Consider the following 54,736-nt stretch of genomic DNA (forward strand, 5'->3'; position numbering starts at 1 on the left):
CGGCGATCACGATGTCGCTGTCGCCCCAGGCCACGGCCTGGGCGGCCAGCATCACGGCCTTCAGGCCCGAGCCGCAGACGGCGTTGATGGTCAGGCCGGGGGTGGACTTGTCCAGACCGGACTTGACGACGGTCTGGCGCGCCGGGTTCTGGCCCGCGCCGGCGGCCAGCACCTGGCCCATGATGACTTCGCCGACCTGGCCGGTCTCGAGCTTTGCGCGCGCGAGCAGTTCGCGCACGACGGTGGCGCCCAGCTCGGGCGCGGCGATCTTGGCCAGGCTGCCGCCGAACTTGCCGACGGCGGTGCGGGTGGCTGCGACGATGACGATGTCTTCCATGTCTCTTCCTAACGATGCTTGGGGTTGCGGAAATCGGGGATGCGGTACCGCGGGATCAGGCCTTGGCCTTCACGTAGCGGCCCGGCGCAGGCTCGATGGCCTTGTATTGTGCGCGCCCATAGCCGCGCGGTGCGGCGACCTGGCGGCCGGCATGGCCGGCCAGCCAGCCGGACCAGTCGGTCCACCAGCTGCCGGGATGCTCGGTGGCCGCGGCCAGCCAGTCCTGCACATCGGCGGGGAACCTGGTGTCGCTGCCGATCCAGTGGCTGCGCTTCTTCTTGGCCGGTGGGTTGATCACGCCGGCGATGTGGCCCGAGGCACCCATCACGAAACGCTTCTTGCCCGGCAAGTGCTGCGTGGACGCGTACGAGCCGCCGATGGGCACGATGTGGTCTTCGCGCGAGCCGTAGATGTAGACCGGCAGGTCGAGCTTCGAAAAGTCGATCTTCTCGCCGCAGACCGTGGCCCGGCCGGGCTGCACCAGCAGGTTCTCGAGGTAGGTGTTGCGCAGGTACCAGGCGTAGAAGGGGCCGGGCAGGTTGGTGGAATCGCTGTTCCAGTAGAGCAGGTCGAACGGCGGCGGCGTCTCGCCCTTGAGGTAGTTGCCCACCACGTAGTTCCACACCAGGTCGTTGGGCCGCAGGAAGCTGAAGGTGGAGGCCAGGTCGCCGCCGGGCAAGAGGCCGCCCTTGCCCATCTGCATCTCGCGGTACTTGACCATGTTCTCGTCGATGAACACGTCCAGGATGCCGGTGTCGGTGAAGTCCAGCAGCGTGGTCAGCAGCGTGAGTGCGGCGATGGGCTTCTCGCCGCGCGCGGCCAGCACGGCCGCGGCCGTGGTGAGGATGGTGCCGCCCACGCAGAAGCCCAGCGCGTTGATCTGCTTGGCGCCGGTGATGTCCTGCACCACGCCGATGGCGCGGATGGCGGCATCCTCGATGTAGTCGTCCCAGGTCTTCTGCGCGAGCGATTGGTCGGGGTTGCGCCAGCTCACGACGAAGGTGCGGTGGCCCTGCTCCACGGCATAGCGGATCAACGAGTTCTCGGGCTGCAGGTCGAGGATGTAGAACTTGTTGATGCAGGGCGGCACCAGCAGGAAAGGCCGCTCGTAGACCTTGGCGGTGAGCGGCTTGTACTCGAGCAGCTGGAACAGTTCGTTCTCGAACACCACGGCGCCCTCGGTCGTGGCGACGTTGCGGCCGACCTCGAACTGGCTTTCGTCGGTCATCGACACATGGCCCTGCCGCAGGTCGTGCAGCAGGTTCTGCATGCCCTTGGCGATGCTCTCGCCCTTGGTCTTGAGCGCCAGCGCCTGGGCTTCGGCGTTGAGCGCGAGGAAGTTGCTGGGCGACGTGGCGGCCATCCATTGCTCGACCGCGAAGCGCACGCGTGCGCGCATCTTCCCGTCGCCCTGCACGGCGTCGGCCAGGCCCATCAACGTGCGTGCGTTGAGCAGGTAGCTGGCCGCAGAGAAGGCCGCCACGGGGTTGCCGGACCAGGCCTCGCTGGCGAAACGCTTGTCTCGCTGCAGCGACTGCTGCATCTTCTGGCTCCACAGCGCGCCGACCTCGCCGAGGTATTGCTTCTGCAGTTCCTGCAGCTTGTCCGGCGCGAACGACAGCGCGGGCAAGGCCGCTGCGCCAGGTACACCGGTCGGCGCGCCGCCGCCTTGCTGCATGGCCTTGGCCAGCATGTCGCCCATAAGGCTCTGGAATTGCTGGGCGGCCTGCGCCCAGTCTGCCTGAGAATGCATCGCGTCTCCTCGACCCTTTGAAAGCCCCAGCAAACCTGGGGTAAACCCTGATTACAACAGCACCCTGTGAGGTGCGGCAACTTCTTTTACGTTATGTATCTGGTCGTGATCGCCTGGGTGTATGTGGCGCTGATGATGGCAGTGGCCGAGGCCACCAGTACGCAGGGCACGCTGCTCGGCGCCCTGGTGACCTTTGTACTCTACGGGCTCCTGCCGGTGGCACTGGTGGTTTACCTGATGCTGGCGCCGGCGCGGCGCAAGTTGCTGCGCGCGCGCGAGGCGGCCGAGTTCGCTGCGCAGAACGACGCGCAGAAGGAAGCGCAGAACGACGCGCGAAGCGCGGCCTCAGCCGGCGAGCCAGATGCAGGCAGCCATGCGCCCGCTGACGCGGTCGCGCCGGTGCGAAAAGAACCTTGAAGGCGCACCGACGGTGCACCACCGTGCGCTGGAATCGTTGCCGTGGATGCCTTGCAGCCCCGACGCGGCCAGCCGCAGCCGCGCCAGTGCGGGCAGGTCGGCCAACCACTTGCCAGGGGCGTGTGGGCGAAAGCAGCCTGCCGCTGCGGCGGCTTGCCCCACGAACGCGGCCCTGACCTCTTCGCCGACCTCGAAGGCCGACGGGCCGATGCACGGCCCCAGCCAGGCCAGCCACTGCGCCTGCGGCACGGCCCGGTCCAGCGCGGCCATGGTGTTCTCCAGCACGCCTGCGGCCAGGCCACGCCAGCCGGCATGCGCCGCCGCGACGGCGCGGCCTTCGGTGTCGCAGAACAGCACGGGCAGGCAGTCGGCGACCATGATGGTGCAGGCCACGCCGGGCTGCAGGCTCATGCAGGCGTCGGCCACCGGCACGGCGTGCGCGCAAGGCAGGCTCTCGACGGCCGTGCCGTGCACCTGCTGCATGAAGACCGGCGCAGCGCCCAACCGCGCGGACAGCAAGGCACGGTTGCGCTGAACGGCGGCGGCGTCGTCGCCCACATGGTCGCCCAGGTTGAGGCTGTCATACGGCGGGGCCGAGACGCCGCCCGCACGCAGGCTGTGCAGGGCCCGGACCCTGGCGGGCGCAGGCCAGTCGGGAACCAGCAGGTCCATCAGGCCTCGAAGTCCGGGCAGGCCGACGGCTGGGCGCGCTGCACGGCCGGCAGGGCCATCGCGGCCTCGTGGGCGGCCATGGTCAGCGGCAGGCCGGACAGCTCGACCGCGAAGCGCTGCGCGTTGAAGATCTGCGGCACGAGGCAGCAGTCGGCCAGCGTGGGGCTCTCGCCGAAGCAGAAGGTGGCAGCGCCGCGCGACGCGCGCAGCTGTGCCAGCTGGCGCTCGAATGCCTCCAGCCCGGCACGGCACCAGTGCCGGTACCAGGCGTTCTTGGCGGCGTCGTCCACCTGCAGCTCGTGCGAGAGGTACTTCAGCACGCGCAGGTTGTTGATGGGGTGGATCTCGCAGGCGATCGTCTGCGCCAGCGCACGCACCTGGGCGCGGGCCAGCGGCTCGGCCGGCAGCAGCGGCGGCTGCGGGTGCGTCTCCTCCAGGTATTCGATGATGGCCATGGACTGCGCCAGTGGCACACCATCGACCTCGAGCACCGGCACCAGCCGGTCGGCCGACAGGGCCGCGAAGGCGTCGCCACGCTGCTCACCCTTCACGAGGTGGATGGGCTGGTAGTCGTAGGCGATGCCCTTGATCGCCAACGCGATGCGCACGCGGTAGGAGGCCGAGGAGCGGAAGTAGCTGTAGAGCTTCATGGCGGCGGGGCAGGGATGGGACGGGCGATTATCGGGATGCCTCACGCCGCAGCGGCGAGCATCCGGGCCGATTGCCGTGCACGCAGCCGGCCGAACGCCAGGCCCACCGCCAGCGTGCCGAGCGCGCCCACCGCCATCAGCGGCCGGGTGCCGTGTTCGCCGACCGACAGGCCGGCCAGCCACACGCCGATGGCCTGGCCCAGGAAGAAGCAGCACGCGAACGAAGACACGGCCGCGCCGCGCCGTTCGGGCGCCATCTGCGTGGCATTGGTCTGCAGCGTGTTGTGCAGCATGTAGAAGCCCAGGCCCGCGGCCAGGCAGCCCGGCACGGCCCACCACCAGGCCGGGGCCCAAGCTATGCCCAGCAAGGCCAGCGCGACGATGGCGCCGCCCCAGGCGCTCAGCCGCGTCTCGCCCATGCGCGCGACCAGCGGGCGGGCGCCGAACGCGAACAGGATGCCGCCACCGCCGAAGGCCATCAGCGTGGCGCCCGCCGCGGCCAGCGGCAGGTCGAACACCGCATGCAGGTGCACGGCGATGAAGGCGAAGGCACCGAAGATGCACGCCCCTTCGAGGAACACGGTGGCCAGCACCACGCGCGCCCAGGGCACCGACAGCACCTTGGCGAATTCGCCGGCCATGCGCCGCACGGGATGGCCGGCGGCGGGGGCGCCGCGCGGGCGCGGCACGCGCCGGCCGACGCGCTGCATGGTCAGCGCGATCAGCACGAACCACGCCGCCAGCCCCCAGAACGGCAGGCGCCAGCCCAGGTGGTCGGCCGCCAGGCCGCCGACGACCACGCCGCTGGACATGCCCAGGATCTGCCCGACCAAAAACCGCGCGAGCACAGGCTGGCGGTCGGCATAGGCCACCATGTCGCCGATGAAGGCCATGGACAGCGGGATGATGGCGGCCGCCGCCACGCCGGCCACGAGCCGCGCACCGACCAGTGCAGCATGGCCAGGCGCCAACGCACAGGCCGCCGATGCCAGCGCACAGGCCATGGCCGCCCAGCCGATGACGCGGAACTTGCCGAACCGGTCGCCCATGGGGCCGAACAGCAGTTGCGCCAAGCCATAGGCCATCGAGAACACGGTGACCACCTGCGCGGCCTGCGCCAGCGGGACGGAGAACTCCTGCGCCAGGCGCGGCAGCAGCGGATCGGTCAGGCGCATGGCGAAGGCGCTGCCGAACGCGGCCAGGCCCAAAGCGAGCAAGGCACCGTGCGGCAGGCCGCGCGGTGCCTCGGGTGCCTTGGTATCGGAAGAAGAAAGCATCCGCCGATGTTAGGCAAGCCGCCCCGCCCGCGCGCGGACGGGGTCAATCGGCGTCGAGGGCGCCGATGCCGGCGGCTCAGCCCTGGCGTTCCGCGAGGAAGATCTCGACGCGGCGGTTCTTGGCGCGGCCGGCATCGCTGCTGTTCTCGGCCACGGGTTCGTGCGAGCCGCGGCCGGCGGTGAGGATGCGGCGCGCGTCGACGCCACGCACGGCCAGATAGTCGCGCGCACTGTTGGCCCGCTGCAGGGACAGCGGGTCGTTGACCGCGTCAGAACCGGTCGAGTCCGTGTGGCCGATGATGCGCACCTCGGTGTTGGGCTGGTCGCGCAGCCCGCTGGCGAACTGGTCGAGGATGGGGCGCAGTGCCGGGCGGATGTCGGCCCGGCCTGTGTCGAACGAGATGTCGCTGGGGATGTCGAGCTTGAGCTGGTTGTCCGCCGTCTGCGTCACGGCGACGCCGGTGCCAGCCGTGGCCTGCTCCATCTCGGCCTTCTTCTTCTGCATGTGCGAGGACCAGATGTAGCCGCCCAGCGCGCCGACACCGGCACCGATGGCCGCCCCGCGGCCCTGGCCGACGAGGGCGCCGACACCGGCACCGACGCCAGCGCCGACAGCCGTGCCCTTTTGCGTCTCGCTCATGTTGGCGCAGCCGCCCAGGGCCAGTGCCAGCACGACGGCGGCGACGCCGGCGCGCGGCGCGATGCGGGAGGAGGAAGCGGAGAAGGAAGAAGAGGATCGGACCGAGGTCATGGAAGACTCCTGTTGTTGTGGATCACGGTGGCATTGCACCCGAGCAACACCCACCCACCGATGACGATGTGCTACGGGTTGTACGCGCGTGATCGGCGGCAGGCCAGCCACCAGCGCGCCAGCCGCGTGTCGGACGGCGCCGCATGCACTGGTGGGTGCATCGGTGGGTGCAGGGTGGACCGGCACATGGCACACTGCCCCGCGCACGGCCTGCAGCATGCGGGCCTCCGTTCCCAAGCAGAAAGGTTGCGATGAGCTTCGTCTTCCCCCCCGCCCCCACCGTTGCCGTGCCTGTCGTCGGCCAGGCCGCCACCTTCCCCGTGCACCGCGTCTACTGCGTCGGCCGCAACTACGCCGAGCACGCGAAGGAGATGGGCTTCACCGGCCGCGAGCCGCCGTTCTTCTTCATGAAGCCGGCCGATGCGGTGGTGCCCGTGCCCGCGGGGCAGACCGGTGCCATCGCCTACCCCAGCCTGACCCGGGACCTGCACCACGAGATCGAACTCGTGGTGGCCATCGGAACGGGCGGCGCCAACATCCAGGCGGCCGATGCGCACAAGCACATCTACGGTTACGCCGTGGGCCTGGACATGACGCGCCGCGACCTGCAGGGCGAGATGAAGAAACAGGGCCGGCCCTGGTGCATCGGCAAGGGTTTCGAGCAGTCCGCGCCGATCGGCCCGATCACGCCGGTGGCGCAGGCCGGCGATGTCCAGAAGGCCGAGATCTTCCTGCAGGTCAATGGCCAGGACCGCCAGCGCAGCGATGTCTCCAAGCTGATCTGGAACATCGCCGAGACCATCGAACACCTGTCGGCCGCGTGGACGCTGCAGCCCGGCGACCTGATCTACAGCGGCACGCCCGAAGGCGTGGCAGCCGTGGTGGCGGGCGACGTGCTGTCCGGCGGCGTCGCGGGGCTGGAGAGCCTGACAGTCAGGATTGCCGGCTGATGCGCGGATGGACAGGCGGCGCAGAGCGCAGCCGCCCGTCCTGATTACACTGCCCCGCCATGAGCTTTCGCCCCCCCATCAAGCACTGCCGCGCCTGCGGTACCGCCGTGGTCTACCGCGTGCCGGACGACGGCGACACCAAGGAGCGTGCGGTCTGCCCGGCCTGCGACACGATCCACTACGAGAACCCGCTGATCGTGGTCGGCACGGTGCCGGTGCTCGACGAGCGCGTGCTGCTGTGCAAGCGCAACATCGAGCCGCGCTGGGGCAAGTGGACGCTGCCGGCCGGCTTCATGGAGCTGGGCGAGACCACGGCCCAGGGCGCGGCGCGCGAGACCGACGAAGAGGCTGGCGCGGCCTACGAGATGGGCGAGCTGTTCAGCCTCATCAATGTGGTGCGCGTGGGCCAGGTCCACATGTTCTACCGCGCCCAGTTGCTGCACGACCGCTTCGATCCCGGGCACGAGACCATCGAGGCCCGGCTGTTCCACGAGCACGAGATCCCGTGGGACGAGATCGCGTTCAAGACCGTGCGCGAGACGCTGCAGTGGTTCTTTGCCGACCGCAAGGCGGGCCGCTTCGGCCTGCACCAGCTGGACATCGCGTAGCGGCGCCTGCCGCCACGCGGCCGCGCTCAGCGATGCGCCGTTCGGCCGGCGCCCCGCGCCGCACAGCGAGAACGCGCTGGCTGAAGACCGCCCCGCGCGGCGCTCACTCGCCTAAATAGGCGGCCCGCACCTTGGGGTCGCTGAGCATGGTCTTGGCGTCGCCGTTCATCGTGATGATGCCGGACTCCATCACGTAGGCGCGGTCGGCGATGGCCAGAGCGCGGCTGGCGTTCTGCTCGACCAGCATGATGGTCACGCCCTGCGCGTGCACGTCGCGCACCACCTCGAAGATCTTGTCGACCATGATCGGCGACAGGCCCATGGAGGGCTCGTCCAGCAGCAGCACCTTGGGCCGGCTCATGAGCGCGCGGCCCATCGCCAGCATCTGCTGCTCGCCGCCGGACATGGTGCCGGCCAGCTGGTCCTTGCGCTCGCGCAGGCGCGGGAAGATGCTGAACATCTTCTCGATGTCCTTGGCGATCTCGGCCTTGTCGTTGCGCGTGTAGGCGCCCATCTGCAGGTTTTCCGTGATGGTCATGCGCGCGAACACGCCGCGGCCCTCCGGCACCATGGCCAGGCCTTGCTTGACGAGGTCCCACGCGCCCTGCCCGCGCACCAGCTTGCCCAGGTACTCGATCTGGCCGCCGCTGGCGGGCAAGGTGCCGGTGATGGCCTTCATGGTCGTGGTCTTGCCCGCGCCGTTGGAGCCGATCAACGAGACCAGTTCGCCCTGGCGCACCTCGAAATCGATGCCCTTGACGGCCTGGATGCCACCGTAGGCGACCTGCAGGCCCTGGACTTTCAACAAGACGGTCATCTCAATGCGCTCCCGTGCCGAGGTAGGCCTCGATCACCTTGTCATTCTTCTGCACCTCGGCCGGCGTGCCCTGCGCGATCAGCTTGCCGTAGTCGAGCACGGTCACGCGGTCGCACAGGCCCATCACCAGCTTCACATCGTGTTCGATCAACAGGATGGTGCGGTTGTCCTTGCGGATGCGGTCGATCAGTTCGCGCAGTTGCACCTTCTCGGTGGCGTTCATGCCTGCGGCCGGTTCGTCCAGCGCGATCAGCTGCGGGTCGGTGGCCAGCGCGCGTGCGATCTCCAGCCGGCGCTGGTCGCCATAGCTCAGCGTGCGCGCCTTGTAGTCGGCCAGCTTGCCGATGCCCACGTAGTCGAGCAGTTCCTGCGCGCGCCTGGCAATCGCCAGCTCCTCGGACTTGAAGCCACTGGTGCGGAAGATCGCGCCCAACAGGCCCGAGCGCGTGCGCACGTGGCGGCCCACCATCACGTTCTCCAGCGCCGTCATCTCGGCGAACAGCCGGATGTTCTGGAAGGTGCGCGCGATGCCGGCCTGCGCCACTTCGTGCACCGCCGTCGGCTTATAGGGCTTGCCCGCGAGCTCGAAGCTGCCGCTGTCGGGCGTGTAGAGCCCGGTGATGACGTTGAAGAAGGTGGTCTTGCCGGCACCGTTGGGACCGATCAGGCCATAGACCTGGCCGCGCTCGATCTTCATGCCCACATCGCTCAGGGCCTGCAATCCACCGAAACGCTTGGAAATGCCGCTGACGTTGAGAACCGTTTCTGCCATGTCCGTCTCGCTTCAGGGGTTGATGGACATGGGACGGTTGGCCGCGCCGGGCACGGCGTCGGCCGGGGTGTCCACGCCGGGCGTGATCGCCTGCGCCGAACCGGGCACCGGATCGGGTGCCGTCTTCTTGTTCAGCGATTTGCCGTGTTCGGGCGATGGCCACAGGCCGCGTGGACGCAGCAGCATCACGACGATCATGGCCAGCGCGATCAGCAACTGGCGCAGGATCGGCGCATCGAGCCGGCCGTCCGTCATGGCCTGCAGCGGGCCGGCGACGTAGCGCAGCACCTCGGGCAGCGCCGACAGCAGCACCGCCCCCAGCACCACGCCGGGCAGGTGGCCGATGCCGCCCAGCACCACCATGGCGATGATCATGACGGACTCCATGAGGCTGAACGACTCGGGCGAGACGAAGCCCTGGAACGCGCCGAACATGGACCCGGCCACGCCGCCGAAGGCAGCGCCCATGCCGAAGGCCAGCAGCTTCATGTTGCGGGTGTTGATGCCCATGGCCTTGGCGGCGATCTCGTCCTCGCGGATGGCCATCCAGGCGCGGCCGATGCGCGAGACCTCCAGCCGGTAGCAGACCAGGATGCTGACCAGCACCAGCAGCAGGAACAGGTAGTAGTACAGCGTGACCGACGGCAGCGTGAAGTCGCCGATCTTGAGCGAGCGGCCCAGGTCCAGGCCGAACAGCTTGACCGAGTCGATCTGGTTGATGCCCTTGGGGCCGTTGGTGATGTTGACGGGATGGTCCAGGTTGTTCAGGAACACGCGGATGATCTCGCCGAAGCCCAGCGTCACGATGGCCAGGTAGTCGCCGCGCAGCTTGAGCGTGGGCGCGCCCAGCAACATGCCGAACAGGCCGGCGATGCCGGCCCCGAGCGGTATCACGAGCCACAGCGATGAATGCAGGCCGTTGGGGAACATGGCCTTGAAGGCCGCGAAGGTGTCGGTCAGGTGCGGCGAGGCCAGCAGCGCGAACATGTAGGCACCGACCGCGAAGAACGCGACGAAGCCCAGGTCCAGCAGGCCGGCGTAGCCCACCACGATGTTCAGGCCCAGCGCCAGCATGATGTACAGCAGCGACATGTCGGCGATGCGCACCCAGGCGTTGCCGAAGTTCTGCAGCACCAGCGGGAACGCGATGAGCACGATGGCGCAGACCACCAGGGTCAGCGGCTTGTTCTTCTTCAGGAAGCTCATGGCGTGTTCCTCAGGCCCGGTCCGCCACCCGCTCGCCCAGCAGGCCCGAGGGCCGCAGCGTGAGGATGATGATGAGCACGATGAAGGCGAAGATGTCGGAGTAGTGGCTGCCCAGCACGCCGCCGGTGAGCTGGCCGATGTAGCCCGAGCCGATGGCCTCGATCAGGCCCAGCAGGATGCCGCCGACCACGGCACCGCCCAGGTTGCCGATGCCGCCGAACACGGCGGCCGTGAAGGCCTTCAGGCCGGGCAGGAAGCCCATGGCGTGCTGCGCCGTGCCGTAGTTGGAGGCGTACATCACGCCGGCGATCGCCGCCAGCACGGCGCCGATGATGAAGGTGGCCGAGATCACCACGTCGGGCTTGACGCCCATGAGCGCGGCGACGCGCGGGTTCTCCGCCGTGGCGCGCATGGCGCGGCCGAGCTTGGTGAAGTTGACCAGCCACATCAGCACCGCCAGCGAGACGGCGGTGAGCCCCAGGATCAGCAGTTGCGTGGGCGAGATCACCGCGCCGCCGATGTGGATGGGGTCGCTGGGCAGCAGCGTGGGATAGGCCTTGTAGTTGGGTTTCCAGATGATCATGGCCAGCGTCTGCAGCAGGATGGAGACGCCGATGGCGGTGATCAGCGGGGCCAGCTTGGGGCTGTTGCGCAGCGGCCGGTAGGCCACCTTCTCGATCACGAAGTTGAGTGCGGCGGCCACCACGCAGGCGATCACCATGGCGATGATCAGGATGATCCAGCCCGGCGTGCCCGCCATGTTCTGTTGCATGAGGCCGATGACCGACCAGCTTGTCAATGCCCCCACCATGAGCACTTCGCCATGCGCGAAGTTGATGAGGTTGATGATGCCGTACACCATGGTGTAGCCCAGGGCCACCAGCGCGTACATGCTGCCCATGACCAGACCATTGATGATCTGCTGTAGCAAGATATCCATCTTCTTCTCCGTTGCGGAACGCCCTGCGCGTAGCCCTTCGTGAGGGCTAGCAAAAAGCCCGCCAAGCCTGTGCCAGCAGCGGGTTGGGGCGGGATTGTAGTCACGGGCATGCACCCTCCCGGGATGTATTCAGCCGGGGTTTTCCCTCTGTAAAACCAGCGGTCTCAGCCGCGCTGCTGGCGGTTCTTTTCGCGCAGCGCGGCGAGCTTCTCGCCGATCTTGAGCTCCAGGCCCCGCGCGACCGGACGGTAGAACTGCGGCTCGTCCATGTCGTCCGGAAAGTAGCGCTCGCCGGCCGCGAAGCCGTCGTCCTCGTCGTGCGCATAGCGGTAGTTCTTGCCGTAGTCCAGGCTCTTCATGAGCTTGGTTGGTGCATTGCGCAGGTGCATGGGCACGGGCCGCGTGCCGTCCTGCTTCACGAACGCACGCGCCTGGTTGTAGGCGGTGTAGACCGCGTTGGACTTGGGCGCCACGGCCAGGTAGACCACGCACTCGGCCAACGCGAGTTCGCCCTCGGGCGAGCCCAGGCGTTCATAGACTTCGGCGGCATCGAGCGCCAGGCGCAGCGCGCGCGGATCGGCCAGACCGATGTCCTCGCTGGCCATGCGCACGAGGCGGCGCGCCATGTAGCGCGGCTCGGCACCGCCGTCGAGCATGCGCACGAGCCAGTACAGCGCGGCATCGGGATCGGAGCCACGCACCGACTTGTGCAGCGCGCTGATGCTGTCGTAGAACTGGTCGCCACCCTTGTCGTAGCGGCGCATGCGCTCGCCCAGCACGCGCACCAGCCAGGCGTCGTCGATGCGCGCGAGCTTTTCCTGGCGGGCCGCCACGGACAGCGTCTCCAGCGTGTTGAGCAGGCGGCGCGCATCGCCGTCCGCGTAAGCGATGAGCCGATCCAGCGCCTTGTCCTCGATGGCGGGCACAGCGTCGATGGCCTGGGCCCGGGCCACGATCTGGCGCAGCTCTTCTTCGCCCAGCGGCTGCAGCACGTAGACCGCGGCACGCGACAGCAGTGCCGAGTTGACCTCGAACGAGGGGTTCTCGGTGGTCGCGCCGATGAAGGTGAACAGGCCGCTCTCCACATGCGGCAGGAAGGCGTCCTGCTGGCTCTTGTTGAAGCGGTGCACCTCGTCGACGAAGACGATGGTGCCGCGCTGCTCCAGCCCGTCGCGCGCCAGCGTGGCACGGTCCACCGCCTCGCGGATCTCCTTGACGCCGCCCAGCACCGCGCTGATGGCGATGAACTGCGCATCGAAGGCATCGGCCATGAGCCGCGCGATGGTGGTCTTGCCGGTGCCGGGCGGCCCCCACAGGATGCAGGAATGCGGCCGGCCGGACTCGAAGGCGATGCGCAGCGGCATGCCCTCGCCCAGCAGGTGCTGCTGGCCGACGACCTCGCCCAGGGTCTTGGGGCGCAGGCGTTCGGGCAGGGGCTGGTGGGGTGCTGCTGGAGGGCGGGGAGCGGAAGCCATGGCGCCATTGTCCGGTGCCCGCGACCGCCCCTTGCGCCACGCAAGTTCCAACCAGATGTAACGCCCGGGCCCGCAACCTTGTGCGACGCGGCCGACACAACTATCGTGGCGGCGCTTCCTGGTGCGACCCGCCAACATAAGGAGACAACCATGGCGACAGCGGACAAGCAGGGGTTGGGCGACAGCAATGCATCCATGCACGGCAGGCGGCGCTTCCTGGCGCGGGCCAGCGCAGGCGCCGCGGCACTGGCCGGTGCCAGTGCCTGGGCCCAGGGCAAGACGCCAGGCCCGCCGAGCACCGTCACCACGCCGCCGCGCGAGTTCGGTCCCGGCGCACCGCCGACCACCTACTTCTGGGACCCGGACGTGATCGCGGTCGACCCGTCCTTCAACGACCTGGCCCAACCCAACGCATCGATCCAGCGCCTGTGGACCGGCGCCGGCTGGGCCGAGGGCCCGGCCTGGAATTCGGTCGGCAGGTTCCTGCTGTGGAGCGACATCCCGGCCGACCGCCAGCACCGCTGGATCGAGGACGATGGCCACGTCTCGGTGTTCCGCAGTCCGTCGAACAACAGCAATGGCAACTGCTTCGACTACCAGGGCCGGCAGATCGCCTGCGAGCACCTCACGCGCCGCGTGGTGCGCTACGAACTCGACGGCTCCATCACCATCCTGGCCGACCGCTGGCAGGGCAAGCGCCTGAACTCGCCCAACGACGCGGTGCCGCATACCGACGGCAGCATCTGGTTCACCGACCCGCCCTACGGCGCGCAGCTGTACGAGGGCACGCCCGACCCGGCCGGCGGCAAGAGCAACCGCGCGGGCCGGCTCAACAACCGCCTCGGCCAGCCGCCCGGCGTGAGCGATGCGCGCCAGGAGCTACCGACCCAGGTCTACCGCTGGGACCCCAGCGGCCGGCTCGATGCCGTGGTCGCCGACGACAAGGTGCCCAATCCCAACGGACTGTGCTTCTCGCCGGATTTCAAGAAGCTCTACGTGTCCAGCACCGGCCCGGCCGGCAAGGGCGACATCCATGTGCTGGACGTGGGCGCGGACAACAAGCTGTCCAACCAGCGCGTGTTCACCGACTGCATGGTCGATGGCGTGAAGTGCGGGCCCGACGGCATCCGGGCCGACGTGTTCGGCAACATCTGGTCGGCCAGCAACGCGGGCCGGGCCGTGGGCTACAACGGCGTGACGGTCTGGAACCCCGAGGGCAAGCTCATCGGCCGCATCCGCCTGCCAGAGGTCTGCGGCAACCTGACCTTCGGCGGGCCCAAGCGCAACCGGCTGTTCATGATCGCGAGCCAGTCGGTCTATGCCGTCTACACCGCGACACAGGGCGCGGCACCGAGCTGACACACTCGCGCCTGTCGCGCGCACGCGCATCCACGGGGTCAGGCATGGACATACGGAACAAGGTCGTCATCGTCACGGGCGGGGCCAGCGGCATCGGCCGCAGCCTGGCGCAGCGCTACGCCGCCGAGGGCGCGCGTGGCGTGGTGGTCGCGGACATCCAGCAGGCGGCGGCTCAGGAAGTGGCCGACAGCCTGCCCGCGGGCGTGGGCCTGGCCCTGCGTTGCGACGTGCGCCAGGAGGCCGAGATCCAGGCGCTGGTCGCGGCGGCGCGCGAACGCTTCGGCCAGGTCGATGCCTACCTGTCCAATGCCGGCATCCTGGGCCAGCCCGGCGGCATCGAGCTCGACGACGAACTGTGGAACGCCATGTGGCAGGTCCACGGCATGGCCCACGTCTGGGCCGCGCGCGCGGTCGTGCCCGAGATGCTGGAACGTGGCGAAGGATTCTTCCTCGTCACGGCCTCGGCCGCGGGCCTGCTCAGCATCGTGGAGACCGCGCCCTACGCCGTGACCAAGCACGCGGCCGTGGCCTTTGCCGAATGGCTGCGCATCGCCTACGGCCGGCGCGGCCTGGGCGTGGCCTGCCTGTGCCCGCAGTCGGTGCGCACGCCCATGGTCAAGGGCTCGGGCAGCTCGGCATCGCACGACGGCGTGCTGCCGCCCGAGCAGGTGGCCGGCGACGTGGTGCAGGCCATGCACGACGGCCGCTTCCTCGTGCTGCCGCACCCCGAGGTGCTGCAGTACCTGCGCGCCAAGGGCCAGGACTACGAGCGCTGGCTGGGCGGCATGCAGAAGCTGCACGCGCGGCACAGCCAGCAGGCGGCGGAACACTGACGCACGTGCGCCCATGCCATGGCCCGCCCATCCATCAGAGGACACTCCATGAAGAGCTTGGCGATCTGCGCATCCATCGCGCTGTTCTGCACCCTGCCCGCCACCGCGGCCGAGTCGCCGGCCTGCGCTGCCAAGCGCTCCAACATCGAAAGCCAGATCTCGGAAGCCCGCGCGCGCGGCCGCAGCCAGGAACTGCGTGGCCTGCAGCGTGCATTGAATGCCAACAAGGCCAACTGTTCCGATGCTCTGCTGGCGCGCGAGCGTGAGGAGCGCATCGCCAAGGCCGAACGCGAAGTCGCCGAGCGCGAGAGCGAACTGCGCGAGGCCGAGCGCAAGGGCGACAAGCGCAAGATCGCCAGGCGCGCGGACAAGCTCGGCGAAGCACGCAGCGAACTCGCCGAAGCCCGCAAGCCGCTCCAACAATAGCCCGGGGAATCCCTCGCCATGTCCGACCTCGCCGCCGTCCAGGCCCGCCTCGATCCGCTGTTTCCCGGCCTCATGGGTGTGCGCCTGACTGCGCTCTCGCCCGAACGCGTGCTGGCCGAGATGACCGTGCGGCCCGACCTGTGCACGGCCGGCGGCATCCTGCACGGTGGCGCGTACATGGCCTTCGCCGACACGCTGGGCGCCGTCGGCACCTTCGTCCAGCTCGCCGCCGGCCAGCGCACGACGACGACCGACTCCAGCACCAAGTTCATGGCTGGCGCCAGGGAAGGCAGCGTGGTCACGGGCGAGTGCGTGGCGCTGCACCGCGGCCGCACCACCCAGGTCTGGCAGACCAGCATCCGCAACGCCGACGGCAAGCTCTGCGCCGTGGTCACGCAGACCCAGCTGGTGATGGCCAGCGGCTGACGCCACGCGGCGCTGGCACGTTCGTCCCGCCTGCTGCCGCCCGCAGCGCCGGTGTCCGCGCCGTGCAGAGCGCAGGCGCCGCGGCCGGACGTACCATGGGGCACGCCGGCGCGGCCTCCTGGGCATGCGCCACCGTCCGCCCAGGCCGCAGCGCATGCCGACATCCACTTCCCCCCAGCCCCACTCCCCCGCCCACGCCGCGCGTGAACTCTATGGCGCGCTCTGGCGCCATGCCGAGGGCGCGCGCGGCCAGCTCGTCGGCGCACTCTCCCTGCTGGGCGGCGCCCAGCTGATCCGCCTGGCCATGCCGTGGCTGGCCGCGCAGGCCATCAACGCGCTGCAGCGCACGCAGCTGCAGACCTCGGCGCTGTGGATCGCCGCGCTGATGGCGGTGTACCTGCTCTCCTGGCTGCTGCACGGCCCGGGCCGCGTGCTCGAGCGCAACGTGGCCGTGCATGTGCGCGAGCAGCTCGGCGACCGCCTCTATGCGCGCATCGCGGGCGCGCCGCTGGCCTGGCACGGCACGCAGCACTCGGGCGAGCTGCAGCACCGCGTGCACCAGGCCAGCCGCGCGTTGGCCGATTTCGCGCAGAACCAGTTCGTCTACCTGCAGAACATCGTCAACTTCTTCGGGCCGCTGGTGGCGCTGACGTTGCTCTCGCGCAGCAGCGGCGCGCTGGCGCTGGGCGGCTACCTGCTGATCGCCGTGGTCATCCTGCGTTTCGACCGCGTGCTGATGCTGCTGGCGCGGCTGGAGAACGATGCCGACCGGCGCTATGTCGCCGCGCTCGTGGACTTCATCGGCAACACCGCCACCGTGATCGGCCTGCGCCTGGCCTCGGCCTCGCGCGCGCTGATGCGTCTGCGCATGCGCGCGGTGTCGGGCCCGCTGCAGCGCGCCACCATCGTCGGCGAGGGCAAATGGTTCACGGTCGACATCCTGGGCCTGGCGCTGACCTGGGGCCTGGTCGTGCTGTATGTCTGGCAGACGCGCACACCGGGCGAGGCCGTGCTGCTGGGCGGCGTGTTCATGATCTACCAGTACGCGCAGCAGACGGCCAATGTGATCGGCTCGATGGCCGGCAACTTCCAGAGCTTCGCGCGCATGCACACCGACTACCGCAGCGCCGAGCCGCTGCTGGCGGCGCCGCAGCGTGCCGAGGAGGCGGCCGAGGCGCTGGACGCGGATGCGCGCTGGCAGCAGCTGGCGCTGCGCGCGCTGCACTGGCACTACGCCGACAGCGCACGCGGTGGCGGCCTGCGTGAAGTCGACCTGCAGCTGCAACGCGGCCAGCGCGTGGCGCTGGTCGGCCCCAGCGGCGGCGGCAAGAGCACGCTGCTGCGCGTGCTGGCGGGCCTGTACCCGCCCACGTCCGGGCAACTGCTGCTGGACGGCCAGCCGCAGGACTGGGCCCGGCTGCGCAACATCGCCACGCTGATCCCGCAGGAGACCGAGGTGTTCGAGGCCAGCGTGCGCGAGAACCTGGCCTTCGGCCTGCCGCAGGCCGACGCCGACCTGCTGGCCGCGGTCCACACCAGCGCCTTCGACGAGGTGCTGGACGGCCTGCATGGCGACCTGGACACAGCGCTGACCGAACGCGGCGCCAACCTCTCGGGCGGCCAGCGCCAGCGCCTGTGCCTGGCGCGCGGCGTGCTGGCCGCACGCGGCAGCACCCTGCTGCTGCTGGACGAGCCGACCAGCGCGCTCGACCCGGCCACCGAAGGGCGCGTGCTGGACCGCATCGCCGAGGCGTTCCCACAGGCCTGCGTGATCGCCTCCGTCCACCGCATGAGCCTGCTGTCGCACTTCGACCAGGTGGTGGTCATGGAGGCTGGCCGCGTGCGCGATGCCGGGCCGCGCGAGGAGGTGCTGGCACGCCAGCCGCAGCTGCGCGCGCAGGCCAGGCCCTGAAACGCAGCGGCTAAGGCCTGCGGAACGCCACCTGCTGGCGCGCCCAGTACAGCCCGTCGAGCCGGTCCAGCCGCACGGTGCCGCCCGTGGAAGGCGCGTGCACGAAGCGTCCCTCGCCCACGTAGATGCCGGCGTGCGTGGCGCGTGCGCCGAACACCACGAGGTCGCCCGTGCGCAGCGCCTCGCGGTCCACCTCGGCGCCCCAACCGGCCAGCTGCGACACGGTGCGCGGCGCCAGCACGGGCGTCATGCCGTGGCGGTAGACGTAGCCGATCAGGCCGCTGCAGTCGAAGCCGCCATCGGGCGTGTTGCCGCCGTAGCGGTAGGGAGTGCCGACCAGGCCCAGCGCGTGCACGGCCACGTCGCTCGCGGCATCGGGCGTGAGCCGGCTCTCGACGGGAAAGCGGCGCCCCGGCGGCGCCGTGCCGCACGCCGCCAGTACCGTGGCCAGCAACAGCGGCAGCGCAAGGCGCCGCTGCATCGGCAGGACCAGTCGCCGCGGCACTCGCTGCATCCGCTGAACGGGCCTATTGGCGCAGCACGTCGGCACCGGCCGGCGGCTTGAACTGGAAGGTGCTGGCCGGCAAGGACGGGTTGACCTCGACCTGGCTGAAGCGCAGCACCGAGCGCTGGCCGAAGCTGTCGGCGATCTCGAGCGCCGCCAGTTCGGGGCCCTTGTCGCCCGGCTTGAGGCCCACGCGCACCGCAGACAGCTGGCCGTCCTTGGCCTTGGGCGTCGCGTCGACCCACTGCAGGCCGTCCTTGTCGGGCGCGGCCTTCAGGTCGAAGTCGGCACGCAACGCGGCCAGGTCGGGCGCGGCCGCCACCAGCGCGGCCGGCGTGGAGCCCAGGACATCGGCCTGCTTGCGCGCCGTGACCTGGTTCAGGTCGACGTCGTGCATCCACAGCGTCTGGCCGTCGGCCACGATGGCCTGCTCGAAGGGCTTGGTGTAGTCGAAGCGAAAACGGCTCGGGCGCTGGAACGCGAAGCTGCCGCTGGAGGTCTTGGTGCGCGCCGCCTGGCCGTCGCGCGGCGGCGAGGTCACGGTCTGCGTGAAGGCCGCGCGGCCGGTCTTGACGGTCTTGACGAAGGCTTCGAGGCTGTCGAGCGCGTCGGCGTGGGCCAGCAGGCTGGTCCCGAGCAACGCACCGACCACCAAGGCCTTCAAGGATGGAAACTTCATGGACGCTGGGAGTCTGCCCGCAGGCACTTGGTTCATTCGGCCCGCTCGGGCACCAGGATCTCGCGCTGCCCGCTGCCGCTCATGGAGCTGACCAGGCCGGCCTTCTCCATGTCCTCGACCAGGCGCGCGGCGCGGTTGTAGCCGATCTTCAGATGACGCTGCACCAGCGAGATGCTGGGCTTGCGGTGCTTGAGCACGACCTCGACGGCCTGGTCGTACATCGGATCCTTCTCGCCGCCGCCGTCACCGCCCTCGCCCGGGTAGTCGGTGCTCTCGCCGTCGATGGTGCCGCCTTCCAGCACGCCCTCGATGTAGTCGGGCTCGCCCTGGCTCTTGAGGTAGGCCACCACGCGGTGCACCTCTTCGTCGCTGACGAAGGCGCCGTGCACGCGGATCGGCAACCCGGAGCCGCTGGCCATGTAGAGCATGTCGCCCATGCCCAGCAGCGCCTCGGCGCCCATCTGGTCGAGGATGGTGCGGCTGTCGATCTTCGAGCCGACCGAGAACGCGATCCGCGTGGGAATGTTGGCCTTGATCAGGCCGGTGATCACGTCCACGCTGGGCCGCTGCGTGGCCAGGATCAGGTGGATGCCGGCGGCGCGCGCCTTCTGCGCCAGCCGCGCGATGAGCTCCTCGATCTTCTTGCCGACCACCATCATCAGGTCGGCCAGCTCGTCGATGATGACCACGATGTGCGGCTCGCGCTTGAGCGGCTCGGGGTCGTCCGGCGTCAGGCTGAAGGGGTTGTAGATGAACTCCTCGCGCGCCTTGGCCTCGTCGATCTTGGTGTTGTAGCCGGCCAGGTTGCGCACGCCCAGCTTGCTCATGAGCTTGTAGCGGCGCTCCATCTCGGCCACGCACCAGTTCAGGCCGTGGGCGGCCTGCTTCATGTCGGTGACCACCGGTGCCAGCAGGTGCGGAATGCCTTCGTAGACCGACATTTCCAGCATCTTGGGGTCGATCATCAGGAGGCGCACGTCGCGCGCCTCGGCCTTGTACAGCAGGCTCAGGATCATCGCGTTGATGCCGACCGACTTGCCCGAGCCGGTGGTACCGGCCACCAGCACGTGCGGCATCTTGGCCAGGTCGGCCACGATGGGGTTGCCGACGATGTCCTTGCCCAGGCCCATGGTCAGCATGGACTTGGCCTCGTGGTAGACCTGCGAGCCCAGGATCTCCGACAGCTTGATCGACTGGCGCTTGGCGTTGGGCAGTTCCAGCGCCATGTAGTTCTTGCCGGGGATGGTCTCGATCACGCGGATCGAGACCAGCGACAGCGACCGCGCCAGGTCCTTGGCCAGGCCCACGATCTGCGAGCCCTTGACGCCGGTGGCCGGCTCGATCTCGTAGCGCGTGATGACCGGGCCCGGCGAGGCCAGCACCACGCGCACCTCCACGCCGAAGTCCTTGAGCTTCTTCTCGATCATGCGGCTGGTCATCTCCAGCGTGTCGTTCGAGACGGTTTCCTGGCGCACCTGCGCGGCGTCCAGCAGGTCGACCTGGGGCAGGCGCGAATCGGGCAGTTCGGTGAACAAGGGCTTCTGGCGCTCCTTGACCACGCGCGCGCTGGGCTGCGGCTCGGCCAGCGGCTGCGGCTCGATGACCACCGCCGGCTTGGGCGGCTTGGGCGCGCGGAACAGGCGGGGCACATCCTCGCCCGGTTCGATGCGCTCCTGCAGCGCCTCGACAGGGTCGAGCGTGCCCTCGGCGCGCTCGCGCACGGCCTGCTTGCCCAGGGCCCGGTCCTCGGCGGCCTCGCGCTTCTCGCGGCGCAGCTCGACCAGGGCGTGCACGCGCGCACCCACGCGCTCGGCCACCTGGGCCCAGGAGAAGCGGAACACCGCCGCCACGCCGATGATGCCGGCCACGATGGCCACCAGGCCGGAACCGGCAAAGCCCAGCCACTTGGTCGCCAGCGGGCCGACCAGGTAGCCCAGCACGCCGCCGGCATCGCCGGGCAGGCCCGGCTCCAGCCGGTACAGGCGCGTCCACTCCAGCACGCAGCTGGCCAGCAGCAGCACCGCCAGGCCGATGCCGAAGCCCAGCAGCCCCCCGCCCACGGTGCGGCGCGGCGGCGGCGCGCCGCGCATCCAGCGCGCCAGATGGGTCAGCCAGGCGCGCACGCCGGCGGCCACGCACCACCAGACCGAATAGCCCAGGGCGAAGTAGCTGAGATCGGCCACCAGGGCACCGAGCCGGCCGCCCCAGTTGCGCGTGGCGCCCGGGCCGCCCGAGGTGGACCAGGCCGCGTCCTGCAGCGAATAGCTGATCAGGGCGATGAACCAGAAGGACAGGGCCAGCAGGCCCAGCAGCAGGCTGAACTCACGCGCGAAACGGACGATGCCCGAGCGCGGCGGCTCTGCGCCCTGCGATGAATTGAGGGTATTGAGCGAGTAGGTCATGGGGGCAGCGGCCGAGCTTACCCCATGCCTCCCGGGCTCAGGCCAGGCTGATCAGCCGGTCCTTGATGTGGATGGCGCCGCTGTCCTGCGTCTCGATATAACCGCGTTCCTCAAGGTCCTTCATCACGCGGCTGACCATCTCGCGCGAGGCGCCGACCATCTTGGCGATGTCCTGGCGCGAGATCTTGTCGCGGATCTGGAGCACGCCGGCAGCGTCGGTGCTGGCCTGCTCCAGCAAGGCGTGCGCCACGCGGCCGTACACGTCCATCAGCGCCAGCGATTCGATCTTCTGGTCGGCGCGGCGCAGGCGCTTGACCAGGCCGGTCATCACGGCGCGCGCCATCTGCGGGTTGTCGGCCACGCAGCGGTCGAACTCGGCACGGCCCAGCACCAGCACATCGGTCTGCACCTCGGCCAGCACGGTGGCCGAATGCGGCTCGCTGTCGATCAGGCTCATCTCGCCGATGCAATCGGCCGGGCGCAGCGTGGCGATGATGACCTCGCGGCCGCGCGTGTCGGTCGTCACCACACGGCAGCGGCCGCTCAGCAGGATGAACAGCGCGTTGGTCTTGCGGCCCTGCTCGACGATGACTTCGCCGCGCTTGACGCGGCGCTTGCTCACCGCCTGCGCCACGAGGTTGGCCTGCTCCCCGCTCAGCATGGAGAACAGGGGCACGCGCAGCAGCAATTCCAGATTCGACAGCATCGACATCGACCATGACTCCTTGTTGTTAGTTGAATCCCCGCTCAACAGAGCAAATGGCGATCAAGGGCAAAATCCACGGCCTTGCAGCGCGGGCCCCGCCCTCGCTTTATTCTGTGGGAAAAGACTTCACCTGTACACACAATGTGTGCAATTTCCGCTCGAAAGAACCGCTCATGTCGACTGTAAAACACGCCAAAGTCCTGATTCTCGGCTCGGGCCCCGCCGGATATACCGCCGCTGTCTACGCAGCCCGCGCCAATCTGAAGCCGCTGCTGATCACGGGCATCGCCCAAGGCGGACAGCTGATGACCACGACCGAGGTGGACAACTGGCCCGCGGATGTGCATGGTGTACAAGGTCCTGAGCTGATGCAGCGCTTCCTGGAACACGCCGAGCGCTTCAACACCGAGATCGTGTTCGACCACATCAACAAGGTGGACTTCGGCCAACGCCCGTTCACCTTGACCGGCGACAGCGGCACCTACACCTGCGATGCGTTGATCATCGCCACCGGCGCCTCGGCCCAGTACCTGGGCCTGCCGTCGGAAGAAGCCTTCATGGGCAAGGGCGTCTCGGCCTGTGCCACCTGCGACGGCTTCTTCTACCGCGACCAGGAGGTCTGCGTGGTGGGCGGCGGCAACACCGCCGTCGAGGAGGCGCTGTACCTGTCCAACATCGCGCGCAAGGTGACGCTGGTGCACCGGCGCGACAAGTTCCGCGCAGAGCCCATCCTCATCGACAAGGTGGCCGAGAAGGTCAAGGAAGGCAAGATCGAGCTGCAACTGTTCCAGGTGCTCGACGAGGTCAAGGGCGACGCCAGCGGCGTGACCGGCATCCGCCTGAAGGACCAGCGCGACGGCTCGACCAAGGACATCGACCTCAAGGGCTGCTTCATCGCCATCGGCCACCGGCCCAACACCGAGATCTTCCAGGGCCAGCTGGAGATGAAGGACGGCTACATCGTCACCCAGTCGGGCTTGAAGGGCATGGCGACGATGACCAGCGTGCCCGGCGTGTTCGCGGCCGGCGACGTGCAGGACCACGTCTACCGCCAGGCCATCACGAGCGCCGGCACGGGCTGCATGGCGGCACTCGACGCCCAGCGCTTCCTGGAACAGGAATAAACGCGGCTATAATCGCGGGCTTTGCCGGATTTGCCCGGCAAAGCAAACAGGAAACCGCCACCTGCTTCATGGCGAGGTCAAGCTGTAAAACCCCGAGCCGCCTGCGTTGCAGCAAAGGGCCAGCTGTTATCACGAGGAAGTGACCATGTCACGCGTATGTGAAGTCACGGGCAAAGGCCCGATGGTCGGGAACAACGTTTCCCACGCCAACAACAAAACCAAGCGCCGGTTCCTGCCGAACCTGCAATACCGCCGCTTCTGGGTCGAGACCGAGAACCGCTGGGTGCGCCTGCGCATTTCCAACGCCGGCCTGCGCCTGATCGACAAGAACGGCATCGACGCCGTGCTCGCAGACCTGCGCGCACGCGGCCAGGCCGCTTAAGCACAAACGTCGTACACAAGGAATCACCATGGCTACCAAAGGCGGACGCGAGAAGATCAAGCTGGAATCCACTGCCGGCACCGGTCACTTCTACACCACGACCAAGAACAAGAAGCTCATGCCCGAGAAGATGCTGATCACGAAGTTCGATCCCAAGGCTCGCAAGCATGTCGAGTACAAGGAAATCAAGCTGAAGTGATGCCGGGGCTCCGGCCCACAGCACTCCTCCACGAACCCGCTCACCCGAGCGGGTTTTGTTTTTTTCGGGCGCATGGACTTGCCTCGCACGCGACCGCAGGAAACCAGCCCCCGGCCTAGAATGCCCGCCGTGCCTTCCATCCTCAACGCCGACCTGCACTGCCACTCCATCGTCTCCGATGGCACGCTGACCCCGGAGGAGCTCGCGCAACGCGCACGCGCCAACGGCGTCGAGCTGTGGGCGCTGACGGACCACGACGAGATCGGCGGCCAGCAGCGTGCCGCCGCAGCCGCCAAGGCCAATGGCCTGCGCTACCTGACCGGCGCCGAGATCTCCGTCACCTTCGCAGGCGAAACCGTGCACATCGTGGGCCTGGGCTTCGACGCCGAAGACCCGCGCATGCAGCAGGGCCTGGCCGACACGCGCGACGGCCGTGGTCCCCGCGCGCGCGAGATGGCCGAGGGCCTGGCCAAGGTCGGCATCCAGGGAGCCTACGAAGGCGCGCTCAAGTTCGTCGGCAACCCGGCGCTGATCTCGCGCACCCACTTCGCGCGCTTCCTGGTCGAGGCCGGCCACTGCAAGGACACGCCCGAGGTCTTCCGCAAGTATCTGACCGAAGGCAAGCCCGGCTATGTGCCGCACCGCTGGGCCAACCTCAAGGATGCGGTGACCTGGATCACCCAGGGCGGCGGCATCGCCGTGATCGCCCACCCGGGCCGCTACAAGTTCAACGCCACCGAAGAGTACGCGCTGTTCAGCGAGTTCAAGGCCCATGGCGGCCGCGGGGTCGAGGTCGTGACCGGCAGCCACACGCCTGCCGAATACGTCGAATACGCCGGCATGGCGCGCGAGTTCGGCCTCGCCGCGTCGCGCGGCAGCGACTTCCACAGCCCCGACGAGAGCCACACCGACCTGGGCGCCCTGCCCTACCTGCCGGGCGACCTGACCCCGGTCTGGGAGCTGCTGGCGGACCGCATCCAGTGAGTTCGCCTGCCGCGCCCGCCTCGCCGTTGGGCGGCATCGCGCTGGTGTTGACCGCCACCGCCTGTTTCGCCGCGCTGGACACCACCACCAAGGCCGTCACCGTCACCGTGCCCCTGCTGATGGGCCTGTGGTTCCGCTACGCCTTCCAGGCCGTGGCCACCACGGCGCTGGTGCTGCCGCGCCAGGGCCTGAAGATGCTGCGCACGGCCCATCCACGCTTCCAGCTGCTGCGCGGGCTGCTGCTGGTGGTCAGCAGCCTGCTGGCCTTCCTGAGCCTGCGCACCATGCCGGTGGGCGAGTTCACCGCCATCGTCATGATCACACCGCTGGTCATCACGCTGCTGGCGGCCCGCACGCTGGGCGAGCGCGTCTCGCCGCAGCGCTGGGCGCTGGTGGTCGGCGGCTTCGTCGGCACCATGGTCATCATCCGGCCCGGCGACGAGGCCTTCGACTGGCGGCTGCTGCTGCCGCTGGCCCTGGTGGCCACCAACGCCTGGTTCCAGGTGCTGACCAGCAAGCTCGCGCGCACCGACGCGCCGCTGACCACGCACCTGTACACCGGCTGGATCGGCACGCTCGCCGCGTCGATCCCGCTGCCCTTCGTCTGGGTGCAACTGCCCGACTGGCGACTGTGGGCCGGCCTGGTGCTCATGGGCTTGCTGGCCACGGTGGGCCACTTCCTGCTGATCCTGGGCTATTCGCGCGCGCCGGCCGCCACGCTCACGCCCTACCTCTACGGCCAGATCGGCTTCGCCATGCTCGGCGGCTGGCTGGCGTTCGCGCACGTGCCGGACGGCTGGTCCATGCTGGGCATGGCCCTGGTGGCGGCCTGCGGCGCGATCGGCGCCTGGATGACGCTGCGCGAATCCCGCATTTCCGGTTGAAGAACCCATGGCCCAGTACTTCGAACTCCATCCCGAGAACCCGCAGCCGCGCCTGCTCAAGCAGACCGTGGCGCTGCTGGCCAAGGGCGACATCGTCGCCGTGCCGACCGACTCCAGCTACGCCCTGGTCTGCCACCTGGACGACAAGGCCGCCGTCGACCGCATGCGCCGGCTGCGCGGCGTGGACGACCGGCACCATCTCACGCTGCTGTGCCGCGACCTGTCCGAGCTGGCCAACTATGCGCGCGTGGACAACAAGCAGTACCGCCTGCTCAAGTCGGCCACGCCCGGTGCCTACACCTTCATCCTGGAGGCCAGCAAGGAGGTGCCGCGCCGTGTGAGCCACCCCTCGCGCAAGACCATCGGCCTGCGCGTGCCCGAGCACAAGACCCTGCAGGAACTGCTGGCCCTGCACGGCGCGCCGCTGCTGGCCACCACGTTGATCCCGCCCGGCGAGACCGAGCCGCTGCACGACGGCGCCGAGATCCGCGAGCGCTTCGAGCACCAGCTGGCCGCCGTGCTCGACGCCGGCGCCTGCCCGTCCGAGCCCACCACGGTCATCGACCTCACGCCCATGGGCACGGGCGGCGACCCCGAGATCGTGCGCGAAGGCCGCGGTTCGCTGGCCGCGCTGGGCCTGTGAGGATCCGCCGGTGAACTTCGACGCCATCTTTCAGAACCTGCTGATCTACGCGCTGCCCGTGGTCTTCGCGATCACCGTGCACGAGGCGGCGCACGGCTATGTGGCCCGGCACTATGGCGACAACACCGCCTGGCTGCTCGGCCGCGTGACGCTGAACCCGGTCAAGCACATCGATCCGCTGGGCACCATCGTGATGCCCATCATGCTGTACCTGGCCACCTCGGGCGCCTTCGTGTTCGGCTACGCAAAGCCCGTGCCGGTGCAGTTCGGCCGGCTGCGCAACCCCAAGCGCGACATGGTCTGGGTGGCGCTGGCCGGGCCGCTGGCCAACCTGGCGCAGGCGCTGCTGTGGGGCATCGCGTTCTACCTCATGGTCGCCGTGGGCGTCACCGAGCCCTTCTTCGTCAAGATGTGCCAGGCCGGCATGCTGGTCAACGTGGTGATGTTCGCCTTCAACCTCTTCCCGCTGCCGCCGCTCGATGGCGGGCGCGTGCTGGTGGGCCTGTTGCCCTACAAGCAGGCCGTGCTGGTCTCGCGCGTGGAGCCCTGGGGCTTCTTCATCGTGATGGGCCTGGTGCTGGCCGGCGTGGTCGGCACGTTGTGGCTGCGGCCCATCATGGGCCTGACGTTCGACGTCCTCGACCTGCTGCTGACCCCTTTTTCCCTCCTGATCCGCTGAGACCTCCATGAGCACGCTGCGCGTACTGACCGGCATCACCACCACCGGCACCCCCCACCTGGGCAACTACGTGGGCGCCATCCGCCCGGCCATCCGTGCCAGCCAGGCCGCCGGAACCGACAGCTTCTACTTCCTGGCCGACTACCACGCGCTGATCAAGACGGACGACCCGCAGCGCATCCAGCGCTCCACGCTGGAGATCGCCGCCACCTGGCTGGCCGGCGGCCTGGACCCCGAGCGCGTCACCTTCTACCGCCAGTCCGACATCCCCGAGATCCCCGAACTCACCTGGTTCCTGACCTGCGTGACGGGCAAGGGCATCCTGAACCGCGCCCACGCCTACAAGGCCGCGATGGACCGCAACGCCGCGGCCGGCGCCGAGCCCGACAACGACGTGACGGCCGGCCTGTTCATGTACCCCGTGCTGATGGGCGCGGACATCCTCATGTTCAACGCGCACAAGGTGCCCGTGGGCCGCGACCAGGTGCAGCACATCGAGATGGCGCGCGACATGGCGCAGCGCTTCAACCACGCCTACGGCGAGCACTTCGTGCTGCCCGAGGCGGCGGTGGAGGAAGACGTGGCCTTGCTGCCCGGCCTGGACGGCCGCAAGATGAGCAAGAGCTACGACAACACCATCCCGCTGTTCGCCCCGCGCGAGCAGATGCGCAAGCTCATCGCCGGCATCGTGACCGACTCGCGCGGCCCGGGCGAGGCCAAGGACACCGAGGGCTCGGCCCTGTTCCAGATCTACCAGGCCTTCGCCGAACCGGACGAAACCGCCGCCTTGCGCCGCGCGTTCGCAGGCGGCATCTCCTGGGCCGACGCCAAGCAGGCGCTGTTCGAGCGCATCGACCGCGAGGTCGGCCCCATGCGCGCCACCTACCAGCGCTACATCGACGACCCCGCCAGCGTCGAGCGCGTGCTGCTGGCCGGCGCCCAGAAGGCCCGCCGCACGGCCAGCCCCTTCATCGCGACGCTGCGCCACGCGGTCGGCCTGCGCCCGCTGGGCGCGCAGCCGCGCGCAGCCAAGCCCGCCAAGGCGGCCAAGGTGGCCCAGCCCGCGTTCAAGCAGTACCGCGAGGCCGATGGCCTGTTCTATTTCAAGCTAGTGGATGCGGGCGGCGCGCTGCTGCTGCAAAGCCAGGGCTTCGCCTCGCCCAAGGACGCCGGCCAGGCCATCGCGCAGCTCACGCGGGACGGTGCCGCCGGCCTGACGGCGCTGGCAGCCCAGCTGGCCACCACCGCGCCCGGCGCCCTCGCGGCACTGGCGCAACTGGCGGCCCCCAAGGCCGATCCTGGCTCGGTGGCCGGCGAGGAAGACCCCGGCGCAGCCGTCGAGCCCCAGGCCTGATCAGGCCTGCAGCGTTGCCGAGAGCGTGATCTCGGGCACGGCGGCCAGCGCCTTGGACAGCGGGCAGCCCGCCTTGGCACCCTGGGCCAGTTCCTGGAACCTGGCCTCGTCCAGCCCGGCCGCCTTGGCCGTCAGCGTCAGCGCGATGCGGTCGATCTTGAAACCATCGCCATCCTTGGCCAGCCGCACGCTGGCCTGGGTGTCGGCCTGCTGCAGCGCCACGCCGGCCTTCTCGCACGCGAAGGCGAATGCCATCGTGAAGCAGGCGGCGTGCGCGGCGCCCACGATCTCCTCGGGATTCGTGCCGCGCCGGTCGTCCTCGAAGCGGCTGGTGAAGCCGTACGGATAGTCCTTCAGCGCCCCGGTCTCGGTGCTGATCGTGCCCTTGCCGGCCTTGCCGGCACCTTCCCAGTGCACGCTGGCCTTCTTCTCGTTCATGGTGGTGTCCTTTCGGGTTGGAATGCTCACTTGCGCCGCGGGCTGACCAGGCCCGCATCGGGGCGGGACAGCTGGCCCGCGCGCGCCGCGTCGGCCGCACGCGCGACCGCGTGCGCCACGTTGCGCACCTCGGCATGCAGGTTGTGGTCGGCATCCAGCGCGGCGTGGCTGTCGCCATAGGGTTCGTAGTAGCCGATGTAGCGGTCCAGCTGCGAGGCGAAGCCGGCGGGCAGCAAGCCCATCCATTGCAGCCAGTCGGACAGGTTGCGCCGCTGCACCTCCACCCCGGCCACGTCGCCGTGCACCACCAGGCCGAACACACGGCCAGCCAGGTGCTGCGGATAGTCCCAGCCGCGCTTTTCCAGCGCCTTGGCCTCTTCGACCTTCTTGCCGTGCGTGCTGGTCGGGTCGGGGTTGCCGCCATCGGCGCAGACCAGCCGGTCGATCATCTGCTTGAGCGGGCTCGGCGACTGGTACCAGTAGGTCGGCGCCAGCACGATCACGCCATGGGCGGCAACCCAGCGCTCGTAGATCTCGGCCATCCAGTCGTTCACCTGCCCCAGCGAATGGTTGGGGTAGCAGCTGCAGGGCCAGTGGCACAGCGGCATGGTGGTGGACACGCAGCCCTTGCAGGGATGGATGTGCAGGTCGTAGTCGGAGGTCAGCAGGCTCAGGTCGAGCAGGTCGGTCTCGGCGCCGTGCTCCTGCAGCACGTCACGCGCCATGGCCGCCAGCCGCATGGTCTTGGCGTTCTCGCCCGGGCAGGTCTGGTCGTTGCGCGCCGAGCCGTTCACGAGCAGCACGCGCGAGCGCGGGGCCTGGCCCCAGGCGGCCTGCGCGGCCTGCAGCCGGTCGCGCGTGGCCGACCATTCGACCGAGAGCTCGTAGGCCGGATCGGCGAAACCCGGCCCGGCAGGCCGGGTCTGCGGCGCCTTGCGGCTGTCCTCGTGGTTGCGCCAGGCGATGTTGGCCAGGCGGTCGATGGCGGCACGTTCGCCGGCGAAGCGCGGGTCGGCAAAACGCGCCTCGAAGCGTGCCTGGAAGGCGGCGCGGTCCATCGGCTCAGCGCAGGTGGCGCGAGGTGGGCACGCTGCCGACCACGGCATCGAGCCGCGCCGGCTCGATCACGCCGCACAGCACGCGGCCACCGGAGTTGCCTGCCGGATTGGTCTTGTAGTCGTCGGCCTCGGCGTGCACCACGAGCGCGCGCCCCAGCACCGAATTCCTGGCATTGGGCAGCAGCGTGATCTTCGGGTTCGTGAAGCGCAGCATGCCCTTGCCCTGGCCGTCGACCAGCAGGTTGGGCACATCGCCTGCATGGCGCTGCGCATCGTGCTCGGGGTGGCCATGGCGGCCCGTGGCATCGGGGTCGAAGTGCCCACCCGCGGCACCGAAGGCGATGGTCTTGCCGCTCGGATCGGGCCCCGGCGCGCACTTGCCATTGGTGTGGATGTGCAGGCCATGCAGGCCGGGCGTGAGCCCTTCGGCGTTCACGACGATCTCCACGCCCTCCGCCACCGAGCTCAGCACGGCCTGGCCACGCGGCTGGCCGTCCTCGGACATGAGCTTGACGAGCGCGCTCGATCCGACGCGCGGCGCCGGTGTGGCGGTGGGGCTGGCAGGCGTGCCTGCACCCTGGGCGCAGCCCGTCAGCAGGGCAACTGCCGCCATGGCGGCCAGCAGGGGGATGGATGGGGTGTTGTTCATCGTGGCTCCTCGTTCGGCGCGGCCAATCTAGCACCGCCGGCGGGGGCTCCGCGTAGGAAAGCAGCGCTTGTGGGGCACGCGCCCGGGCTGGCCGGAGTGCGGCTCACTGGCCGGTTTCCAGGACCAGCTCCAGGCCGAGCTTGCCGACGAGGAAAGCGATGGCCGACAGCATGAACAGCCAGGCCAGGGCCAGCAGCTGCTCCATGTGGTCACCCGGCGCCAGCAGCATGCCGGCGAACGCCAGGCAAGCCAGCAGGATGGCGGCGTAGAAGCCTTCGGTGGTGCGTTGGTTCAGCAGCGCGAGAACGCTGCGCTTGGCCTGCGTCATGGACGATTCTCCGGATCGGGCAAGGGGGATGCGGAAACCGTCACCGTGACGGGTTGGAGCCAGCGTAAGGGCCGTCGCACGCCCGCTGGATCGGCCCGCGGCGCAAGCAGGGGTAGGAAGAACTCCTACGCAGCCCTGCAGCCAAGGCAGCCGCAGCAGCCCGAGGGGACTACGCGGCCGCCCTGGCCGTGGCTGCCGCCGCGGGAGCCGACGGCGCCGAAGCGGACAGAGCGGGCGCCAACTGGGTCAGCACCATCATCGCGTGCGCCTTGAGCCGCAGCTTGGCGCCCGGCGCCACGCGGCGCGCCCGGCGCGCAGGCAGTTGCTCGCGGTGGGTGGCGATGCGCAGCTGCCAGGCCTGGCCGAAGCGGGTCTCGGGCGGCACCGTGAACAGGTGCGATGTGGGCGCGCCGTTGAACATCAGCAGCACCGACGGGCCCGGCGCGCCGGCACGGCCCTTGGCATGGTCGGCCGCGCCATCGAACACCACCTGCAGGCAGCGCGCCGCCGGATGCTGCCATTCGTCCTCGGTCATGGGCAGGCCCCAGACGCTGTACCAGGTCGCATCGGGATGCGCGCCATCGCCAACCGGCCAATGGGGGCCGCGCAGCACCGCCAGCTCCTTGCGCAGGCGGATCAGCTTGGCCGTGAACGCCAGCAGCGCATCGTCGCGCGCGCCATCGCGCCAGTCGAACCAGGAGATCGGGCTGTCCTGGCAGTAGGCGTTGTTGTTGCCCTGCTGGGTGCGGCCGATCTCGTCGCCGCCCAGCAGCAGCGGCACGCCGCGCGACATGAACAGCGTGGCCAGCAGGTTGCGTTGCTGGCGCGCGCGCAGCGCCAGCACGCCGGCATCCTCGGTCGGCCCCTCGACGCCGCAGTTCCAGCTGCGGTTGTGGCTTTCGCCGTCGCGGTTGTGCTCGCCGTTGGCCTCGTTGTGCTTCTCGTTGTAGCTGACCAGGTCGCGCAGCGTGAAGCCGTCGTGCACGGTCACGATGTTCACGCTGGCCGACGGCGGCCGGCGCGACGGCGCGAAGATCTCCGGCGTGCCGCACAGGCGCGAGGCGAAGGTCGGCAGGCTGTCGTCGGCGTTGCGCCAGAAGTCGCGCACCTCGTCGCGGTAGCTGCCGTTCCACTCCGACCAGCCGACCGGAAAGCCCCCCACCTGGTAGCCGTAGTCGCCCAGGTCCCAGGGTTCGGCGATCATCTTCACGCGGCGCAGCACCGGGTCCTGCGCCACGGCCGACAGGAAGGGCGTGCGGTGGTCGAAGGCGCCGGCCGCATCGCGCGAGATGGCCGGCGCCAGGTCGAAGCGAAAGCCGTCCACGTGCATCTCTTCGACCCAGTAGCGCAGGCTGTCCATCACCATGCGCAGCACGGGCGGGTTGCTCACGTCCAGCGTGTTGCCGGTGCCGCTGAAGTCGTTGTAGTAGCGGCGGTCTTCCATGAGCCGGTAGTAGGCCGCGTTGTCGATGCCCTTGAAGCACATGGTCGGGCCCAGGTGGTTGCCTTCGCAGGTGTGGTTGTAGACCACGTCCAGGATCACCTCGATGCCGGCCTGGTGCAGGGCCTTGACCATGCCGCGGAACTCGGCCACGCCGCCGTCCGTGCCCTTGAAGCAGTAGCGCGGCTCGGGCGCGAAGAAGCCGATGGTGTTGTAGCCCCAGTAGTTGGCCAGGCCCGCGTCCACGAGCCGGCCCTCGTCGTTGAAGGCCTGCACGGGCAGCAGTTGCACGGCCGTCACGCCCAGGCGCTTCAGGTAAGCGATGGCGGCCTCGTTGGCCAGGCCGGCGAAGGTGCCGCGCAGTTCCTCGGGCACGCCGGGCATCTGCTGCGTGAAGCCGCGCACGTTGACTTCGTAGAAGACCGAGTCGGCCATCGGAATGGCCGGCGGCCGGTCGCCTTGCCAGTCGAAGTCCGGTGCGATCACCACGGACTTGGCCGCCACGGCAGCGCTGTCGCCGTCGTTGGACACGAGGTCCTGCTCCTCATGGCCCAACAGGTAGCCGAAGGTCACGGCCTCGCCACGCAGCGGTCGGTCGATGGCACGCGCATAGGGATCGAGCAGCAGCTTGTGGGCATTGCAGCGCTGCCCATGGGCGGGATCGAACGGGCCATGCACCCGCACGCCATAGCGGGTGCCAGGCTCCACGCCGGGCACGAAGCCGTGCCAGATGTCATCGGTGCAGGCCGGCAGGCGGATGCGCCGCTGCTCATGGTGGCCCTGCGCGTCGAAGAGACAGAGCTCGACGGACTCGGCCGCGCTGGAGTACAGCGCAAAGTTGGCACCGCCGTCGCGCAGGTGCATGCCCATCGGCCAGGGCCGGCCCGGTTCGCATTGGTCTGTCATGGATTCTTGTGGCCAAGCAAGCGCCGGGCCATGGCGCGCAGAGGGGCGCGCGCCCGCTTCAGCGGATGAACAGCGCGATCAGGATGATGATGGGGATCGGCACGCCGAGGAAGAAGAGCAGCAGGGAACGCATGGGATATCTCCGAAGGTGGTGGTGGAGGAAGAAAAGGCGTGTCGTTCAGGCGTCGCGTTCGCGGCCGCCCCAGGTGGCCGCCAGGCTGCCGCTGAAGGCGCCGAGCAACATCGAGACGAACAGCCACAGCGTGGCCGTGATGCCGGCCTTGCGCGCCTTGTCAGCGGCTTCGCGGGCAGCGGCCTCGACCTCGCGCGCCTTCGCCTGCATACGGCCCACGGTGTCGCCCACGCGTTGCTCGGCCTCTTGCGGCGAGAGCCCCGTGTGCTCGGCCACCAGTTGGCCCAGGTAACGCTGGTCCTCGGCCGCCAGCGGCTTGTCCTTGTCGAATTGCGCCAGGATGCGGGCCACCTCGGTGGCGGGCACCGGCTCGGCCGGCGCGACGGCGCCTGCCTGGGCAGGGCCGGCCGGGCGGCGGAACATGCTGTCGATGAAGTAGGCGGCAGGCCCTTCGCCTGCCGATTCGCCCGCGCCCTGTGCTGCAGCAGACACCGCGGCCGTCGCCGCGCCGCCAGCCACCGAGGCGCCGACCTTGGCCGCACCGCCCACCACGCTGCCGATGGCCGTGGTGAGCAAGGCGGCGGTCGCCAGCGTGGCCACGGCCCAGGACAGGAAGCCGTGGGCGGTGTCGCGGAAGAAGACCTCGTCGCCGTGCACGCCAGCCCAGCGCGTGCGCAAGCGGCCGGCGATGTAGCCGCCCAGCCCCGAAGCCAGGGCCTGCGTGACGAGAATCCAGACGATGGCCGAAATGCCCAGCGCCATGGCGCTGGCGCCCGCGCCGCCATACGGCGACAGCGAGGTGAGGCCCAGGCCCGCACCCAGGATCAACAGGATCAGCGAGAACGCCGCCGCGGCAGCGCCGCCGGCCAGGATGGCGCCCCAGGAAACGGCGCCGGCCGGTGCATCGACGGCGGCTTCCAGCCGGGTCGACGCCAAGGGAAGTGAAGCTGCCACCTGATTCTCCTGTTGTTGGTGTGTGCGCGATTGTTCGCGGCACCCGCGGCCAGCGTCGTCGGACGGCAAAGCCGCCGCATGTAGGAGATCAGGCCCGCTTGCGCGGTGCCGCCTTGGCCGCCTTGCCGGGCGCCTTGCGCGCCGGCTTGGCCTTGCCGGCGGCGGCTGGCTTGCGCCCCGCCAGGCTCTGCGCCAGCAGTTCGGTGAGGTCGACCACGTTGGAGCCCTGGGTGCTCTCTGGCGCGTCTTCCAGCGCGGTGACCTGCTGGGTGTCGCCCGCATCCACCTTGCGCTTGACCAGCGCGTGGATCGCGTCGGTGAAGTGGTCGGCATAGTCCCCTGGCTGCCAGGGCACGGTCATGTCGGCGATCAGCTGCGAAGCCATCTTGAGTTCGGCCGCCTTGAGCGCGCCCTTGCCGGCCGCCGGCAGCGTCAACTCGTCCTGCGGCCGGATCTCGCTGGCCCAGCGGATGGTGTTGAGCATGAGCGCCGGGCCCATGGGCACCAGCACGGCCAGGTGCTCCTTGCTGTGCATGACCACGCGCGCGATGCCGATCACGCCGGCCGCCACCATGGCCTCGCGCAGCAGCGCGTAGACCTTCTCGCCCTTGCCCAGCGGCTCCAGGTAATAGGGCCGCTCCAACAGCACGAAGGAGATCTCGGCGGCCGTCACGAAGGCCTCGATCTCGATGGTCTGGGTGGACTTGGGGTAGGCGTCCTTGATCTGCTCGTCGGACAGCACCACGTAGTCGCCGTCCTCCTGCTTGATGCCTTTGACGATGTGCTCCTTGGTGATCTCGCGGCCGGTGCGCTTGTTCACGCGCTTGTAGCCCACGGGGTCCATGGAGCGCTTGTCCAGCCAGTCGAAATCGATGCCGGTCTCGCGCGACGCCGGGTACAGGCCCACGGGCACGTGCACCAGCCCGAAGCTGATGGCGCCCTTCCAGATGGCTCGCAACATGTCAGTGGCGCCCGGCCGCCCGAAGCCGCTGGCGCGCCCCCCCGGGGGGCAGCGGACCTCGCGAAGCGGGGGAGCGTGGGGGTTGTTTCATTTCAGTCCTCCTCGAATCCGATGGTCTTCATGGCGGCCTTGAGCGACTTGGCGGCACGCGCATAGCCCTGCCAGGGCGCGTTGCCCACGTCCAGCCGCTCGTGCACGTTGCGCACGGTCCATTGGTCGCTGCTCTTGAGCGCCGCGAGCTCGTCCCAGGCCAGCGGCACCGAGATGCCCATGCCCGACCGCGTGCGCGCCGACCACGCGCACACGGTGGTGGCGCCCTGGCCGTTGCGCAGATAGTCCACGAAGATCTTGCCGACACGGTTGCGTGGCCCGCTCTTGGCGACGAAGCGGTCGGGGATGGTGCGCGCCAGGTGCTGCACGATGGCCTGCGCGAAGCCCTTGGCGTTGACCCAGCTGTGCAGCCGCTTGACCGGCACCACCACGTGCAGGCCCTTGCCGCCGCTGGTCTTGAGGAAGGCCGGCAGGCCCAGCTGATCCAGGAAGGCGTGCACGACTTCGGCCGCTTCCTGCATCTGGCGCCAGCGCACGCCCTCGCCCGGGTCCAGGTCGAACACCAGCCGGTCGGGCCGCTCGAACGAGGCGGCCAGCGCGTTCATGGAATGGAACTCCACCACGTTCCACTGCGCCGCCGAGAGCAGGCCGCGCTGGCTGGCCACGGCCAGCAGAGGCGCGTGCCCGGGGTCCAGCGCCGGATCGAGTTGGCGCAGCCCCGGCAGCTTCTCGATCTCGGCGTGCTTCTGGAAGAACAACTGCCCGGCGATGCCGGACGGTGCGCGCGCCAGCGCCACTGGACGGTTGCCCTTGAGGTGCTCCAGCATCAGTTCGCCGACCAGCGCGTAGTAGCGCACGAGGTCGAGCTTGGTGATGCCGGTGGAGGCGTCGACCACGCGCTCGCCATGCGTGACCTTCAGCCGCGTGGAGAGGGCCTGGTCACCGCTGTCGCCCGGCTTGTGGTGCCGCGTGGCCTTGGGCGGCGGCGCGGCGCGCTCGCGCACGATGGCCTTGGCCGGCTTGTCGCTGCGCATGCCGTGGAACACCGCATGGCGGATGCGGCCGCTGCGCGTCCATTCGCCGAAGCTGACCTCGGCCACCAGCTGCGGCTTGACCCAGTGCGGCCGGCCCTCCACGTCCGTGGTGTCGGCCAGCGGGCTGCGCGGCGTGGCCAGCTCGCCGAGTTGGCGTGCCAGCTTCTTCAGCGTGGCCTGGTCGAAGCCCGTGCCGACCTTGCCGGCATAGACCAGCTGGCCATCCTTGTCGTGCACGCCCAACAGCAGCGCGCCGAAGCCTGCCCGCGTGCCTTGCGGGTCGGTGGTGCCGACGACGACGAACTCCTGGCGCTGGCTGCACTTGAGCTTGATCCAGCTGTCGCTGCGGCGCGAGACATAGGGCGCATCCTTGCGCTTGGCGATGACGCCCTCCAGGCCCAGCTTGCAGGCCGTGCCCACCACCTCCCCGGGCGGCGCATCGAAGGTGGCGGAGTAGAAGACCTGGTCCGACTTCTTGCCCTCCAGCAGCGACTGCAGCAAGGCACGGCGCGCCTGCAGCGGCTGCTCGCGCAGGTCGTGGCCGCCGCAGTACGGCACGTCGAAGAGGTAGTAGACGATGGCCTGCGTCTTCGACGCATCGAAGGCCTGCTGCAGCGCGCCGAAGTCGGGCAGGCCGTTGGCATCCATCACCACGATCTCGCCGTCGTACCAGCCTTCGGGCAGGTCCAGCCGCAGCAGCTCGGCATGCAAGGCCTTGAGCTTGTGCGTCCAGTCGTTGCCGTTGCGCGTGAACAGCTGCGCCTTCTGCTTCTTGCCACGGCCTTCGAGCCGCGCGAGCAGGCGGTAGCCGTCGAACTTGATCTCGTAGACCCAGTCGGCCGCATCGGCCGGCGGCCTGGCGGCCAGCGTGGCGAGCTGCGGGGCCAGCAGGGCGGGCAGGTCGGCCTGCGGCAGTTGCACCGCCTTCGGCGCCGCGGATGCCGAGGGCGGCGCTGGCGCCTTCACGCCCTTGACGCTGTCGGGCATCTCGTCGACCACGCTGAACTCGGCGGCCGGCCGCTCGAACGCATCCTTCTCCTTGACGAGCAGCCAGGGCGGCTGGCTCTCCTTGCCCTTGCCGTGCATGCGCACCAGCGCCCAGCGGCCTTGCAGCTTGTGCCCATGCAGTTCGAACTTGAGGTTGCCCTTGCGCAGGCCGTCGGCCGGATCGCCCACGGGCTTCCAGTGGCCCTTGTCCCAGACGATGACCTTGCCCGCGCCGTATTGCCCTTCGGGAATCTGCCCTTCGAAGCTGGAATACGAGATCGGGTGGTCTTCCACCTGCACCGCGAGCCGCTTGTCGTGCGGATCGAAGCTCGGCCCCTTGGGCACGGCCCAGCTTTTCATCGTGCCGTCGATCTCCAGCCGGAAGTCGTAGTGCAGGCTGCTGGCCCAATGCTTCTGCACGACGAAGCTCAACGCGCCCGCAGGCGAGCGCTTGCCGCCGCTGCGCGGCTCCGAAGTGCGGCGGAAGTCGCGCTTGGCGTGGTAGATCTTGAGCGCTTCCATAGGTTCCAGCTTGCCGCGCGCGCCGGCCCGCGCCTGTCATCGCGCAACGCCAAGCCCTGTCAGCCGCCGCCGTTCGCCTGCTTTGGCCTACAGGCGATGGCAGGCTTGGCCCACATGCGCCGGCCGTACCGCCTGCGACCATCGAACCTCCAGGAGATCGCCACATGAGTGCCTTGCCCCAACCCCATGGCCCGCGCCATTTCTCCATGCTGCGCGGCTTCCACCTCGCGGACTTCTTCACGCTGGGCAATGCGGCCTTCGGCATGGCCTCGGTGTTCCTGGCGATGCAGTACCTCATCACGCGCGACACCACCCATTTCCTGCTGGCGGCGTTGATGACGCCCATCGCCTTCGTGTTCGACGTGCTCGATGGCCGCATCGCGCGCTGGCGCCAGCAGCACTCGGCGTTGGGCCGCGAGCTCGATTCGCTGGCCGACATCGTGTCCTTCGGCGTCGGCCCGGCCACGCTGGGCTTCGCGGCGGGCCTCACGGGCGGGTGGGACATCGCCATCCTCGTCTACTTCGTCTGCTGTGGCGTGAGCCGGCTGGCGCGCTTCAACGTGACGGCCGAGACGCTGGCCGAGGGCAGCGAGGGCGGCAAGGTCAAGTACTTCGAGGGCACGCCCATCCCGACCAGCGTGGTGCTGACGGCCGTGCTGGCCTTCGCCGCCTGGCAGGGCCGCATCGGCGACGGGCTCTACGGCGGCGCCTGGATGCTGGGGCCGTGGCAGTTGCACCCGATGGCGCTGCTGTTCGCCTTGTCGGGCACGCTGATGGTCAGCAAGACGCTGCGCATCCCGAAGTTCTGAACACCGGCCGCAACCGCCTGCTGGTCAGGCGAACGACCATTCGAGCAGTCCGTCGGCCGCGCCGGCCACCCGTCCCATCCGGCCGACAGGACTCGCATCTGCATCGGTCAGCACGGCGATGCCGGCCGCATCCGCGCCGGACAGCCGCGCCATGAGCCGGCCACCGCCCTTGGTGCGCGCGATGACGACGCCATGGGTGGCTGCGCCGTCCCGGCCGTAGATGACGGTGAAGGTCTCCAGGCGCGCGCTGCCGCTGTGCTCCAGCACCAGCGGCGGCACCGGCCCGCGCCGTGCGTCTGCTGCGGCCTGCACGCTGTAGTTCTCGGACAGGGCGCCGTGCGGCGACGGGCCGGCGCCCAGCACCAGCGCGTGGTGCTTCGTCACGTACTCGCCCTGGCCGTACAACAGCGCGGCCTTGCCGGGCGCGGCACGCAGCGCGCGCACCAGGCCGCAGGCCGCATGCGTCATGTAGTTGTTGAGCGGTGCGCCGAAGAAGCTCAGCCCGCCGGTGGACGTCATGCGTGCATCGGCCGCCAGGCCCAGCGTGCGCCGCGCCATCTTGGGCACGACCGGAAAGCAGCTGTACAGCTCGAGCATGTCGAACGCGGCGGCGTCGCCGCCGGCGTGGGCCAGCACGGTCTCCATGACCAGGTCCTGCGCATGCGAGCCCACGTAGTGGTCGCGCTGCAGGTAGTCGCGCGGCTCGCGCGCGGCCGCGCCGCCCCAGATGTGGACCCAGCGCGCCTCCGCAATGCCCAGCGCGCGCGCACGGCCCACGCTGGTCAGCACCACGGCCGCGCCCATGTTGACGACCGGGTTGGCCACCATGTGCTTGGTGTAGGGCCAGGCGATCAGCCGGTTGGCGGGGCCGGGCTCGGCCACCTCTTCGGGCGTGAAGCGGCGCTGCAGCCAGGCATGCGGGTTGCCGGCGGCGACCTCGGAATAGCGCGCCCACAGCCGGGCCGATTCTTCGTGCGCCGCGCGTGGCGTGAGCCCCCAGTGCGCGAGCGTGGCGTTCTCGTAGAACGGGTAGATGGTGGTGGGCATGAAGGCGCCCAGCTGCACCGCCACGGGATGGCACAGCACGGTGCCACGCACGAGCTTGACGCTGTCGTCGCGCGGCGTCCAGGGCAGCGCCACGCCGGCCTTGGCCGCGGCATCGACGGTGTAGCGCGCTTCGGCGCCGACGATGGCGGCCACCTGGCTCTCGCCGCGCGCGATGCGCAGCGCCGCCTCGTGGATGAAGCGCACCGGCGATTCGCCACCGGTCTCGCCGTAGACCAGGTGGGCCGGGCGGCAACCCAGCCGCGCGGCCAGCAGGCCCGGCGCGTCGGTGTAGGGCCAGGAGTATTCGCAGACCACGTCGAGTGCGTCGAGGCCGGCCAGCAGGGGCACACCGGCGTCGTGCTCGGCCGCGCGCAGGGACTGCTCCATCAGCGCCAGCGGTTCCAGGCCGGGCGGCGCCTTGCTGCGGTGGATCGCCTCGCCGATGCCGACCAGGATGGGCGTGTTGTCGGCCAGCACGCGCGTCATGCGTCGACGGCCTGCAGTGCGGCCACGCGGCGCAGGTGCCAGGACACCGGGCCGAACAGGCCCTCGATCAGCGTGGCGCGGCGCATGTAGTGGCCCACGGCCAGCTCCTCGGTCATGCCCATGCCGCCATGCAGCTGCACCGCCCCCTGGCCCACGGCCTTGCAGGCCTTGCCCGCGGCCACCTTGGCCGAGGACACGGCGCGCGCGCGCTCGGCCGGCGCGACACCGCCGGCGGCCAGTTGCCCGCCCACGTGCGCCGTCAGCGCGATGGCCTGCTCCAGCGCCATGTGCATGTCGGCCAGCCGGTGCTGCACGACCTGGAAGCTCGACAGTGTGGCGCCGAACTGTTTGCGCTGGCGCACGTAGTCCAGCGTGTCGCGCAGCAGCCGGCGCATCACGCCGAGCGATTCGGCGCAGACGGCCAGCGTGGCCTCGTCGAGCGCCTGCTCGATCTGCGGCAGCGCCGCGCCGGCCTCGCCGAGCAGCGCAGAGGCGGGCAGTCGCACGTCGTCGAAAGCCAGTTCGGCCGCGCGGTCGCCGTCGCGCAGCGGGTAGCCGCGCAGGCTGAGGCCCGGCGTGTCGCGCGGCACCAGCAGCAGCGACAGGCCGTGTTCCGCGTCCGCTGCGCCATCGCTGCGCGCGCTCACGATGAAATGGCTGGCCCAGGGCGCGGCATGCACCACGGCCTTGCGGCCGTCCAGGCGCCAGCCCTGTGCTTCGCGCGTGAGGCGCGCCTGCACCCAGGCGCGGCTGTGCCGGCTGTCGGGCTCGCTGTGCGCGAAGGCCAGCACGGCGCGGCCCTCGACCACCTGGGCCAGCAACGCGTCGGCTTGCGGACCGGGATGGCGCTGCAGCAGGCCGGCGCCAATGACCATGGTCGACAGGTAGGGCTGGGCCGCCAGCGAGGCGCCCAGCGTCTCCATGATGGCCAGGTGCGCGGCCAGGCCCTGGCCCAGGCCGCCCTGGGCTTCGGGCAGCGCGGCGCGCAGCAGGTCGAGTTCACGCGCCAGGCCCTGCCAGAACGGCGGCGGCGCGGTGTCGGCGCTGCGCAGCGCGGCCAGCCGCGCATCGAAGCCGTGGCGGTCTTCCAGGTAGCGGGCCAGGCTGTCCTGCAGCATGGCCAGGGTGTCGTTGTCGTGGGCCATCATCGCCGCCCGGCCGCCCGAAGGCGATGATGCGCCCCCCCGGGGGGGCAGCGATACGCAAAGCGATGAGCGTGGGGGTTGTTTCATGTCAGTTCGCAAGCAGGTGGGCAGCGATCAGGTTGCGCTGGACTTCGTTGGTGCCCGCGTAGATCGAGGCCGCGCGGTCGTTGAGGTAGGCCGACATCGCATAGACCGGATCTTCGGGCACCGGCAGCGGGCCGCCGAGGTCATCGTCCAGCGGCAGGCCCACGGCCGCGTACTGCGCGGCGATCTCCACGGCCACCTCGTCCAGGCGCTGGCGCAGTTCGGTGCCCAGGGTCTTGCCCATGGAAGGGCGGATGCCGCGCGGCTCGCCGCGCATCTGCGCGCGCAGGGCCGCCATGTCCATGGCTTCGATGGCGTCGATGGCGCAATCGAGTTCGGCCAACTGCAGGGCCAGGTGCTCGGCCTCGGCGCCACGGGCATGGGCCTGCGCGAAAGCACGGTACTGGCGCCGCAAGCGCGCGCGCAGCAGCGGCGCCCAGCTGCCGCCACGCTCGTGCTGCAGCAGGTACTTGGCGATCGCCCAGCCCTGGTTCTCCTCGCCGATGCGGCCGGCCACGGGCACGCGCACGTTGTCGAAGAACACCTGGTTCAGCTCGTGGTCGCCCGAGATGCTGATGATGGGCCGCACGGTGATGCCGGGCGTATCCATGTCGAAGCACAGGAAGCTGATGCCGGCCTGCGGCTTGCCGCCCGTGGCCGTGCGCACCAGGCAGAACATGCGGTTGGCGTACTGCGCGTGCGTGGTCCAGATCTTGGTGCCGTTGATGACGTAGTCGTCGCCATCGCGCACGGCGCGGCACTGCAGCGAGGCCAGGTCCGAGCCCGCGCCGGGTTCCGAGTAGCCCTGGCACCAGTAGTCGTCGCCGTTGCGGATGGCGGGCAGCCAGCGCTGCTGCTGCGCGGGCGTGCCGAACGCGATGATGACGGGCGCCACCATGCCGGGGCCCATGGGCGCGCGCGGCGGCGCATCGGCCGCGGCAAGCTCGCTCGCGAAGATGTGGTGCTGCACCGGCGTCCAGCCCGTGCCGCCATGCTCCACGGGCCAGTGCGGCACGCTCCAGCCGCGCTGCGCGAGGATGCGGTGCCAGCGGTTGCCGTCGTGGTATTCGGTGAAGATCCCGCTGCAGCGCCGGCCGGCCTGGCGCAGCTCGGGCGTCAGTTCGCGCGCGAGGAAGTCGCGCACTTCGCCCTGGAACCGCAGTTCGTCGTCGTTCAATGCCCCAGACACAGACCGTCTCCCGGTTGATCGCAAGCCCCGCACTGTGCGCGCGCGCGGCCGTGCGGTGAATCGTCGGAACGGACGACAGCGTCACCGGGGGGACATCTGATCCGGTCCAGCCCCGGCGAACTGATGCTGTCCGCCCCGTACGGCTTGCGGCATCATCGGCAGCCGTGACCCCCTGCCCCGCCACGCGCCCCGCGCGCCCAGCCCTGCTTCTTGCCCTTGCCATGCTCTGCGGTGCCGCCCAGGCCGCACCGCCCACCGTGCAGGACACCATGGCCCAGCGCATGGTGGCCTGCTCCGTCTGCCACGGACCCGCGGGCCGTGCAGGGCCTGACGGCTACTACCCGCGCATCGCTGGCAAGCCGGCCGGCTACCTGTACCACCAGCTGCTGAACTTCCGCGACGGCCGCCGCCACTACGGCCTCATGACGCAGATGGTGGACCTGCTCAGCGACGACTACCTGCGCGAGATCGCGGGCTACTTCGCGGCCTTGGACGTGCCCTACCCCGCACCGGCGCCCACGGCCGCGCCGGCCGCGCTGATCGAACGCGGCCGCCAGCTCGTGCAGCACGGCGATGCCGCGCGCGGCCTGCCGGCCTGCGTGCAGTGCCACGGCGCGGCCATGACCGGCGTGGCGCCCAACGTGCCCGGCCTGCTGGGCCTGCCGCGCGACTACCTCAACGGCCAGCTCGGCGCGTGGAAGACCGGCCAGCGCCGCGCCCATGCGCCTGACTGCATGGCCCAGGTGGCCGAGCGCCTGCCCGATGCCGACGTGGCCGCCGTCTCCAGCTGGCTCGCGGCCCAGCCCGTGCCGGCGCAGGCCAAGGCCGTGGCGCAGCCGCCGGCCGGCAACACGCTGGCCTGCGGCAGCGCGCCCGAGCTGGGGGGCGCACGATGAGACGCCTGTCGCAGGCTCTTGTTGCGCTCGTGTTGTTGCTGGCCGGCGCCGCTGCGCTGGTCTGGTGGCTCAACGTGCGCGGCGAGCCGGACCTCTCGGCCGCCGAGCCCGCCGTGCCCGCCACGCCGGCGCTGGTGGCGCGCGGCGCCTACCTGGCCAAGGCCGGCAACTGCGCGGCCTGCCACACCGCGCGCGGCGGCGAACCCTATGCGGGTGGCACACCCATCCCCACACCGTTCGGCACGGTGTATGGCAGCAACCTCACGCCCGACCCCACGCACGGCCTGGGGGCCTGGAGCGCCGCCGAATTCTGGCGCGCCATGCACCACGGCCGCTCGCGCGACGGCCGGCTGCTGGTGCCGGCCTTCCCGTACACCAGCTTCACCGAAGTCACGCGTGCGGACTCCGACGCGCTGTTCGCCTTCCTGCGCAGCCAGCGCGCCGTGGCCCAGCCCAACCGCGCGCACGGCCTGCGCTTTCCCTACAACCAGCAGGCCGCGCTGGCGGTCTGGCGCGCGCTGTACTTCCGGCCCGGCGAATACCAGCCCGAACCCGCGCAGACGGCCGAGTGGAACCGCGGCGCCTACCTCGTGCGCGGCCTGGGCCACTGCGCCGCCTGCCACACCACGCGCAACGCCTGGGGCGCCAGCAGCGAGCGGCTGCCGCTGTCCGGCGGCCTCATCCCGATGCAGAACTGGTATGCGCCCGCGCTGACGGCCACGAGCGAGGCCAGCGTGGCCGACTGGCCCGTGGACGAGGTGGTGGCCCTGCTGCAGAACGGCGTGGCGCCGCGCGGCTGGGCGGCCGGCCCCATGGCCGAGGTGGTGCTGCGCAGCACCCAGCACCTGGCCCGCGAGGACCTGGTTGCCATGGCGCGCTACCTGCAGGCCTTGCCGCAGCAGCCGGCCCCGCCGCCGCCGGCGCGCGTAGCACCGAGCGCGGAAACCGCCACGCTGGGCCGCCAGCGCTACGAGCAGCATTGCGCCCAGTGCCACGGCGAGCGCGGCGAAGGCGCGGGCCTGGCCTACCCGCCGCTGGCCGGCAACCGGGCCGTGACGATGGCCTCCACGGCCAACCTCGTGCAGGTGGTGCTGCACGGCGGCTTCACGCCGGCCACGGCCGGCAACCCGCGGCCCTATGGCATGCCGCCCTTCGTGCTGGCGCTGACCGACCGCGAGATCGCGGCCGTGCTCACCTACGTGCGCGGCGCCTGGGGCAACGAGGCATCGAGCGTCAGCGAATTCGACGTGAGCCGGCTGCGCGCGAGCACGCAGCGCTGAGACGCAGGCTGCGCCTCAGCCTGTTGCAGTGCGCTCCACCACGTGGCGCGCCATGGCCTGCGCCAGCTCCTGCTCGCCCAGGAACACGCGGCCGGCCTGCTCCTCGTTGAGCAGCCGCGCTTCGGTCTCGCTGTGCGTGCGCACGGCGATCTCGACCTGCGGGTTCAGTGTGCGCGCCACGCTGATCATCTGGCGCACGTTGAGCGAATCGGGCGTGGCGATGACCAGCATGCGCGCACGCGCGATGTGGGCCTGGATCAGCGTGGCCGGCTCGGAGGCATCGCCGAACACCGCCGCCATGCCCTCGCCGCGCAGGCGCTCCACGGTCTCGCGGTTCTGCTCGGCCACGACGAACGGGATGTGGTGCGCTTGCATGGCCGCCGCGATGCGCCGGCCCACGCGGCCGTAGCCCACCAGCACCACCTGCTGCGCCAGGTACTTCTGCTCGGTGTGCGTGGGCAGCTCGGCCATGGGGTCGTCGCGTGCCTCCATGCGGCGCGCGACGGCCGACCGCGCGAGGATCCAGCGCTGCATCGGCTCGGCGAAGTAGAACGCCGCCGGGTTCAGCGCGATGGAGATCAGCGCGCCGGCCAGCACCAGGCTCTGGCCCTCGGGCGGCAGCAGCCCCAGCGAGGCGCCCAGGCCCACCAGGATGAACGAGAACTCGCCGATCTGCGCGAGGCTGGCCGACACCGTCAGCGCGGTGTTGAGCGGGTAGCGGAAGGCCAGCACCAGCGCCGCCGCGGCGATGGACTTGCCGACCACGATGATGCCGACCACGGCGATCACCTGCAGCGGCCGCTCGACCAGCACCCAGGGGTCGAACAGCATGCCGACCGAGACGAAGAACAGCACGGCGAAGGCGTCGCGCAGCGGCAGCGATTCCTCGGCCGCGCGGTGGCTGAACTCGGACTCGCGCATGACCATGCCCGCGAAGAACGCGCCGAGCGCGAACGACACGCCGAACAGCGCGGTCGAGCCGAACGCGATGCTCACGGCCGCCGCCACCACGCACAGCGTGAACAGTTCGCGCGAGCCGGTGCGCTGCACCTGCCACAGCACCCACGGGAACAGCCGGCGGCCGACGATCAGCATCAGCGCGACGAAGCCGCCGACCTGCAGCAGCGTGAGGCCCAGCGTCTTCCACAGCGCATTGGCATCGGCGATCTGGCCGCCGGCCAGCCAGCCACCCAGCGGGGGCAGCAGCACGAGCACGAGCACCATGGCCAGGTCCTCGACCACCAGCCAGCCCACGGCGATGCGGCCGTTGAAGGAGTCGAGCACGCCGCGGCTCTCCAGCGCACGCAGCAGCACCACGGTGCTGGCCACCGACAGCGACAGGCCGAACACCAGCGCCCCGCCCAGGTTCCAGCCCCACAGCGTGGCCAGCGCCATGCCCAGGGCCGTGGCCACGGCCATCTGCACCACCGCGCCGGGCAGCGCGATCTTGCGCACGGCCAGCAGGTCGTCGAGCGAGAAGTGCAGGCCCACGCCGAACATCAGCAGCATCACGCCGATCTCGGCCAGCTGGGCGGCGATCTCGGCATCGGCCACGAAGCCGGGCGTGAACGGGCCGATCACCACGCCGGCCAGCAGGTAGCCCACCAGGGCCGGCAGCCGCACGCAGGAGGCCAGGAAACCGAACACCAAGGCGAGGCCCAGACCGACGGCGATCGTGCTGATCAGGGAGACGCTGTGCGGCATGTCGGTGGTCTTTCGGGGTGTGGCTGTGGTGGCTGGCGTTCCGCGGGCAATTTACAGTAGGCCTGCCGTTCGCCGGCCCCTGAAAAGAAAAAACCCGCCGAAGCGGGTTCAACGTGGCGACACCGGGGCGCGGCGTCAGCCCATGTGCAGGCCGCCGTTGACCGAGAAGTCGGCCCCGGTGGAGTAGCCGCCTTCGTCCGACGCCAGCCACGCGATGATGGAGGCGATCTCTTCGGGCTGGCCCAGGCGCTTGACCGGGATGGTAGCGACGATCTTGTCCAGCACGTCCTGGCGGATGGCCTTGACCATGTCGGTGCCGATGTAGCCCGGGCTCACGGTGTTGACGGTCACGCCCTTGTTGGCCAGCTCTTGCGCCAGCGCCATCGTGAAGCCGTGCATGCCGGCCTTGGCCGCGGAGTAGTTGGTCTGGCCGGCCTGGCCCTTCTCGCCATTGACGGAGGAGATGTTGATGATGCGGCCCCAGCCCTTCTCAACCATGTCGCCCACCACCTGCTTGGTGACGTTGAACATGCTGTTCAGGTTGGTCTCGATCACGGCATCCCAGTCCTCGCGCGTCATCTTGAGGAACATGCGGTCCTTGGTGATGCCGGCGTTGTTGACCAGCACGTCGATGCTGCCGTGCTCGGCCTTGGCCTTGGTGAAGGCCTCGACGGTCGAGTCCCAGGCGCCTACGTTGCCTGCGGACGCGTAGAAGGTGTAGCCCTCGGCCGCCTGTTCGGCGATCCACTTGGCATGGTCGCGCGTGGGGCCGCAGCCGGCGATCACCTTGAAGCCTTCCTTGTGCAGGCGCCGGCAGATGGCGGTTCCGATGCCGCCCATGCCGCCGGTGACGTAAGCGATCTTCTGTGTCATATCAAAATCTCCGTAGTAGGTTCAAACAACCTATCAAGAACTGTACCCAAGATGAAAACCACCCCGCCCCAGGAAAACACTGAAGGTGGTATGCGTTTGTCACCTGGTTCGATGACAGTCCTGCGGCTGCATGCACTGCGGCGGTGCACCATGGCAGGGCTGACAGGTTGCGGCCATGCCATGGGGATGCGGCACACTCGCGCGCATGCAACGCTTCACCATTTCGCTGGACGACGCGCTGGCCCGGCAGTTCGATGAACTGATCGCGGCCAAGGGCTACGAGAACCGTTCCGAAGCCGTCCGCGACCTGATCCGTTCACGGCTGGGCGATGCCTCGCTGGCCGCGCCGCCCCACGCGGCGTTCACGCCCGTGGACCCGTGGTGCGTGGCCACGGTCAGCTACGTGTACGACCACCACGACCAGACCGTGGCCCGGCGCGTGCTGGACCTGCAGCACGAACACCACGACCTCGTGGTGAGCAGCCTGCACACCCACCTGGACCATGACGACTGCCTGGAGACGGCCGTGCTGCGCGGCCCGCTCGCGGCGGTGCAGGCCTGCGCCGAGCGGTTGGTGGCACTGCGCGGCGTGCGGCACGGCGCCATGCACCTGGTGCCGCTGGCGGCTGCGGACCACGGCCACACGCATGCCCACGGCCTGGCGCGGCACAGCCACCTCAAGCCGCTCAGCTGATCAGCGCCCCGTCCAGTTCGGTGCGCGCTTCTCGGCGAACGCGGCCGAGCCCTCGCGCGCATCGGCCGAGCTGAACACCGGCGCGGCGATGGGCTTTTGCCGCTCGAACATCTCGGCCTGGCTCCAGTCGCCCGACTCGCTGACGATGCGCTTGCTGGTGGCCACCGCCAGCGGGCCGTTGGCGGCCACCGCCTGCGCCAGTGCCAATGCGCCAGCCAGCGCCTGGCCCGGCTCGGCCAGGCGGTTCACGAGGCCCAGGGCATGGGCGCGCTCGGCGTCCAGCATGTCGCCCGTCAGCGCGAACTCCATGGCCACGTGGTAGGGGATGCGGCGCGGCAGGCGCATGAGTCCGCCCGCGGACGCGACCAGGCCGCGCTTGGCTTCGGGCAGGCCGAACTTGGCGGCGCGCGAGGCCACCACGAGGTCGCAGGCCAGCACCATCTCGAAGCCGCCGGCCAGCGCGTAGCCTTCCACCGCGGCGATCAGCACCTTGCGCGGTGGCCGCTCGGTGAGGCCCGCGAAGCCGCGGCCCTCCACGCTCGGGCGCTCGCCGCGCAGGAAGCCCTTGAGGTCCATGCCCGAGCAGAAGGTGCCGCCGGAACCCGTGACGACGCCCAGGCGCAGGTCGTCGCGCGCGTCGAGTTCGTCGAGCGCGGCGGCCAGCGCCTCGGACGTGGCACGGTCCATGGCGTTGCGCGCCTCGGGCCGGTGCATGGTCATCACGAGCACGTTGCCGTGCACTTCGGTTTGCAAGCTGTCCGCCATGGCGTTGTCCTTTCGAGTTGGGCCGGGATGCACGATGTCGATGCGGGGAGTTTTAGAAGCTTTGCGCCGCCAGCCTGTTGCCTGTGCGACAGGCTCGGGGTAATCACGGGTGGGTGGCGGTTTGCGGGGCGGGATCATGAATCTTCCTGCCCTTTCCAACGCATCCCATGACCACTCCCCTTGCCGCATGGCTGCCCCCTTTGCCCGGCGGCGTCGCGGCCGACAAGCCCGCGCTCATCGACGGCGGCAGCGGCCATACCCTTTCGCATGGCACGCTCGCGCTGCGTGCCAGCCGCGTCGCCACCTGGCTGTGCGGGCTGGGCCTTGTGCCCGGAGACGGCATTGCGATGCTGCTGGAGAACCGCGCGGAGCTCATCGAACTGGCGCTGGGTGCCGAGTGGGCCGGCCTGTACTACACGCCCATCGGCACGCAGCTCACGCCGGGCGAGATCGGCTACCTGCTGCGCGACTGCGGCGCCCGGGTCTTCGTGGCCTCGCAGAAGATGCTGGACGGGCCGGGCGCGGGCCTGGCCCTGCCGCCCGGCCTCACCCGCGTGCGGATCGACGGGCCACCGGACGGGCCACTCGACGACGCGACCGACAACGTGATCGACGACGCGATCGACGGTTGGCTGAGCTACGAAGCCGCGCTGGCCACCGTGCCCGTGAACGCGCTGGCCGCGGCCTGGGCGCAGCTCGCGCAGCGCCCGCTGGGCCGCGACCTGCTGTACTCCTCGGGCACCACCGGCCGGCCCAAGGGCGTCAAGCGGCCGCTGCCGCCGCGCCTGCCCGCGGGACAGGTCCCGCCCGAGATCGACAGCTGGCGCCAGCTCTACGGCTTCGGTGCCGACACCGTCTACCTCTCGCCCGCGCCGCTGTACCACGCCGCCCCGCTGCGCTACACGCTGCGCGTGATCGCGCTGGGCGGCACGGCCGTGGTGATGCCGAAGTTCGATGCGGAACAGGCGCTGGCCCTCATCGAACGCCACCGCGTGAGCCACAGCCAGTGGGTGCCGACCATGTTCGGCCGCATGCTGCGGCTGCCGGAGCACGTGCGCACGCGCCATGACCTGTCCTCGCTGCGCGTGGCCATCCACGCGGCGGCGCCCTGCCCCGTCGAGGTCAAGCGCGCCATGCTGGATTGGTGGGGCGATGTCGTGCACGAGTACTACGCGGGCTCCGAGGGCGTGGGCATCACGGTCGCCGGGCCGCAGGAGTGGCGTGCGCGGCCGGGCACGGTGGGCCGGGCCCTGGGCTGCGGCGTGCACATCGTCGGCGAGGACGGCGCCGAGTTGCCGCACGGCGAGATCGGCGCCATCTACTTCTCGGGCATGCCGGGAGCCAGCTACCTCAACGACCCGGACAAGACGCGCGGCCTGTACAACGACCGCGGCTGGGCGACCTACGGCGACATCGGCCACCTGGACGCCGACGGCTACCTGTTCCTGAGCGACCGCCGCGCCGACCTCATCCTCTCGGGCGGCGTGAACGTCTACCCCAAGGAGATCGAGGACGCGCTGGCGCCGCATCCGGACGTGGACGACGTGGGCGTGGTCGGCGTGCCCGATGCAGACTTGGGCGAGGTGCCCAAGGCCGTGGTGCGCCTGCGCCCCGGCCTCGTCGCCGACGCCGCGCGCGCCGAGGCGCTGCTGGCCTACCTGCAGGACCGGCTGGGCCGCATCAAGATGCCGCGTTCGGTGGTGTTCGATGCCGACCTGCCGCGCATGGACAACGGCAAGCTGCTGCGCCGCGTGATCAAGGAGCGCTACCGGGATCGGCCTGCGGCCGGTTTTGCGCTGCGGTCGGAACGGGAAGGCTAGAAACGACAAAGCCCTGCGGGGCAGGGCTTTGCGTGGTGGCCTTGCGACCGGTCCTTGGCGGAGAGGGTGGGATTCGAACCCACGGTACCTTGCGGTACGCCTGATTTCGAGTCAGGTACATTCGACCACTCTGCCACCTCTCCTGCATTCCTTGTGGCTGCCCCGGCGGTCGACCCGGGTTGCGAAGCCCGCGATTCTAGCAGGACAAACGTGCGATTCCGCCGAGGTACGGCCGCAAAACTTCCGGGACCGTCACCGAACCGTCCTCGTTCTGGTAGTTCTCGAGAACGGCGACCAGCGTGCGACCCACGGCCAGGCCCGAGCCGTTGAGCGTGTGCAGCAACTCGTTCTTGCCCTGCGCATTCTTGAAGCGCGCCTGCAGCCGGCGCGCCTGGAAGGCCTCGCAGTTGGAGACGGAGCTGATCTCGCGGTAGGTGTTCTGCGCCGGCAGCCAGACCTCCAGGTCGTGCGTGCGCGCCGCGCCGAAGCCCATGTCGCCCGTGCACAGGCACAGCACACGGTACGGCAGGCCGAGCTTCTTCAACACGGTCTCGGCGTGGCCGGTCATCTCGTCCAGCGCGGCATAGCTTTGGTCGGGGTGCACGATCTGCACCATCTCGACCTTGTCGAACTGGTGCTGGCGGATGAGGCCGCGCGTGTCGCGTCCGGCGCTGCCGGCTTCGGAGCGAAAGCACGGCGTGTGCGCGGCCAGGCGGATCGGCAGTTCGGATTCGTGCACGACGCTGTCGCGCACGAAGTTGGTCAGCGGCACTTCGCTCGTGGGGATCAGGTACAGGGCCTGGTGGTCAGGCACAGGCTCTGACTCCTGGCCGCCTTTCTTGGCCGCGAACAGGTCGCCCTCGAACTTGGGCAGCTGGCCGGTGCCCTGCATGCTGTCGGCATTGACGACGTAGGGCACGTAGCACTCGGTGTAGCCGTGCTCCTGCGTCTGGGTGTCCAGCATGAACTGCGCAAGCGCACGGTGCAGTCGCGCGATGGGGCCCTTCATGACCGTGAAGCGCGAACCCGAGAGCTTGACGCCCATCTCGAAGTCCAGGCCCAACGGCGTGCCGATGTCGACATGGTCGCGCGGCGTGAACGCCAGCGGCCTGGGATCCTGGCCGTCGGGGCTCCAGCGGCGCAGTTCCACGTTGCCGTGCTCGTCGGCGCCCACGGGCACGCTCTCGTGCGGCAGGTTGGGAACGGCCAGCAGCAGTTGCTGCAGCTCGGGCTGCAGCTGGTCCAACCGCGCCGCGGAAGCTTCGAGCTCGGCCTTGAGTGCGTTGACCTCGGCCATCACGGCATCGGCGCTCTCGCCCTTGGCCTTGAGCTGGCCGATCTGCTTGGACAAGGCGTTGCGCCGGGCCTGCAGTTCCTCGGTGCGGGTCTGCAGTGTCTTGCGTTCGGTTTCCAGCGCCTTGAAGGCGGCCACGTCCAGGTAGGGCTGCGGGCTCTTGCGCTGCCCGAGACGCGCAACCACGGCGTCCAGGTCTTTTCGGAGAAGGGTGATGTCCAGCATCGGATGATTCTAGTTTTCAGGCCAGGGTGGCCGGGTCGACATTGCCGCCGCACAGCACGAGTCCCACGCGTTCGTCGGGGCGCGGCACATGGGCTCCGCTGTGCAGTGCTGCCAGGCCCAAAGCAGCCGCGGGCTCGACCGCGAGGCGCAGTTCGCGCCAGAGCCATTGCTGCGCCTGGCGGATGGCCGCATCGTCGAGCAGCAGTGCGGTCTGCACGTGCTGTTGCGTGGTGGCCCAGCTGATCGCGCCGATGCGCTTGGCGCCGAGCGCATCGGCGGCCACGCCCCCCACATCGACATCGACGGGCGCGCCCGCTTCGCGCGCGCGGAACAGCGTGGGGGCCAGGGCCGGCTCCAGTGCGACGACGCGGCAGCGGTCTTCGCACCACGCAGCGATGCCGCCGATCAAGCCGCCGCCGCCCACGCTGACCAGCATGCTGTCGGGCAGGCCGCCGGCCTGCTCCTCGATCTCGCGGGCCAGGGTTCCGGCGCCGGCCACGACCTCGGGCTGGTCGTACGCATGGGTCAGCAGCGCGCCGGTTTGCTGCTGGCGCGCCAGACAGGCGGCCAGGGCCTCGGAATAGGCCGCGCCGACCACCTGCACTTCAGCGCCCAGCGCACGCAGGCGTGCCTGCTTGGCCGGCGAGGAGATGGTCGGCACGAACACCTCGCAGCGCACGCCCAGGGCCTGGGCGGCCGCGGCCGTGGCGATGCCGGCGTTGCCGCCCGAGGCGACGATGACGCCGGCCGCAGGAATGGGCTGCGCGAGCAGCCGGTGCAGCATGCCGCGCGCCTTGAAGCTGCCCGACACCTGCAGTTGCTCGAGCTTGAGCCAGACCTCGGCGCAGGCCAGGCCCAGCGCCGCACCGGGCAGGCGCCACAGCGGCGTGGCCCGCAGGAAGTCGGCAGGGCCCTGGCGCAGGCGCTCGTGCGCGGCCGCGATGTCCGCGCGCGTGGTGGCGGGCGGCATCAGTAGCCGTCGTCCGAGCCGGCCGCGAGGCTCTCGAACTTGGTGATGTTGCGCAGGAAGGCGAGCTTGACGGTGCCGGTCGGGCCGTTCCGCTGCTTGGCGATGATGACCTCGGCCACGCCAGGCTCCTTGCAGGCGTCCTTGGTGTAGTACTCGTCGCGGTAGATGAACATGATGATGTCCGCGTCCTGCTCGATGGCGCCGGATTCGCGCAGGTCGCTCATCATGGGGCGCTTGTCGGGCCGCTGCTCCACGCTGCGGTTGAGCTGCGACAGCGCGATCACCGGGCACTGCAGTTCGCGCGCGAGCATCTTGAGGCCCCGCGAGATCTCGCCCAGTTCGGTGGCACGGTTCTCGTCGCTGCCACCGCCGGAGCCGCTCATGAGCTGCAGGTAGTCCACCACGATCAGGCCGAGCTTGCCGCACTGGCGCGCGAGCCGGCGTGCGTTGGCGCGCAGTTCGCTGGGCGACAGGCCCGGCGTCTCGTCGATGTGCAGCGAGATGTTGCGCAGCTTCTCGATGGCCTCGGTCAGGCGCGGCCACTCGTCGTCGGTCAGGCGGCCGTTGCGCAGGTGGCCCTGGTCGACACGGCCGATCGAGCCGACGATCCGCACGGCCAACTGGGCTGCGCCCATTTCCATCGAGAAGATGGCGACCGGCAGGCCTTCGTGCAACGCCACGTGCTCGGCGATGTTGACGGCAAAGGCGGTCTTTCCCATGGACGGGCGCGCGGCCAGCACGATCATGTCGCCGGCCTGCAGGCCCGAGGTCATGCGGTCCAGGTCGTGGAAGCCGGTGGGCACGCCCGTGATCTCGTTCTGCTGGTCGGCCATCTCCTGCACGCGGTCCAGCAGGTCGACGACCAGCGACTCCATCGCCTGGAAGCCCTGCTTGTTGCGCGCACCTTCCTCGCCGATGTTGAAGATCTTCTGCTCGGCTTCGTCCAGGATCTTGTCGACCGCGCGGCCCTTGGTGTTGAAGGCGCTGGTGGCGATCTCGTCGCTGGCCGTGACGAGTTTGCGCAGGATGGCGCGCTCGCGCACGATCTCGCCATAGCGGCGGATGTTGCTCGCGCTCGGCACGAACTGCGCCAGGGAGTTCAGGTAGGACAGCCCGCCCACGTCGTCGGCCTTGCCGACCGACTGCAGCGCCTCGTACACCGTGATCACGTCGGCCGGCTTGTTGGCGTTCACGAGGTCGCGGATGGCCGCGAAGATCAACCGGTGCTCGTAGCGGTAGAAGTCGCCCTCCTTGAGCACGTCGCCCACGCGGTCCCAGGCCGCGTTGTCCAGCAAGAGCCCCCCCAGCACGCTGGACTCGGCCTCGATGGAATGCGGCGGCACGCGCAGCTGCGCGATCTGGCGATCCTGCGGATCGTCGTCGATGGAATACATGGCGGACATCGGTGACCTTGAAAGCAAGCGCGGGATGCTACGCGCCACATGCCGGGCCGTCATGGGACAAGCCTGTGCATAAACGGTGGAGCAGCGGTGATTCTGGCGGCACAGCCTGTGGGCAAGCTGTGGTCACCAAAAGAAAAAGCCGCCGGGCTCGCGCCTGGCGGCTTCTCAGCGGATCGCGACGATCAGGCGGTTTCGCCGTAGACCGAGACGTTGATCTCGACGACCACGTCGGTGTGCAGGGCCACGCTCACGGTGCTTTCGCTGACGGTCTTGATCGGGCCGTTGGGCATGCGCACTTGCGACTTGGCGACCTTGTAGCCGAGCTTCTCGAGCTCTTCAGCGATGTCGGCGTTGGTCACCGAGCCGAACAGGCGGCCGTCCACGCCGGCCTTCTGGGTCAGCTTGACGGTGGTGCCGGACAGCTTGTCGCCCTGGGCCTGGGCTTCGCCCAGCTTGGCGGCAGCGGCC

General features: G+C 69.8%; 53 protein-coding genes, 1 tRNA gene and 1 pseudogene (1 of these 55 cut by a window edge). 21 read left to right on the forward strand and 34 right to left on the reverse strand.

What is annotated here, in order from left to right:
* Both ASF44_RS29500 and phaC read right to left on the reverse strand, forming a co-directional pair.
* Positions 1 to 337: pseudogene (locus ASF44_RS29500) on the reverse strand (acetyl-CoA C-acetyltransferase); the annotation flags it as partial.
* Positions 338 to 392: 55 nt separating this feature from the next.
* The gene (gene phaC / locus ASF44_RS29505; protein ID WP_056902816.1) at positions 393 to 2,090 is read right to left on the reverse strand and encodes a class I poly(R)-hydroxyalkanoic acid synthase; all 1,698 of its coding nucleotides are present in this window, start codon (positions 2,088 to 2,090) and stop codon (positions 393 to 395) included.
* Between the two features lie 93 nt (positions 2,091 to 2,183).
* Here phaC and ASF44_RS29510 point away from each other — a divergent pair, with 93 nt between their 5' ends.
* Positions 2,184 to 2,507, forward strand: coding sequence for a hypothetical protein (locus tag ASF44_RS29510; protein WP_056902817.1), 324 nt, complete (start codon positions 2,184 to 2,186; stop codon positions 2,505 to 2,507).
* Here the strand turns inward: ASF44_RS29510 and pgeF are convergent.
* The 4 genes from pgeF to ASF44_RS29530 form a co-directional block, all read right to left on the reverse strand.
* On the reverse strand, positions 2,436 to 3,179 hold the full coding sequence (pgeF, locus tag ASF44_RS29515) for a peptidoglycan editing factor PgeF (RefSeq protein WP_056902818.1): 744 nt from the start codon (positions 3,177 to 3,179) through the stop codon (positions 2,436 to 2,438). The genes ASF44_RS29510 and pgeF overlap by 72 nt on opposite strands.
* Entirely contained in the window at positions 3,179 to 3,829 is a 651-nt protein-coding gene (maiA, locus tag ASF44_RS29520) for a maleylacetoacetate isomerase (protein ID WP_056902819.1), read from the reverse strand. Before maiA ends, pgeF begins: the two co-directional genes overlap by 1 nt.
* 41 nt (positions 3,830 to 3,870) lie before the next feature.
* Positions 3,871 to 5,106 (reverse strand): MFS transporter, encoded by a 1,236-nt coding sequence (locus ASF44_RS29525; RefSeq protein ID WP_056902820.1) that lies wholly within the window; start codon positions 5,104 to 5,106, stop codon positions 3,871 to 3,873.
* Positions 5,107 to 5,182: 76 nt separating this feature from the next.
* On the reverse strand, positions 5,183 to 5,857 hold the full coding sequence (locus ASF44_RS29530; RefSeq protein WP_082525127.1) for an OmpA family protein: 675 nt from the start codon (positions 5,855 to 5,857) through the stop codon (positions 5,183 to 5,185).
* 251 nt (positions 5,858 to 6,108) lie between these two features.
* Between ASF44_RS29530 and ASF44_RS29535 the strand changes: the two genes are divergently transcribed.
* Together ASF44_RS29535 and ASF44_RS29540 are read left to right on the forward strand one after the other, a co-directional pair.
* Positions 6,109 to 6,807: a fumarylacetoacetate hydrolase family protein gene (locus ASF44_RS29535; protein WP_056902821.1), complete on the forward strand. Its 699-nt coding sequence runs from the start codon at positions 6,109 to 6,111 to the stop codon at positions 6,805 to 6,807.
* Positions 6,808 to 6,866: 59 nt separating this feature from the next.
* Positions 6,867 to 7,415, forward strand: a complete 549-nt coding sequence (locus ASF44_RS29540) for an NUDIX hydrolase (protein WP_056902822.1) — start codon at positions 6,867 to 6,869, stop codon at positions 7,413 to 7,415.
* 103 nt (positions 7,416 to 7,518) lie between these two features.
* Here the strand turns inward: ASF44_RS29540 and ASF44_RS29545 are convergent, their stop codons facing one another.
* The 5 genes from ASF44_RS29545 to ASF44_RS29565 form a co-directional block, all read right to left on the reverse strand.
* Positions 7,519 to 8,232 carry an ABC transporter ATP-binding protein gene (locus ASF44_RS29545; RefSeq protein ID WP_056902823.1) on the reverse strand — a complete coding sequence of 238 codons (714 nt, stop codon included), beginning with the start codon at positions 8,230 to 8,232 and terminating at the stop codon, positions 7,519 to 7,521.
* Between the two features lies 1 nt (position 8,233).
* On the reverse strand, positions 8,234 to 9,004 hold the full coding sequence (locus ASF44_RS29550; protein WP_056902824.1) for an ABC transporter ATP-binding protein: 771 nt from the start codon (positions 9,002 to 9,004) through the stop codon (positions 8,234 to 8,236).
* Positions 9,005 to 9,016: 12 nt separating this feature from the next.
* Positions 9,017 to 10,210 carry a branched-chain amino acid ABC transporter permease gene (locus ASF44_RS29555; protein ID WP_082525128.1) on the reverse strand — a complete coding sequence of 398 codons (1,194 nt, stop codon included), beginning with the start codon at positions 10,208 to 10,210 and terminating at the stop codon, positions 9,017 to 9,019.
* Positions 10,211 to 10,220: 10 nt separating this feature from the next.
* Entirely contained in the window at positions 10,221 to 11,150 is a 930-nt protein-coding gene (locus ASF44_RS29560; RefSeq protein ID WP_056902825.1) for a branched-chain amino acid ABC transporter permease, read from the reverse strand.
* 164 nt (positions 11,151 to 11,314) lie between these two features.
* Positions 11,315 to 12,625 carry a replication-associated recombination protein A gene (locus ASF44_RS29565; protein ID WP_056902826.1) on the reverse strand — a complete coding sequence of 437 codons (1,311 nt, stop codon included), beginning with the start codon at positions 12,623 to 12,625 and terminating at the stop codon, positions 11,315 to 11,317.
* A gap of 150 nt (positions 12,626 to 12,775) precedes the next feature.
* Between ASF44_RS29565 and ASF44_RS29570 the strand changes: the two genes are divergently transcribed.
* The 5 genes from ASF44_RS29570 to ASF44_RS29590 all read left to right on the forward strand — a co-directional run bounded on the left by ASF44_RS29570 (position 12,776) and on the right by ASF44_RS29590 (position 17,581).
* Entirely contained in the window at positions 12,776 to 13,984 is a 1,209-nt protein-coding gene (locus tag ASF44_RS29570; protein WP_056902827.1) for an SMP-30/gluconolactonase/LRE family protein, read from the forward strand.
* 44 nt (positions 13,985 to 14,028) lie between these two features.
* A complete protein-coding gene (locus ASF44_RS29575; protein WP_056902828.1) occupies positions 14,029 to 14,817 on the forward strand; it encodes an SDR family oxidoreductase in 789 nt (262 codons plus the stop codon).
* Positions 14,818 to 14,865: 48 nt separating this feature from the next.
* The gene (locus tag ASF44_RS29580; protein ID WP_056902829.1) at positions 14,866 to 15,243 is read left to right on the forward strand and encodes a DUF1090 domain-containing protein; all 378 of its coding nucleotides are present in this window, start codon (positions 14,866 to 14,868) and stop codon (positions 15,241 to 15,243) included.
* Between the two features lie 18 nt (positions 15,244 to 15,261).
* Entirely contained in the window at positions 15,262 to 15,669 is a 408-nt protein-coding gene (locus ASF44_RS29585) for a PaaI family thioesterase (protein WP_056902830.1), read from the forward strand.
* A 154-nt stretch (positions 15,670 to 15,823) separates the two neighbouring features.
* The gene (locus ASF44_RS29590; protein ID WP_056902831.1) at positions 15,824 to 17,581 is read left to right on the forward strand and encodes an ABC transporter ATP-binding protein; all 1,758 of its coding nucleotides are present in this window, start codon (positions 15,824 to 15,826) and stop codon (positions 17,579 to 17,581) included.
* Between the two features lie 10 nt (positions 17,582 to 17,591).
* Here ASF44_RS29590 and ASF44_RS29595 read toward each other — a convergent pair whose 3' ends face one another.
* Genes ASF44_RS29595 through ASF44_RS29610 form a run of 4 tightly spaced genes read right to left on the reverse strand, consistent with a single transcriptional unit; the run spans position 17,592 to position 21,879 of the window.
* On the reverse strand, positions 17,592 to 18,062 hold the full coding sequence (locus ASF44_RS29595; protein WP_056902832.1) for a C40 family peptidase: 471 nt from the start codon (positions 18,060 to 18,062) through the stop codon (positions 17,592 to 17,594).
* Between the two features lie 46 nt (positions 18,063 to 18,108).
* Positions 18,109 to 18,765, reverse strand: coding sequence for an outer membrane lipoprotein chaperone LolA (gene lolA, locus ASF44_RS29600; protein WP_056902833.1), 657 nt, complete (start codon positions 18,763 to 18,765; stop codon positions 18,109 to 18,111).
* A gap of 32 nt (positions 18,766 to 18,797) precedes the next feature.
* A complete protein-coding gene (locus ASF44_RS29605; protein WP_056902834.1) occupies positions 18,798 to 21,167 on the reverse strand; it encodes a DNA translocase FtsK in 2,370 nt (789 codons plus the stop codon).
* A 37-nt stretch (positions 21,168 to 21,204) separates the two neighbouring features.
* A complete protein-coding gene (locus ASF44_RS29610; RefSeq protein WP_056902835.1) occupies positions 21,205 to 21,879 on the reverse strand; it encodes a Crp/Fnr family transcriptional regulator in 675 nt (224 codons plus the stop codon).
* A 167-nt stretch (positions 21,880 to 22,046) separates the two neighbouring features.
* Between ASF44_RS29610 and trxB the strand changes: the two genes are divergently transcribed.
* The 8 genes from trxB (at position 22,047) to ASF44_RS29650 (ending at position 28,122) form a co-directional block, all read left to right on the forward strand.
* Positions 22,047 to 22,997: a thioredoxin-disulfide reductase gene (trxB, locus tag ASF44_RS29615; protein WP_056902836.1), complete on the forward strand. Its 951-nt coding sequence runs from the start codon at positions 22,047 to 22,049 to the stop codon at positions 22,995 to 22,997.
* 145 nt (positions 22,998 to 23,142) lie between these two features.
* Positions 23,143 to 23,379 carry a 50S ribosomal protein L28 gene (gene rpmB / locus ASF44_RS29620; protein WP_056672771.1) on the forward strand — a complete coding sequence of 79 codons (237 nt, stop codon included), beginning with the start codon at positions 23,143 to 23,145 and terminating at the stop codon, positions 23,377 to 23,379.
* Between the two features lie 28 nt (positions 23,380 to 23,407).
* On the forward strand, positions 23,408 to 23,578 hold the full coding sequence (rpmG, locus tag ASF44_RS29625) for a 50S ribosomal protein L33 (RefSeq protein ID WP_056672770.1): 171 nt from the start codon (positions 23,408 to 23,410) through the stop codon (positions 23,576 to 23,578).
* Between the two features lie 129 nt (positions 23,579 to 23,707).
* A complete protein-coding gene (locus ASF44_RS29630; protein ID WP_056903074.1) occupies positions 23,708 to 24,562 on the forward strand; it encodes a 3',5'-nucleoside bisphosphate phosphatase in 855 nt (284 codons plus the stop codon).
* Complete coding sequence (locus ASF44_RS29635) at positions 24,559 to 25,446, forward strand: DMT family transporter (protein ID WP_056902837.1); 888 nt, start codon at positions 24,559 to 24,561, stop codon at positions 25,444 to 25,446. The genes ASF44_RS29630 and ASF44_RS29635 overlap by 4 nt, the downstream gene beginning before the upstream one ends.
* 7 nt (positions 25,447 to 25,453) lie before the next feature.
* Positions 25,454 to 26,089 carry an L-threonylcarbamoyladenylate synthase gene (locus tag ASF44_RS29640; RefSeq protein WP_056902838.1) on the forward strand — a complete coding sequence of 212 codons (636 nt, stop codon included), beginning with the start codon at positions 25,454 to 25,456 and terminating at the stop codon, positions 26,087 to 26,089.
* Between the two features lie 10 nt (positions 26,090 to 26,099).
* Positions 26,100 to 26,768: a site-2 protease family protein gene (locus tag ASF44_RS29645; RefSeq protein ID WP_056902839.1), complete on the forward strand. Its 669-nt coding sequence runs from the start codon at positions 26,100 to 26,102 to the stop codon at positions 26,766 to 26,768.
* A 7-nt stretch (positions 26,769 to 26,775) separates the two neighbouring features.
* Positions 26,776 to 28,122, forward strand: a complete 1,347-nt coding sequence (locus tag ASF44_RS29650; protein WP_056902840.1) for a tryptophan--tRNA ligase — start codon at positions 26,776 to 26,778, stop codon at positions 28,120 to 28,122.
* Here ASF44_RS29650 and ASF44_RS29655 read toward each other — a convergent pair whose 3' ends face one another.
* The 8 genes from ASF44_RS29655 to ligD form a co-directional block, all read right to left on the reverse strand.
* Positions 28,123 to 28,560 carry an OsmC family protein gene (locus ASF44_RS29655; protein ID WP_056902841.1) on the reverse strand — a complete coding sequence of 146 codons (438 nt, stop codon included), beginning with the start codon at positions 28,558 to 28,560 and terminating at the stop codon, positions 28,123 to 28,125.
* Between the two features lie 26 nt (positions 28,561 to 28,586).
* The gene (locus ASF44_RS29660; RefSeq protein ID WP_235579391.1) at positions 28,587 to 29,618 is read right to left on the reverse strand and encodes a flavodoxin family protein; all 1,032 of its coding nucleotides are present in this window, start codon (positions 29,616 to 29,618) and stop codon (positions 28,587 to 28,589) included.
* 4 nt (positions 29,619 to 29,622) lie between these two features.
* Positions 29,623 to 30,267: a superoxide dismutase family protein gene (locus ASF44_RS29665; protein ID WP_056902843.1), complete on the reverse strand. Its 645-nt coding sequence runs from the start codon at positions 30,265 to 30,267 to the stop codon at positions 29,623 to 29,625.
* A gap of 103 nt (positions 30,268 to 30,370) precedes the next feature.
* Positions 30,371 to 30,595 (reverse strand): hypothetical protein, encoded by a 225-nt coding sequence (locus ASF44_RS29670; RefSeq protein ID WP_056902844.1) that lies wholly within the window; start codon positions 30,593 to 30,595, stop codon positions 30,371 to 30,373.
* A 169-nt stretch (positions 30,596 to 30,764) separates the two neighbouring features.
* On the reverse strand, positions 30,765 to 32,942 hold the full coding sequence (gene glgX / locus ASF44_RS29675; RefSeq protein ID WP_082525130.1) for a glycogen debranching protein GlgX: 2,178 nt from the start codon (positions 32,940 to 32,942) through the stop codon (positions 30,765 to 30,767).
* A gap of 178 nt (positions 32,943 to 33,120) precedes the next feature.
* Positions 33,121 to 34,029 (reverse strand): hypothetical protein, encoded by a 909-nt coding sequence (locus ASF44_RS29680; RefSeq protein ID WP_200930675.1) that lies wholly within the window; start codon positions 34,027 to 34,029, stop codon positions 33,121 to 33,123.
* Between the two features lie 88 nt (positions 34,030 to 34,117).
* Positions 34,118 to 34,990, reverse strand: a complete 873-nt coding sequence (locus ASF44_RS29685) for a Ku protein (protein ID WP_056902846.1) — start codon at positions 34,988 to 34,990, stop codon at positions 34,118 to 34,120.
* Positions 34,991 to 35,082: 92 nt separating this feature from the next.
* A complete protein-coding gene (gene ligD / locus ASF44_RS29690; RefSeq protein WP_056902847.1) occupies positions 35,083 to 37,584 on the reverse strand; it encodes a DNA ligase D in 2,502 nt (833 codons plus the stop codon).
* A gap of 164 nt (positions 37,585 to 37,748) precedes the next feature.
* On the opposite strand from ligD, the gene ASF44_RS29695 reads away from it, so the two are divergent.
* The gene (locus ASF44_RS29695) at positions 37,749 to 38,393 is read left to right on the forward strand and encodes a phosphatidylcholine/phosphatidylserine synthase (RefSeq protein ID WP_056902848.1); all 645 of its coding nucleotides are present in this window, start codon (positions 37,749 to 37,751) and stop codon (positions 38,391 to 38,393) included.
* Between the two features lie 24 nt (positions 38,394 to 38,417).
* Here ASF44_RS29695 and ASF44_RS29700 read toward each other — a convergent pair whose 3' ends face one another.
* The 3 genes from ASF44_RS29700 to ASF44_RS29710 all read right to left on the reverse strand — a co-directional run bounded on the left by ASF44_RS29700 (position 38,418) and on the right by ASF44_RS29710 (position 42,344).
* Positions 38,418 to 39,926, reverse strand: a complete 1,509-nt coding sequence (locus tag ASF44_RS29700; RefSeq protein ID WP_056902849.1) for an acetyl-CoA acetyltransferase — start codon at positions 39,924 to 39,926, stop codon at positions 38,418 to 38,420.
* Positions 39,923 to 41,071 carry an acyl-CoA dehydrogenase family protein gene (locus ASF44_RS29705; RefSeq protein WP_235579392.1) on the reverse strand — a complete coding sequence of 383 codons (1,149 nt, stop codon included), beginning with the start codon at positions 41,069 to 41,071 and terminating at the stop codon, positions 39,923 to 39,925. Before ASF44_RS29705 ends, ASF44_RS29700 begins: the two co-directional genes overlap by 4 nt.
* An 88-nt stretch (positions 41,072 to 41,159) precedes the next feature.
* Entirely contained in the window at positions 41,160 to 42,344 is a 1,185-nt protein-coding gene (locus tag ASF44_RS29710) for an acyl-CoA dehydrogenase family protein (protein WP_056902851.1), read from the reverse strand.
* Between the two features lie 221 nt (positions 42,345 to 42,565).
* On the opposite strand from ASF44_RS29710, the gene ASF44_RS29715 reads away from it, so the two are divergent.
* Both ASF44_RS29715 and ASF44_RS29720 read left to right on the forward strand, forming a co-directional pair.
* A complete protein-coding gene (locus ASF44_RS29715) occupies positions 42,566 to 43,240 on the forward strand; it encodes a c-type cytochrome (RefSeq protein ID WP_056902852.1) in 675 nt (224 codons plus the stop codon).
* Positions 43,237 to 44,520 carry a cytochrome c gene (locus tag ASF44_RS29720; protein WP_056902853.1) on the forward strand — a complete coding sequence of 428 codons (1,284 nt, stop codon included), beginning with the start codon at positions 43,237 to 43,239 and terminating at the stop codon, positions 44,518 to 44,520. The genes ASF44_RS29715 and ASF44_RS29720 overlap by 4 nt, the downstream gene beginning before the upstream one ends.
* Positions 44,521 to 44,535: 15 nt before the next feature.
* Here the strand turns inward: ASF44_RS29720 and ybaL are convergent, their stop codons facing one another.
* Positions 44,536 to 46,224: a YbaL family putative K(+) efflux transporter gene (gene ybaL / locus ASF44_RS29725; RefSeq protein WP_056902854.1), complete on the reverse strand. Its 1,689-nt coding sequence runs from the start codon at positions 46,222 to 46,224 to the stop codon at positions 44,536 to 44,538.
* Positions 46,225 to 46,359: 135 nt separating this feature from the next.
* Complete coding sequence (gene phbB, locus ASF44_RS29730; protein WP_056902855.1) at positions 46,360 to 47,097, reverse strand: acetoacetyl-CoA reductase; 738 nt, start codon at positions 47,095 to 47,097, stop codon at positions 46,360 to 46,362.
* Between the two features lie 205 nt (positions 47,098 to 47,302).
* On the opposite strand from phbB, the gene nikR reads away from it, so the two are divergent.
* Positions 47,303 to 47,791, forward strand: coding sequence for a nickel-responsive transcriptional regulator NikR (nikR, locus tag ASF44_RS29735; protein WP_056902856.1), 489 nt, complete (start codon positions 47,303 to 47,305; stop codon positions 47,789 to 47,791).
* On the opposite strand, the gene ASF44_RS29740 is transcribed toward nikR, so the two are convergent.
* Positions 47,792 to 48,556, reverse strand: a complete 765-nt coding sequence (locus tag ASF44_RS29740; protein ID WP_056902857.1) for a crotonase/enoyl-CoA hydratase family protein — start codon at positions 48,554 to 48,556, stop codon at positions 47,792 to 47,794. It abuts the gene before it with no gap.
* Positions 48,557 to 48,723: 167 nt separating this feature from the next.
* Here ASF44_RS29740 and ASF44_RS29745 point away from each other — a divergent pair, with 167 nt between their 5' ends.
* On the forward strand, positions 48,724 to 50,376 hold the full coding sequence (locus ASF44_RS29745; protein ID WP_056902858.1) for an AMP-binding protein: 1,653 nt from the start codon (positions 48,724 to 48,726) through the stop codon (positions 50,374 to 50,376).
* 55 nt (positions 50,377 to 50,431) lie between these two features.
* Here ASF44_RS29745 and ASF44_RS29750 read toward each other — a convergent pair.
* From ASF44_RS29750 to rplI, 5 genes are all read right to left on the reverse strand, one after another.
* A tRNA-Ser gene (locus tag ASF44_RS29750) sits at positions 50,432 to 50,519 on the reverse strand.
* 53 nt (positions 50,520 to 50,572) lie between these two features.
* Positions 50,573 to 51,895: a serine--tRNA ligase gene (serS, locus tag ASF44_RS29755; RefSeq protein WP_056902859.1), complete on the reverse strand. Its 1,323-nt coding sequence runs from the start codon at positions 51,893 to 51,895 to the stop codon at positions 50,573 to 50,575.
* 16 nt (positions 51,896 to 51,911) lie between these two features.
* A complete protein-coding gene (locus tag ASF44_RS29760; protein ID WP_056902860.1) occupies positions 51,912 to 52,865 on the reverse strand; it encodes a threonine/serine dehydratase in 954 nt (317 codons plus the stop codon).
* Positions 52,865 to 54,268, reverse strand: a complete 1,404-nt coding sequence (dnaB, locus tag ASF44_RS29765; protein WP_056902861.1) for a replicative DNA helicase — start codon at positions 54,266 to 54,268, stop codon at positions 52,865 to 52,867. The genes ASF44_RS29760 and dnaB overlap by 1 nt, the downstream gene beginning before the upstream one ends.
* 182 nt (positions 54,269 to 54,450) lie before the next feature.
* Positions 54,451 to 54,736, reverse strand: the 3' portion of a protein-coding gene (gene rplI, locus ASF44_RS29770) for a 50S ribosomal protein L9 (RefSeq protein WP_056902862.1). 167 nt of this gene lie beyond the right edge of the window; the window shows 286 of its 453 coding nt (coding positions 168–453); its start codon lies off the right edge, out of view — the gene reads right to left on this strand; its stop codon occupies positions 54,451 to 54,453.

This window comes from Pseudorhodoferax sp. Leaf274 (genome assembly GCF_001422445.1).
GTDB lineage: Bacteria > Pseudomonadota > Gammaproteobacteria > Burkholderiales > Burkholderiaceae_C > Pseudorhodoferax.

What these genes read in the sequence shown, in the direction of transcription:
- ASF44_RS29525 (WP_056902820.1), bottom strand. Translation starts at nt 5,106, where the DNA reads ATGCTTTCTTCTTCCGATACCAAGGCACCCGAGGCACCGCGCGGCCTG.
- ASF44_RS29510 (WP_056902817.1), top strand. Translation starts at nt 2,184, where the DNA reads ATGTATCTGGTCGTGATCGCCTGGGTGTATGTGGCGCTGATGATGGCA.
- ASF44_RS29740 (WP_056902857.1), bottom strand. Translation starts at nt 48,556, where the DNA reads ATGGCGGACAGCTTGCAAACCGAAGTGCACGGCAACGTGCTCGTGATG.
- ASF44_RS29535 (WP_056902821.1), top strand. Translation starts at nt 6,109, where the DNA reads ATGAGCTTCGTCTTCCCCCCCGCCCCCACCGTTGCCGTGCCTGTCGTC.
- ligD (WP_056902847.1), bottom strand. Translation starts at nt 37,584, where the DNA reads ATGGAAGCGCTCAAGATCTACCACGCCAAGCGCGACTTCCGCCGCACT.
- phaC (WP_056902816.1), bottom strand. Translation starts at nt 2,090, where the DNA reads ATGCATTCTCAGGCAGACTGGGCGCAGGCCGCCCAGCAATTCCAGAGC.
- ASF44_RS29605 (WP_056902834.1), bottom strand. Translation starts at nt 21,167, where the DNA reads ATGACCTACTCGCTCAATACCCTCAATTCATCGCAGGGCGCAGAGCCG.
- ASF44_RS29655 (WP_056902841.1), bottom strand. Translation starts at nt 28,560, where the DNA reads ATGAACGAGAAGAAGGCCAGCGTGCACTGGGAAGGTGCCGGCAAGGCC.
- ASF44_RS29580 (WP_056902829.1), top strand. Translation starts at nt 14,866, where the DNA reads ATGAAGAGCTTGGCGATCTGCGCATCCATCGCGCTGTTCTGCACCCTG.
- serS (WP_056902859.1), bottom strand. Translation starts at nt 51,895, where the DNA reads ATGCTGGACATCACCCTTCTCCGAAAAGACCTGGACGCCGTGGTTGCG.
- ASF44_RS29545 (WP_056902823.1), bottom strand. Translation starts at nt 8,232, where the DNA reads ATGACCGTCTTGTTGAAAGTCCAGGGCCTGCAGGTCGCCTACGGTGGC.
- ASF44_RS29590 (WP_056902831.1), top strand. Translation starts at nt 15,824, where the DNA reads ATGCCGACATCCACTTCCCCCCAGCCCCACTCCCCCGCCCACGCCGCG.
- ASF44_RS29745 (WP_056902858.1), top strand. Translation starts at nt 48,724, where the DNA reads ATGACCACTCCCCTTGCCGCATGGCTGCCCCCTTTGCCCGGCGGCGTC.
- ASF44_RS29670 (WP_056902844.1), bottom strand. Translation starts at nt 30,595, where the DNA reads ATGACGCAGGCCAAGCGCAGCGTTCTCGCGCTGCTGAACCAACGCACC.
- maiA (WP_056902819.1), bottom strand. Translation starts at nt 3,829, where the DNA reads ATGAAGCTCTACAGCTACTTCCGCTCCTCGGCCTCCTACCGCGTGCGC.
- ASF44_RS29595 (WP_056902832.1), bottom strand. Translation starts at nt 18,062, where the DNA reads ATGCAGCGGCGCCTTGCGCTGCCGCTGTTGCTGGCCACGGTACTGGCG.
- nikR (WP_056902856.1), top strand. Translation starts at nt 47,303, where the DNA reads ATGCAACGCTTCACCATTTCGCTGGACGACGCGCTGGCCCGGCAGTTC.
- ASF44_RS29700 (WP_056902849.1), bottom strand. Translation starts at nt 39,926, where the DNA reads ATGACGCGCGTGCTGGCCGACAACACGCCCATCCTGGTCGGCATCGGC.
- rpmB (WP_056672771.1), top strand. Translation starts at nt 23,143, where the DNA reads ATGTCACGCGTATGTGAAGTCACGGGCAAAGGCCCGATGGTCGGGAAC.
- ASF44_RS29570 (WP_056902827.1), top strand. Translation starts at nt 12,776, where the DNA reads ATGGCGACAGCGGACAAGCAGGGGTTGGGCGACAGCAATGCATCCATG.
- ASF44_RS29610 (WP_056902835.1), bottom strand. Translation starts at nt 21,879, where the DNA reads ATGTCGATGCTGTCGAATCTGGAATTGCTGCTGCGCGTGCCCCTGTTC.
- ybaL (WP_056902854.1), bottom strand. Translation starts at nt 46,224, where the DNA reads ATGCCGCACAGCGTCTCCCTGATCAGCACGATCGCCGTCGGTCTGGGC.
- ASF44_RS29695 (WP_056902848.1), top strand. Translation starts at nt 37,749, where the DNA reads ATGAGTGCCTTGCCCCAACCCCATGGCCCGCGCCATTTCTCCATGCTG.
- ASF44_RS29560 (WP_056902825.1), bottom strand. Translation starts at nt 11,150, where the DNA reads ATGGATATCTTGCTACAGCAGATCATCAATGGTCTGGTCATGGGCAGC.
- ASF44_RS29540 (WP_056902822.1), top strand. Translation starts at nt 6,867, where the DNA reads ATGAGCTTTCGCCCCCCCATCAAGCACTGCCGCGCCTGCGGTACCGCC.
- ASF44_RS29660 (WP_235579391.1), bottom strand. Translation starts at nt 29,618, where the DNA reads ATGGACCGCGCCGCCTTCCAGGCACGCTTCGAGGCGCGTTTTGCCGAC.
- ASF44_RS29550 (WP_056902824.1), bottom strand. Translation starts at nt 9,004, where the DNA reads ATGGCAGAAACGGTTCTCAACGTCAGCGGCATTTCCAAGCGTTTCGGT.
- ASF44_RS29555 (WP_082525128.1), bottom strand. Translation starts at nt 10,210, where the DNA reads ATGAGCTTCCTGAAGAAGAACAAGCCGCTGACCCTGGTGGTCTGCGCC.
- rpmG (WP_056672770.1), top strand. Translation starts at nt 23,408, where the DNA reads ATGGCTACCAAAGGCGGACGCGAGAAGATCAAGCTGGAATCCACTGCC.
- ASF44_RS29575 (WP_056902828.1), top strand. Translation starts at nt 14,029, where the DNA reads ATGGACATACGGAACAAGGTCGTCATCGTCACGGGCGGGGCCAGCGGC.
- phbB (WP_056902855.1), bottom strand. Translation starts at nt 47,097, where the DNA reads ATGACACAGAAGATCGCTTACGTCACCGGCGGCATGGGCGGCATCGGA.
- ASF44_RS29565 (WP_056902826.1), bottom strand. Translation starts at nt 12,625, where the DNA reads ATGGCTTCCGCTCCCCGCCCTCCAGCAGCACCCCACCAGCCCCTGCCC.
- ASF44_RS29760 (WP_056902860.1), bottom strand. Translation starts at nt 52,865, where the DNA reads ATGCCGCCCGCCACCACGCGCGCGGACATCGCGGCCGCGCACGAGCGC.
- lolA (WP_056902833.1), bottom strand. Translation starts at nt 18,765, where the DNA reads ATGAAGTTTCCATCCTTGAAGGCCTTGGTGGTCGGTGCGTTGCTCGGG.
- ASF44_RS29705 (WP_235579392.1), bottom strand. Translation starts at nt 41,071, where the DNA reads ATGGCCCACGACAACGACACCCTGGCCATGCTGCAGGACAGCCTGGCC.
- glgX (WP_082525130.1), bottom strand. Translation starts at nt 32,942, where the DNA reads ATGACAGACCAATGCGAACCGGGCCGGCCCTGGCCGATGGGCATGCAC.
- ASF44_RS29640 (WP_056902838.1), top strand. Translation starts at nt 25,454, where the DNA reads ATGGCCCAGTACTTCGAACTCCATCCCGAGAACCCGCAGCCGCGCCTG.
- dnaB (WP_056902861.1), bottom strand. Translation starts at nt 54,268, where the DNA reads ATGTCCGCCATGTATTCCATCGACGACGATCCGCAGGATCGCCAGATC.
- pgeF (WP_056902818.1), bottom strand. Translation starts at nt 3,179, where the DNA reads ATGGACCTGCTGGTTCCCGACTGGCCTGCGCCCGCCAGGGTCCGGGCC.
- ASF44_RS29715 (WP_056902852.1), top strand. Translation starts at nt 42,566, where the DNA reads ATGCTCTGCGGTGCCGCCCAGGCCGCACCGCCCACCGTGCAGGACACC.
- ASF44_RS29665 (WP_056902843.1), bottom strand. Translation starts at nt 30,267, where the DNA reads ATGAACAACACCCCATCCATCCCCCTGCTGGCCGCCATGGCGGCAGTT.
- ASF44_RS29585 (WP_056902830.1), top strand. Translation starts at nt 15,262, where the DNA reads ATGTCCGACCTCGCCGCCGTCCAGGCCCGCCTCGATCCGCTGTTTCCC.
- ASF44_RS29650 (WP_056902840.1), top strand. Translation starts at nt 26,776, where the DNA reads ATGAGCACGCTGCGCGTACTGACCGGCATCACCACCACCGGCACCCCC.
- ASF44_RS29720 (WP_056902853.1), top strand. Translation starts at nt 43,237, where the DNA reads ATGAGACGCCTGTCGCAGGCTCTTGTTGCGCTCGTGTTGTTGCTGGCC.
- trxB (WP_056902836.1), top strand. Translation starts at nt 22,047, where the DNA reads ATGTCGACTGTAAAACACGCCAAAGTCCTGATTCTCGGCTCGGGCCCC.
- ASF44_RS29530 (WP_082525127.1), bottom strand. Translation starts at nt 5,857, where the DNA reads ATGACCTCGGTCCGATCCTCTTCTTCCTTCTCCGCTTCCTCCTCCCGC.
- ASF44_RS29685 (WP_056902846.1), bottom strand. Translation starts at nt 34,990, where the DNA reads ATGTTGCGAGCCATCTGGAAGGGCGCCATCAGCTTCGGGCTGGTGCAC.